Annotated in this window: 51 protein-coding genes, 1 pseudogene and 1 riboswitch (1 of these 53 running past the window's edge); of the genes and pseudogenes, 24 read left to right on the top strand and 28 right to left on the bottom strand. The window is 72.4% G+C overall.

Going from position 1 to position 56,435, the window contains the following annotated elements; genetic code table 11:
* The 3 genes from JYK17_RS00260 to JYK17_RS00250 all read right to left on the bottom strand — a co-directional run.
* Positions 1-733, bottom strand: partial view of an AAA family ATPase gene (locus JYK17_RS00260; protein ID WP_128803858.1) — the 5' portion only. Its footprint begins 500 nt before the window's first position; only the first 733 of its 1,233 coding nucleotides appear in the window; the start codon lies at positions 731-733; its stop codon lies beyond the left edge, outside the window.
* Between the two features lie 143 nt (positions 734-876).
* Positions 877-2,313: a hypothetical protein gene (locus JYK17_RS00255; protein ID WP_128803859.1), complete on the bottom strand. Its 1,437-nt coding sequence runs from the start codon at positions 2,311-2,313 to the stop codon at positions 877-879.
* A 133-nt stretch (positions 2,314-2,446) separates the two neighbouring features.
* Positions 2,447-2,887, bottom strand: a complete 441-nt coding sequence (locus tag JYK17_RS00250) for a winged helix-turn-helix transcriptional regulator (RefSeq protein ID WP_108010136.1) — start codon at positions 2,885-2,887, stop codon at positions 2,447-2,449.
* A gap of 150 nt (positions 2,888-3,037) precedes the next feature.
* On the opposite strand from JYK17_RS00250, the gene JYK17_RS00245 reads away from it, so the two are divergent.
* Both JYK17_RS00245 and JYK17_RS00240 read left to right on the top strand, forming a co-directional pair.
* A complete protein-coding gene (locus JYK17_RS00245) occupies positions 3,038-3,934 on the top strand; it encodes an aldo/keto reductase family oxidoreductase (RefSeq protein WP_108009489.1) in 897 nt (298 codons plus the stop codon).
* A 191-nt stretch (positions 3,935-4,125) separates the two neighbouring features.
* The gene (locus JYK17_RS00240) at positions 4,126-5,331 is read left to right on the top strand and encodes a cysteine desulfurase-like protein (protein ID WP_222809510.1); all 1,206 of its coding nucleotides are present in this window, start codon (positions 4,126-4,128) and stop codon (positions 5,329-5,331) included.
* Positions 5,332-5,473: 142 nt separating this feature from the next.
* Here JYK17_RS00240 and JYK17_RS00235 read toward each other — a convergent pair whose 3' ends face one another.
* Positions 5,474-6,271, bottom strand: a complete 798-nt coding sequence (locus JYK17_RS00235; protein WP_108009485.1) for an SDR family NAD(P)-dependent oxidoreductase — start codon at positions 6,269-6,271, stop codon at positions 5,474-5,476.
* Positions 6,272-6,358: 87 nt separating this feature from the next.
* On the opposite strand from JYK17_RS00235, the gene JYK17_RS00230 reads away from it, so the two are divergent.
* Positions 6,359-7,210, top strand: a complete 852-nt coding sequence (locus JYK17_RS00230) for a helix-turn-helix transcriptional regulator (protein WP_128803861.1) — start codon at positions 6,359-6,361, stop codon at positions 7,208-7,210.
* A 73-nt stretch (positions 7,211-7,283) separates the two neighbouring features.
* On the opposite strand, the gene JYK17_RS00225 is transcribed toward JYK17_RS00230, so the two are convergent.
* Positions 7,284-8,165, bottom strand: coding sequence for an ornithine cyclodeaminase family protein (locus JYK17_RS00225; RefSeq protein ID WP_206660268.1), 882 nt, complete (start codon positions 8,163-8,165; stop codon positions 7,284-7,286).
* 207 nt (positions 8,166-8,372) lie between these two features.
* Between JYK17_RS00225 and JYK17_RS00220 the strand changes: the two genes are divergently transcribed.
* Positions 8,373-9,548 carry an NAD(P)/FAD-dependent oxidoreductase gene (locus tag JYK17_RS00220; protein ID WP_222809509.1) on the top strand — a complete coding sequence of 392 codons (1,176 nt, stop codon included), beginning with the start codon at positions 8,373-8,375 and terminating at the stop codon, positions 9,546-9,548.
* 49 nt (positions 9,549-9,597) lie between these two features.
* Here the strand turns inward: JYK17_RS00220 and JYK17_RS00215 are convergent, their stop codons facing one another.
* Positions 9,598-10,224, bottom strand: coding sequence for a TetR/AcrR family transcriptional regulator (locus tag JYK17_RS00215; protein WP_128803863.1), 627 nt, complete (start codon positions 10,222-10,224; stop codon positions 9,598-9,600).
* Between the two features lie 58 nt (positions 10,225-10,282).
* Between JYK17_RS00215 and JYK17_RS00210 the strand changes: the two genes are divergently transcribed.
* From JYK17_RS00210 to JYK17_RS00195, 4 genes are all read left to right on the top strand, one after another.
* Entirely contained in the window at positions 10,283-10,969 is a 687-nt protein-coding gene (locus JYK17_RS00210; protein WP_108009475.1) for a class II aldolase/adducin family protein, read from the top strand.
* On the top strand, positions 10,966-11,904 hold the full coding sequence (locus JYK17_RS00205) for a carbohydrate kinase family protein (RefSeq protein ID WP_108009473.1): 939 nt from the start codon (positions 10,966-10,968) through the stop codon (positions 11,902-11,904). The genes JYK17_RS00210 and JYK17_RS00205 overlap by 4 nt, the downstream gene beginning before the upstream one ends.
* 132 nt (positions 11,905-12,036) lie before the next feature.
* Positions 12,037-13,596, top strand: coding sequence for an MFS transporter (locus tag JYK17_RS00200; protein WP_234547405.1), 1,560 nt, complete (start codon positions 12,037-12,039; stop codon positions 13,594-13,596).
* 109 nt (positions 13,597-13,705) lie between these two features.
* Positions 13,706-14,365, top strand: a complete 660-nt coding sequence (locus JYK17_RS00195; protein ID WP_181362403.1) for a DinB family protein — start codon at positions 13,706-13,708, stop codon at positions 14,363-14,365.
* Here JYK17_RS00195 and JYK17_RS00190 read toward each other — a convergent pair.
* The 3 genes from JYK17_RS00190 to JYK17_RS00180 all read right to left on the bottom strand — a co-directional run bounded on the left by JYK17_RS00190 (position 14,316) and on the right by JYK17_RS00180 (position 18,131).
* Entirely contained in the window at positions 14,316-15,110 is a 795-nt protein-coding gene (locus JYK17_RS00190) for a LuxR C-terminal-related transcriptional regulator (RefSeq protein ID WP_234547404.1), read from the bottom strand. The genes JYK17_RS00195 and JYK17_RS00190 overlap by 50 nt on opposite strands.
* 366 nt (positions 15,111-15,476) lie before the next feature.
* Positions 15,477-17,330: a C40 family peptidase gene (locus JYK17_RS40945; RefSeq protein ID WP_308011617.1), complete on the bottom strand. Its 1,854-nt coding sequence runs from the start codon at positions 17,328-17,330 to the stop codon at positions 15,477-15,479.
* Between the two features lie 8 nt (positions 17,331-17,338).
* Positions 17,339-17,513: riboswitch (cyclic di-AMP (ydaO/yuaA leader) on the bottom strand.
* A 213-nt stretch (positions 17,514-17,726) separates the two neighbouring features.
* Positions 17,727-18,131 carry a DUF5997 family protein gene (locus JYK17_RS00180; RefSeq protein ID WP_128803865.1) on the bottom strand — a complete coding sequence of 135 codons (405 nt, stop codon included), beginning with the start codon at positions 18,129-18,131 and terminating at the stop codon, positions 17,727-17,729.
* A gap of 58 nt (positions 18,132-18,189) precedes the next feature.
* Here JYK17_RS00180 and JYK17_RS00175 point away from each other — a divergent pair, with 58 nt between their 5' ends.
* The 6 genes from JYK17_RS00175 to JYK17_RS00150 all read left to right on the top strand — a co-directional run bounded on the left by JYK17_RS00175 (position 18,190) and on the right by JYK17_RS00150 (position 26,101).
* Complete coding sequence (locus JYK17_RS00175) at positions 18,190-18,969, top strand: LysR family transcriptional regulator substrate-binding protein (RefSeq protein WP_222809508.1); 780 nt, start codon at positions 18,190-18,192, stop codon at positions 18,967-18,969.
* A gap of 290 nt (positions 18,970-19,259) precedes the next feature.
* Positions 19,260-20,087, top strand: coding sequence for a hypothetical protein (locus JYK17_RS00170; protein ID WP_234548432.1), 828 nt, complete (start codon positions 19,260-19,262; stop codon positions 20,085-20,087).
* Positions 20,088-20,089: 2 nt separating this feature from the next.
* The gene (locus tag JYK17_RS00165; RefSeq protein ID WP_234547402.1) at positions 20,090-21,124 is read left to right on the top strand and encodes a permease; all 1,035 of its coding nucleotides are present in this window, start codon (positions 20,090-20,092) and stop codon (positions 21,122-21,124) included.
* Positions 21,121-21,903, top strand: a complete 783-nt coding sequence (locus JYK17_RS00160) for a TIGR03943 family putative permease subunit (RefSeq protein WP_222809507.1) — start codon at positions 21,121-21,123, stop codon at positions 21,901-21,903. The genes JYK17_RS00165 and JYK17_RS00160 overlap by 4 nt, the downstream gene beginning before the upstream one ends.
* A 103-nt stretch (positions 21,904-22,006) precedes the next feature.
* Positions 22,007-24,607 carry an ATP-binding protein gene (locus JYK17_RS00155; protein ID WP_108009461.1) on the top strand — a complete coding sequence of 867 codons (2,601 nt, stop codon included), beginning with the start codon at positions 22,007-22,009 and terminating at the stop codon, positions 24,605-24,607.
* A 105-nt stretch (positions 24,608-24,712) separates the two neighbouring features.
* Positions 24,713-26,101, top strand: a complete 1,389-nt coding sequence (locus tag JYK17_RS00150) for an FAD-binding oxidoreductase (RefSeq protein ID WP_108009459.1) — start codon at positions 24,713-24,715, stop codon at positions 26,099-26,101.
* Between the two features lie 46 nt (positions 26,102-26,147).
* Here the strand turns inward: JYK17_RS00150 and JYK17_RS00145 are convergent, their stop codons facing one another.
* Positions 26,148-29,231 carry an acetyl-CoA carboxylase family protein gene (locus JYK17_RS00145; RefSeq protein WP_108009457.1) on the bottom strand — a complete coding sequence of 1,028 codons (3,084 nt, stop codon included), beginning with the start codon at positions 29,229-29,231 and terminating at the stop codon, positions 26,148-26,150.
* A 79-nt stretch (positions 29,232-29,310) separates the two neighbouring features.
* Here JYK17_RS00145 and JYK17_RS00140 point away from each other — a divergent pair, with 79 nt between their 5' ends.
* Positions 29,311-29,964 carry a TetR/AcrR family transcriptional regulator gene (locus tag JYK17_RS00140; RefSeq protein WP_128803870.1) on the top strand — a complete coding sequence of 218 codons (654 nt, stop codon included), beginning with the start codon at positions 29,311-29,313 and terminating at the stop codon, positions 29,962-29,964.
* Here the strand turns inward: JYK17_RS00140 and JYK17_RS00135 are convergent.
* Entirely contained in the window at positions 29,947-30,642 is a 696-nt protein-coding gene (locus JYK17_RS00135) for an HAD family hydrolase (protein WP_222809506.1), read from the bottom strand. The genes JYK17_RS00140 and JYK17_RS00135 overlap by 18 nt on opposite strands.
* 19 nt (positions 30,643-30,661) lie before the next feature.
* The gene (locus JYK17_RS00130; protein WP_222809505.1) at positions 30,662-31,138 is read right to left on the bottom strand and encodes an Lrp/AsnC family transcriptional regulator; all 477 of its coding nucleotides are present in this window, start codon (positions 31,136-31,138) and stop codon (positions 30,662-30,664) included.
* Between the two features lie 196 nt (positions 31,139-31,334).
* Between JYK17_RS00130 and JYK17_RS00125 the strand changes: the two genes are divergently transcribed.
* Positions 31,335-32,828: an FUSC family protein gene (locus JYK17_RS00125; RefSeq protein WP_222809596.1), complete on the top strand. Its 1,494-nt coding sequence runs from the start codon at positions 31,335-31,337 to the stop codon at positions 32,826-32,828.
* A 155-nt stretch (positions 32,829-32,983) separates the two neighbouring features.
* Positions 32,984-34,018 (top strand): lactonase family protein, encoded by a 1,035-nt coding sequence (locus JYK17_RS00120; RefSeq protein ID WP_128803873.1) that lies wholly within the window; start codon positions 32,984-32,986, stop codon positions 34,016-34,018.
* 110 nt (positions 34,019-34,128) lie between these two features.
* On the opposite strand, the gene JYK17_RS00115 is transcribed toward JYK17_RS00120, so the two are convergent.
* From JYK17_RS00115 to JYK17_RS00100, 4 genes are all read right to left on the bottom strand, one after another.
* Positions 34,129-35,052 carry a sirohydrochlorin chelatase gene (locus JYK17_RS00115; RefSeq protein ID WP_108009449.1) on the bottom strand — a complete coding sequence of 308 codons (924 nt, stop codon included), beginning with the start codon at positions 35,050-35,052 and terminating at the stop codon, positions 34,129-34,131.
* A 119-nt stretch (positions 35,053-35,171) separates the two neighbouring features.
* The gene (locus JYK17_RS00110) at positions 35,172-36,158 is read right to left on the bottom strand and encodes an N-acetylglucosamine kinase (protein ID WP_128803874.1); all 987 of its coding nucleotides are present in this window, start codon (positions 36,156-36,158) and stop codon (positions 35,172-35,174) included.
* Complete coding sequence (locus tag JYK17_RS00105) at positions 36,155-36,832, bottom strand: uracil-DNA glycosylase (protein ID WP_108009445.1); 678 nt, start codon at positions 36,830-36,832, stop codon at positions 36,155-36,157. Before JYK17_RS00105 ends, JYK17_RS00110 begins: the two co-directional genes overlap by 4 nt.
* Positions 36,833-36,908: 76 nt before the next feature.
* Positions 36,909-38,048, bottom strand: coding sequence for a WD40/YVTN/BNR-like repeat-containing protein (locus JYK17_RS00100; protein WP_108009443.1), 1,140 nt, complete (start codon positions 38,046-38,048; stop codon positions 36,909-36,911).
* A 213-nt stretch (positions 38,049-38,261) separates the two neighbouring features.
* Between JYK17_RS00100 and JYK17_RS00095 the strand changes: the two genes are divergently transcribed.
* Entirely contained in the window at positions 38,262-38,846 is a 585-nt protein-coding gene (locus JYK17_RS00095) for an Rv1733c family protein (protein WP_128803876.1), read from the top strand.
* A gap of 64 nt (positions 38,847-38,910) precedes the next feature.
* On the opposite strand, the gene JYK17_RS00090 is transcribed toward JYK17_RS00095, so the two are convergent.
* From JYK17_RS00090 to JYK17_RS00080, 3 genes are all read right to left on the bottom strand, one after another.
* Complete coding sequence (locus JYK17_RS00090; protein ID WP_222809504.1) at positions 38,911-40,806, bottom strand: phospholipase C; 1,896 nt, start codon at positions 40,804-40,806, stop codon at positions 38,911-38,913.
* Between the two features lie 202 nt (positions 40,807-41,008).
* Positions 41,009-42,223, bottom strand: a complete 1,215-nt coding sequence (gene efeB, locus JYK17_RS00085; RefSeq protein WP_164932409.1) for an iron uptake transporter deferrochelatase/peroxidase subunit — start codon at positions 42,221-42,223, stop codon at positions 41,009-41,011.
* Positions 42,224-42,228: 5 nt separating this feature from the next.
* Complete coding sequence (locus JYK17_RS00080; protein ID WP_108009435.1) at positions 42,229-43,482, bottom strand: EfeM/EfeO family lipoprotein; 1,254 nt, start codon at positions 43,480-43,482, stop codon at positions 42,229-42,231.
* 205 nt (positions 43,483-43,687) lie between these two features.
* Here JYK17_RS00080 and JYK17_RS00075 point away from each other — a divergent pair, with 205 nt between their 5' ends.
* On the top strand, positions 43,688-44,212 hold the full coding sequence (locus JYK17_RS00075) for a hypothetical protein (protein WP_108009433.1): 525 nt from the start codon (positions 43,688-43,690) through the stop codon (positions 44,210-44,212).
* A gap of 35 nt (positions 44,213-44,247) precedes the next feature.
* Here the strand turns inward: JYK17_RS00075 and JYK17_RS00070 are convergent, their stop codons facing one another.
* The gene (locus JYK17_RS00070; RefSeq protein ID WP_222809503.1) at positions 44,248-45,915 is read right to left on the bottom strand and encodes a DNA alkylation response protein; all 1,668 of its coding nucleotides are present in this window, start codon (positions 45,913-45,915) and stop codon (positions 44,248-44,250) included.
* Positions 45,916-45,986: 71 nt separating this feature from the next.
* Here JYK17_RS00070 and JYK17_RS00065 point away from each other — a divergent pair, with 71 nt between their 5' ends.
* Complete coding sequence (locus JYK17_RS00065) at positions 45,987-46,724, top strand: PaaX family transcriptional regulator C-terminal domain-containing protein (protein ID WP_222809502.1); 738 nt, start codon at positions 45,987-45,989, stop codon at positions 46,722-46,724.
* 26 nt (positions 46,725-46,750) lie between these two features.
* Here the strand turns inward: JYK17_RS00065 and JYK17_RS00060 are convergent, their stop codons facing one another.
* Positions 46,751-47,371 (bottom strand): hypothetical protein, encoded by a 621-nt coding sequence (locus JYK17_RS00060; protein WP_222809501.1) that lies wholly within the window; start codon positions 47,369-47,371, stop codon positions 46,751-46,753.
* Between the two features lie 152 nt (positions 47,372-47,523).
* Positions 47,524-48,603, bottom strand: a complete 1,080-nt coding sequence (locus JYK17_RS00055) for an NADH:flavin oxidoreductase/NADH oxidase (RefSeq protein ID WP_108009425.1) — start codon at positions 48,601-48,603, stop codon at positions 47,524-47,526.
* Positions 48,604-48,703: 100 nt separating this feature from the next.
* Between JYK17_RS00055 and JYK17_RS00050 the strand changes: the two genes are divergently transcribed.
* Positions 48,704-49,060 carry an ArsR/SmtB family transcription factor gene (locus JYK17_RS00050; RefSeq protein ID WP_108009423.1) on the top strand — a complete coding sequence of 119 codons (357 nt, stop codon included), beginning with the start codon at positions 48,704-48,706 and terminating at the stop codon, positions 49,058-49,060.
* Here the strand turns inward: JYK17_RS00050 and JYK17_RS00045 are convergent.
* Complete coding sequence (locus tag JYK17_RS00045) at positions 48,983-50,368, bottom strand: nucleobase:cation symporter-2 family protein (RefSeq protein WP_222809500.1); 1,386 nt, start codon at positions 50,366-50,368, stop codon at positions 48,983-48,985. The genes JYK17_RS00050 and JYK17_RS00045 overlap by 78 nt on opposite strands.
* Before the next feature lie 281 nt (positions 50,369-50,649).
* Here JYK17_RS00045 and JYK17_RS00040 point away from each other — a divergent pair, with 281 nt between their 5' ends.
* The gene (locus JYK17_RS00040) at positions 50,650-51,123 is read left to right on the top strand and encodes a DUF6214 family protein (protein WP_108009420.1); all 474 of its coding nucleotides are present in this window, start codon (positions 50,650-50,652) and stop codon (positions 51,121-51,123) included.
* A gap of 81 nt (positions 51,124-51,204) precedes the next feature.
* Here the strand turns inward: JYK17_RS00040 and JYK17_RS00035 are convergent, their stop codons facing one another.
* Positions 51,205-51,927 carry a TetR/AcrR family transcriptional regulator gene (locus JYK17_RS00035; RefSeq protein ID WP_108009418.1) on the bottom strand — a complete coding sequence of 241 codons (723 nt, stop codon included), beginning with the start codon at positions 51,925-51,927 and terminating at the stop codon, positions 51,205-51,207.
* 328 nt (positions 51,928-52,255) lie between these two features.
* Between JYK17_RS00035 and JYK17_RS00030 the strand changes: the two genes are divergently transcribed.
* Positions 52,256-52,504, top strand: coding sequence for a DUF2630 family protein (locus JYK17_RS00030; RefSeq protein ID WP_108009416.1), 249 nt, complete (start codon positions 52,256-52,258; stop codon positions 52,502-52,504).
* 19 nt (positions 52,505-52,523) lie between these two features.
* Here the strand turns inward: JYK17_RS00030 and JYK17_RS00025 are convergent, their stop codons facing one another.
* From JYK17_RS00025 to JYK17_RS00010, 4 genes are all read right to left on the bottom strand, one after another.
* Positions 52,524-53,213, bottom strand: coding sequence for an HAD family hydrolase (locus JYK17_RS00025; RefSeq protein WP_222809499.1), 690 nt, complete (start codon positions 53,211-53,213; stop codon positions 52,524-52,526).
* Between the two features lie 86 nt (positions 53,214-53,299).
* Positions 53,300-53,971 carry a phosphatase PAP2 family protein gene (locus tag JYK17_RS00020; RefSeq protein WP_222809498.1) on the bottom strand — a complete coding sequence of 224 codons (672 nt, stop codon included), beginning with the start codon at positions 53,969-53,971 and terminating at the stop codon, positions 53,300-53,302.
* 55 nt (positions 53,972-54,026) lie between these two features.
* A complete protein-coding gene (locus tag JYK17_RS00015) occupies positions 54,027-54,962 on the bottom strand; it encodes a M56 family metallopeptidase (protein WP_128803888.1) in 936 nt (311 codons plus the stop codon).
* A 96-nt stretch (positions 54,963-55,058) separates the two neighbouring features.
* The gene (locus JYK17_RS00010; protein WP_222809497.1) at positions 55,059-55,613 is read right to left on the bottom strand and encodes a DUF5134 domain-containing protein; all 555 of its coding nucleotides are present in this window, start codon (positions 55,611-55,613) and stop codon (positions 55,059-55,061) included.
* A 193-nt stretch (positions 55,614-55,806) separates the two neighbouring features.
* Here JYK17_RS00010 and JYK17_RS00005 point away from each other — a divergent pair.
* Positions 55,807-56,435 (top strand): annotated as a pseudogene (locus tag JYK17_RS00005) (FUSC family protein); the annotation flags it as partial.

Below are 56,435 nucleotides of genomic sequence, written 5' to 3'. Positions count from 1 at the left end.
GACGGGTCTCGTTGGTGGGCAGCTGATGCACCAGCTTGGGACGCGCGGTGAGCAGCGCGCACACGGCGCGACGGGCGAAGTCCACCGCCTCAGGCAGCTTCTCGGGGGAGAGGCGGGGCAGCGCGGCGCGCGGCCAGGTGCCGGCGAGCCCGCGCACGACCACCTCGTGGTCGTGGGTCCACTGCAGGTGCACGAACCGGTTGGCCAGCGGCGGGCTCAGCTCCCAGCCGTCGGCCGCCGAGGACCGCGGGTTGGCGGCGGCCACGATGCGCACGCCGGGCGGCAGCCGGAGGGCGCCGATCCGCCGCTCCAGTACGAGCCGCAGCAGCGCTGCCTGCACGGCGGGCGGTGCGGTCGACAGCTCGTCCAGGAACAGCAGCCCCCGCCCGGCCCGCACCAGCCGAACCGCCCAGTCCGGCGGGGCCATCGGGATCCCCTGCTCCGCCGGATCGTCCCCTACGACGGGCAGCCCCGCGAAGTCGGACGGTTCGTGCACGCTCGCGATCACCGTGGTCAGCGGGAGGTCCAGCGACTCGGCGAGCTGCGTCAGGGCCGCGGTCTTGCCGATCCCCGGCTCACCCCACAGCAGCACCGGCAGGTCGGCCGCCACGGCCAGCGTCAGGGCTTCCAGCTGGATGTCGGGGCGGGGTTCGGTCGTGGTGTCACGCAGGAGGGTCAACAGGTCGGCGGCCACGTCGAGTTGAGAAGGGGCGGGCAGGGTGTGAGCAGGCATGTTTGATCACCGTGGGTATGTAGAAGACGGGTGGAGGCCGGGGTGGTGCGAGGGAGCAGCGCCGGGTGAGGGGTGGTTCAGCGGCGGGTGAGGGGTGGGTGCAGCGGTGAGTGCGTCGTGGTTCGGCGGCGGGTGAGGGTGGTTCAGCGGTGGGAGGCGTGGCGCGGATGCGCTCGGTTGTCCCGGGTGCGGCACGGGTCGTCGGGACGCAGACGTGGAGGCCGGTGGGCGGTGCCGATCAGGCCCGCCCGGAACAGGCCGTAGGTGATCCGGCGTTGGGCGGCCGCCTCGAGTTCGGCCCGCAACGGGCCATCGCGCAGCACCGCTTCGGGCCCGAGCAGCCCCTCCACCACGGCCAGCGCACCGGCGATGTCGCCGTGGTCGAGGCGTTCGCGGACACCGGTGAGACAGTCCGGGCGCCGGTGTGCTTCGTCGATCGCGCGCAGACAGGGCAGCGGCGTACCGGTCAGCGCGACCAGCAGTTCCTCGCGCCGGATCTCGTCCGGATCGTGGTCGAGCGGGGCGAGCACCCCGTCGACCAGACCGATCCGGTGCGGTACGCCACGGCAATCCACCAGGCGTGGGGCTTCTGGCAGTTCGGCAGGACCGGCCGGTCCGGGCGAGTGGTCCGGAACGAGCGCGGCGGCGACCAGCGGATGCAGCCGACCGGGTTCGATCGCACCGGCGCGCAGCAACTCCACGTCGGGCGGAACCCAGGTCGCCGCGTCGGGGAGCACCGGCAGTGAGGAACCGTGCCCCCGTTCGGACTTGGCACTGTCTGCGAGCCGTACGACAGGTGCCCGCCCCGCGGACGGTACGTCCAGAACCAGCCGGTGCCGGCCCCCGAGCCGTACGAGAACGGAACCGCCCGCCTCCTGTCGCCCCTCGGCGCGGAGCACGATCCCCGCCTCGGCGGCCCAGCGGTTCAGGGCGCAGCGATCCCGGTGGGGAACCGTCTCCGGCAACTCCGGCAACTCCGGATCCGACAACTCCCTTTCAGACAACGCGCGTTCGTGGTCGACCGGCCGATCAACCCCTGACCGCGAGCGCAACTCGTCGGCCCTGCTCGCGTCCCACAGATGCCGGTGCAGGTCGAGACGGAAGCGTCGGCCGGGGCGAGGATGCGGATGGCGGCGGGCGTACGCCTCGGGGTGGGAACCGTCCCACAGACCGAGGCTGATGCGCTGTCCGGCGTCCGCCCAGGCCGGTGGTGTCCGGACCACGAGGTGCAGTGGACCCGGCTCGTCCCGTTCCGCTGCGGCGTAGCGGGCCAGGGCGATCGTCAGACCGGGTCGCAGCAGCCCGTCGGGAGCGATCCTCGGCATGTGCCAGCGCAGCAGGTCGGGCGCCAACTGCCGTAGATCGGCACGCACTTGGGCCATGAGCGCACGGCCGTGACTGTGTGTCAGGGAACGCAGGCTCAGGTCCACGTCCATGCCTGCGGCGGAGCACGCGCCTGCCCAGTCGCCGACGCGGCGCCGGGCGGTAGCGGTCTCGATCATGGAGGGCGGCACGGCGAACTCGCGCACGCGCGGCCAGAAGGAGAGGGAGGAATCCCCGTTCGCGGTGTGAGTGGCCATCAGCACTCACCTTGCGCGGACGGGACCCCCAATCTGGCAACAGAATGAGTAGTCATCGGCGGGAGCGTAACCCCACCCGCGCCCGAACCGCCAGACATTTTCGATCAGGCCGTCGTCCTCGCCCGCCCCCGCATCAAGCTCGTGCGTCGTGCTTCTCGCGGTTGGCGAGGACGTGGTCCATGTTGCTCTGCGCCCACTCGCGGAGCCCGCGCGTCATGTGGTGGAGCGAGAGGCCGAGGTCGGTCAGCTCGTAGGTGACGGTGACGGGGACCGTCGGCGTCACAGTGCGGGTGAGCAGGCCGTCGCGTTCGAGGGCTCGTAGGGTCTGGGTCAGCATCTTCTGGCTGACGCCGGCCAGGAGCCGGGCGAGCTCCGAGTAGCGCATGGCCTTCGGGGTGCGGGCCTCGCCGGACTCTTCGGACGCCTCACCGGCCAGCGCGCACAGGATCAGCACGACCCACTTGTCCGAGATCCGGTCGAGCAGCTGACGGCTGGGGCACATGGCCAGAAGCGCGTTGTACTCCGCTTTGGTCTGCGCCTTCTTGCCGGTCTTTGTCGTCTTGCCGTCCTTCATCGTCGTCACCGAGGTCGCCTCTCACTCTCAGGGGTAGCTACGCACTTCATAGTGCCTACTTCCCGGCAGGAAGTAACTCCCCAACACTGATGCAAGGGGGTCGGAGCGACCCCACCCCGCTTGGTGTGACAAGAAGTGAAAGGCACCGTGATGAACACGCCCTCCGCATCATCCCTTCCGGGCGGAAGATCATCCCTTCCGGGCGGAAGCTGGACGCTGGGTGACTCGACCGTCACCCGGTTCGGATACGGCGCGATGCAGCTCGCCGGCCCATGGGTCATGGGCCCGCCCGCCGACCACGACGGCGCCCTGGCCGTCCTGCGCGAAGCAGTCGACCTCGGGATCACCCACATCGACACCAGCGGCGCCTACGGACCGCGCGTCACGAATGAGCTGATCCGCGAAGCGCTGCACCCGTATCCGGAGTCGCTGTTCATCGCCACCAAAGTGGGCGCGACCCGCGACGCACAGGGCGGCTGGCCTACGGCCCGGCGCCCCGAGGACCTGCGCAAACAGGTCCACGAGAACCTCGAGTCCCTCGGCGTCGACACTCTCGACCTGGTCAACATGCGCATGGGCGATGCCCAGGGCACCCGGCCCGACTCGATCACCGAGGCATTCGAGACGCTTGCCGAGCTTCAGCGAGAGGGCCTGATCCGGCACCTCGGCGTCAGCAATGTCACGCCGGAGCAGGTCGCCGAGGCGCGCGGTATCGCCCCGATCGTGTGCGTGCAGAACATGTACAACCTCGCCCACCGCCATGACGACGATCTCGTGGACCGCCTCGCCGCCGATGGCATCGCCTACGTGCCGTTCTTCCCCTTGGGAGGCTTCACGCCGCTGCAGTCCGAGGCCCTCTCGAAGGTCGCCGGTCGGCTGGGGGCGACGCCGATGTCGGTCGCGCTGGCCTGGCTGATGCAACGCTCGCCGAACATCCTGCTCATTCCCGGTACGTCGTCCACCGCCCATCTGCGCGAGAACATCGCCGGCGCCGGACTCTCCCTGTCCGGCGAGGATCTGGCCGAACTGGACGGCATCGGCCGCTGAGCGAAGCGGATCGCTGACCGGGCCGGGCAACTCCTGCCACCGCGCACAGCCCCCGACGCGTGGTTGCCACGTCCCCGATGATCGCGCAGGATCGTTGCTCCGGCCCGGTAGCGAAGGCGGCAACAGGCAGCACGTAGCGACAGGCAGCGACGCGTAGCGACAGGCACGACAGGCAGCGACAGGAGCTTTCCGTGACGTACGACATCACCGCCATCCGCTCCCAGTTCCCTGCCCTCGCAGCCGGAACGGCGCACTTCGACGGCCCGGGCGGCACCCAGACCCCGCAAGCGGTCATCCGCGCCATCGCCGACGCGATGTCCCAGCCCCTGTCGAACCGTGGACGGATCGCGCCGGGGGAGCGCAACGCCGACGCCATCGTGACCGGGGCGCGCCGGGCCATGGCGGACCTGCTGGGCGCGGACCCCACGGGGATCGTCTTCGGCCGCAGCGCCACCCAGCTCACCTACGAGTTCTCCCGCACCCTCGCCAAGACCTGGCGGTCCGGCGACGAGGTGGTCGTCACCCGCCTCGACCACGACGCCAACATCCGCCCCTGGGTGCAGGCCGCAGCGCAGGCCGGGGTCACCGTCCGCTGGGCCGAATTCGACCCCGCCACAGGGGAGTTGACCCCCGACGACATCCGCGCCGTGCTGTCCGGACGTACCCGCCTGGTGGCCGTCACCGCCGCCTCCAACCTCATCGGCACCCGGCCCGCGGTCCCCGAGATCGCCCGCCTGGCGCACGAGGTGGGGGCGCTCTGCCACGTCGACGGCGTCCATCACGCCGCGCACTCCCTGGTCGACCTGGAACAGCTCGGCGCGGACTTCTACGTCTGCTCCGCCTACAAGTTCCTCGGCCCGCACCACGGAGTCCTCGCCGCCCGGCCGGAGTTGCTGCACACCCTGCGCCCGGACAAGCTCCTGCCCTCCTCCGACGAGGTCCCCGAGCGCTTCGAACTCGGCACGCTGCCCTACGAGTTCCTCGCGGGCACGACCGCCGCGGTCGACTTCCTCGCCGGACTCGACCCGGACGCCACGGGAACCCGCCGCGAGCGCCTGAACGCGGCCTTCACGGCGCTCGAAGGGCACGAGGACGGCCTGCGCACACAGCTCGACAAGGGCCTGTCCGCCCTCGACGGCATCACGATCCACTCCCGGGCGGCCGACCGCACCCCCACCCTGCTGCTGACGTTCGACAACCGCTCCACGACGGACGCGTACGCCTTCCTCGCCCAGCGCGGCGTCCACGCCCCCTCGGGATCGTTCTACGCCATCGAGGCCTCCCGCCACCTCGGCCTGGGCGACACCGGCGGCCTGCGCGTCGGCCTCGCGCCCTACAACAACGCGGAGGACGTCGACCGGCTGCTGACGGGGCTGTCGGAGTTCCTGGCGTCCTGATCGGGAACGGGCCGCCGCCAGAGCCTCGGACCTCAACTCGACACGTGCGCAGCCGAGTTACCGCCCATTGCGCCATTGCGACACTGCAAGATTGCGACATTGCGCACCCTGCCGCGCCCGGTACGCGAGCCGATCGCGCTGCTCAGGCCCTGATGCCGCCGTCGACGCTCAGGACCGTGCCGTTGACGTAGGAGGCCCGGTCGCTGAGGAGCCAGGCGGCGGCCTCGGCGATCTCCGCCGGGTCGGCGGCGCGGCCCAGCGGGGTCTGGGCGGTGAGCTGGTCGACGATGCCGGGGGAGTCCGCCTCCCACTCGTCGATCATCTCGGTGAGCGTGGTGCCGGGCGCGATCGCGTTCACGCGGATGCCCTCGGGACCGTAGGTCGCCGCGGCCGACGCGGTGAGGCTGTTGACCGCCCGCTTCGCCGCCCCGTACACCGGCAGCCAGGGGTTGGCCATCAGACTGCCGACGCTGGAAGTATTGACGATCGCCCCGCGTCCCGCGGTCGCTCGGATCGCGGCGACCTCGGCGTTCATGGCCAGCCACGGGCCCTTGAGATTGACGGCGAGCACATGGTCGAAGTCGGCCTCGGGCAGCTGGTCCATCGGGCCGGGCCGCTGGATCGTGGCACCGTTGTTGAAGGCCACGTCGAGCCGGCCGTACAGCTCCACGGCCCGGTCGACGGCGGCGCGCACGCTCGCCGGGTCGGCCAGGTCGCAGCGGACGTGGTCGGCCGTGCCGCCGACCGCCCGGATCTCCTCCACCACCGCCTTGAGCTGGGGTTCCGTACGCGCCGCGAGCAGCACCCGGGCACCCTCGCGGGCGAACAGCCGGGCCGCGGCGGCACCGATGCCACGGCCGGCACCGCTGATGAAGGCGACCTTGCCGGCGAGGAGCCCGCGGGTCGTGGTGGAGGGGGTCGTTGCAGTGGTCGTATCCATGCCGACCAGCCTGTGCCCGGCCTGGCGGCGCAGCCAGGCACCGGCAGTACCTGGCTCGGTCCCTCGCCGTGCGCGCACACTGGAGCGGTGGACCGACGTGAACTGGCCGACTTCCTGCGCAGCCGACGCGAGCGCATCGCCCCCGCAGACGTGGGCCTGCCCGCCGGGCCGCGCCGCCGCACCCCGGGGCTGCGCCGCGAGGAGGTGGCGCAGCTGGCGTACATCTCCACCGAGTACTACACGCGCCTGGAACAGGCCCGCGGACCGCACCCCTCCCGCGAGGTGCTCGCCCAACTCGTGCGCGCCCTGCGCCTGTCGGACGCCGAACGCGACCACCTGCACCATCTCGCGGGCGTCCCGCCCGGCCCCGCGCCCGGCCCTTCGCGTGAAGTGCGGCAGAGCGTCGTCGATCTGCTGCACCGGCTGCCGGACGCCGCCGCGATCGTCATCTCGGCGACGTACGAGATCATCGCCTGGAACCACCTGGCCACCGCCCTCATGGAGGACTTCTCCGCGCTCGACCGCCGGGACCGGAATCTCGTACGGCGCGCGTTCCTCGGTCCGCACCAGCCGGGCCGTCGGCTCTACGGCGTCTCGGACGCGGAGGAGTTCGTGCAGTCCTCGGCGCAGCATCTGCGTGCCGTCGCGGCGCGCTACCCCGACGACCCGGAGGTGAGCGCGCTGGTCGGTGAACTGCTCGACGGCAGCGAGGAGTTCGCCCGGCTGTGGGCCGCCCACGAGGTGGCCGCCGCGCCCACCCTCTGCAAGACCTTCGAGCACCCCCTCGTCGGACCGGTCACCGTCACCTGTGACGTCCTCGACATCACCGACCGCGACCAGCGCGTGGTCATCTACACCGCCGCACCCGGCTCACCGTCCGAGGAGGCACTGCGGCTGCTGTCGGTGGTCGGTACCCAGCGCATGGACGTCCCGGGCTGACGCGAGGCGCGTCACGCGTGGGCGCTCGGCAGGCTCCCGCTTGCGGAAGGCTCCCGCTGGACGACCGTCGGCGTCATGAGCGAGATGCCTCGTAATGGGCCGCCGCGACCACCAGGTCCTCCCAGGCCATTCCCACGCTCTTGAACAACCTCGGCCGCCCCGGCGGCAGTTGGGCCCTGTCCCGCACGACGTCGGCGAGACCCACCAGCGCGCCGGGATCGAGCGCACCCTCCTGGACGGCCAGTACGACGTCGCCGGCCTCGCGCAGTGCTGCCGACGCCGCCTCCACGACCACCGTGGAACGGCCGACGGCCCTCCCGTCGACCTCACGGGCGTCCGGCTCGTGCGAACCCACGGCCACGACGGTCGCGGTCGGGCGCAGCAGCGAGCCGTCGAACAGCGGGGTGCGCGCCGTGGTGCAGCACGCCACGATGTCGGCCCGGGCCACGTCGGCGGCCTCGCCGACCCGCGCCCCGACCCCCTCGGCGAAGACCCGCGTGCGCTCGGCGTCCCGGCCGACGACCACGACCTCCTCGACCGGCCGCACACACCGCAGCGCCTCGATGTGCGACCGTGCCTGCGGCCCCGTCCCGAACACCACGACACTGCTCGCGTCCGGTGCGGCGAGCGCGTCGGCGGCCACCGCCGACACCGCCGCGGTCCGGACGGAGGTGAGCGCGATCCCGTCCAGCAGGGCCAGCGGGGTGAGCGTGCCGCCGTCCAGCAGAAGGTAGCTGCCCTGGATGCGTGGCAGACCCAGGGCCACGTTGCCCGGCGCCACGGTCACCAGCTTGACCCCGGCGTACGAGCCCCACTGGGCGGGCATGAGCAGCAGCTGACCGTGCTCGACCGGCACGACCGAACGTGGCGGACCTGCCTCCGGGTCGAGCCCGCCGAGCAGGCTCGCACGCAGTGCGCCGATGGCCGCCGCCATCGACGGCGCACCCTCCACCATGGTGATCACAGCTGAATTCCCTCCTCGCTCGCCGACCGTGCCCGACCCGGCTCGACCGGGCCCCGCCCACCATGGCAGCCGCACCCCCGCGTCAAGGCACCGACAGGGCGGGTGCGGCAACGGTTCATGGACGTCACAGGCCGGACTGCGTCACGATGACGGACAGACGACCGATCAGCGTCTCGCCCCCCTCTGAAGGGACGGCCCTTGTCCTCCTCACCCACCTTCCGCTCCGTTCCGGCCACCGCAGAAGTCGTGATCATCGGCGGTGGCGTGATGGGCACCAGCGCCGCGTTCCACCTCGCCGAGGCCGGGGTGAGCGACATCGTCGTGGTCGAGCGCGGCGAACTGGCCTGCGGCAGCTCGGGCAAGCCGATCGGCGGGGTCCGCGCCCAGTTCTCCGACCCGCTCAACATCGAGCTGGGCAGCCGGAGCCTGCGCGCCTACGAGGACTTCCCGCGCCGCCCCGGCGCGGACATCCGCCTGGACACCGTCGGCTATCTCTTCCTGCTCACCACCGAGCGGCAGGCCGCCGACTTCGAGTCCGCCGTCAGGACCCAGAACGCGCTGGGCGTCCCCACCCGCATGATCACCCCGGACGAGGCCCGCCGCCTCTGCCCGTACGTCAGCACCGACGGGCTCGTGGCCGCAGCCCACTCGCCGACCGACGGACATGCCCGTCCCGTCCTGGTCGTGCGGGGCTACGCCGACGCCGCCGCCCGGGCCGGCGTCACCTTCGCCACGCACACGACCGTCACCGGCCTCGACACCACCGGCGACCGTGTCACCGCCGTCCACACCGACCGCGGCCGTATCGACTGCGCCACCGTCATCTGCACCGCCGGCGCCTGGTCGGCGCGGATCGGCGACATGGCCGGGCTCCATCTGCCGGTGCGGCCGGTGCGCCGCCAACTCGCCTTCACCGAACCGCTCGTGCCCCCGGCGCCGCGCATCCCCTTCACCATCGACTTCACCTCGTCGGCCTACTTCCACAACAGCGACGACGGCCTCCTGTTCGGCCTCGCCGACCCCCGCGAGCCCGACGGCTTCGACACCACCTGGACACCCGAGTGGCTGGAGCTGTTCCGCGAGGCCCTACGCCAACGGGCCCCGGAACTCGCCGAGATGAGGGCCGCGGGCGGCTGGGCCGGCCTCTACGAGATCACCCCCGACCACAACGCCCTGATCGGACGCTCCGGCGAACTCGTCAACTTCCTCTACGCCACCGGCTTCTCCGGCCACGGCTTCCTCCAGGGCCCCGCCGTCGGCGAGATCCTGCGCGACCTGCACCTGGAGCGCGAGACGTTCACCGACATCTCCCCGCTGAGCGCAGACCGCTTCCGGACCGGCGCCGCGACCCGCCCCGAAGCCCACGTGGTGTGAACCCCGGCACCCGTTGGCCGCACGCCAGTTGCAGCCCCTTCTGCCTCCCTCACCCGCGCGCCGCGATAGCCGTGAGATACCCCCGCAGCATGACCTTGGCCTCCTCCAGAAGCCCCGCATCCCCCTCCGCGTCGCGGCGGAAAGCCTCCTGGGCGAGCGCGTCGGCGGCCAGGACCGCGGCGTGGCAGGACCGGGTGAGCCGCTCGTCGTCCTGGGCGAGGCCGAGGGAGAGGAGGATGCGGCGGATTCCGTCGGCCATACGGCGCTTGTGCTCCCGGTCCGCGGTCCGGGTCCGCACGGTCAGACCGCTGCCGAACCACAGGGCACGGAAGCCGTGTTCGGCGCGGTAGATCGCGGCGAACTCGTCGACGAGAGTACCGACCGGGTCATCCCAGTGCCGTGCGGTGGCCGCCTCGACGAATCCGTCCATGGCGGCTTCGAGTTTGGCGAAGTAGCCTGCCGCGAGGGCGTCGATGATCGCCTCGCGGTCGGGCAGGTACTGGTAGAGCGAGCCCACCGACACCTTCGCCCGTGCGGCCACGCGGGTCGTGGTGAGCGCCTCGACGCCCTCGTCGATCAGCAGGCGCTCGGCGGCCCGCAGCACCCGGGCCAACCGGGCCTTGCTACGGGCCTGTTGGGGGGTGCGGCGCAGGTGCGCGGCGGACGGCTCGCCCACGAAACAACCTCCGAATGTGAACGTGACATTGTTTCACCTTTAGGTTAGGTTCCCGCATATGACCGACTCAAGCGCGGTGCTGGGTCAGGAGCGGGCCGCCGTGGCGGACGCCTGCCGCCGGCTGGGCGCCGAGGGCCTGCTCATCGGCACGGCAGGGAACGTCAGCGTGCGCGTGGAGGACCGGGTCGCGATCACCGCGACCGGAGCCGTGCTCGCCCGACTCACCCCGGAGCAGGTGACGGTGGTCGACCTGGACGGCAAGATCGTGGCCGGGACGCTGGAGCCGACCTCCGAACTCGACCTGCATCTCGGCATCTACCGGCACTACGGCACCGGCGCGGTCGTCCACACCCACGCCCCGATGGCCACCGCCCTGTCCTGCGTACTCGACGAACTGCCCTGCGTCCACTACCAGTTGCTGAACCTGGGCGGTACCGTGCGCGTCGCGCCGTACGCCACCTTCGGCACCCCCGAACTGGCCGAGTCGGTGCTCGGTGCGCTGGAGGGCCGCAGCGCCGCCCTGATGGCCAACCACGGCGCGGTCACCCATGCGACCACCCTCGACAAGGCGGTCGAGCACGCCCAGTTGCTGGAGTGGGCCTGTGGCGTGTACCAGCACGCGGCCGCCCTCGGACCGGTGCGGACCCTCGACGAACACCAGCAACTCGCCGTCGTCGAGGCCGCGATCGCCCGCAACTACGGCACCACCCACCCCGTTCCACCCGCGCAGGAGGGAAACCGATGAGGGCACAGCTGGTCGTCACGTTGGGCGTGCACGTACTGGACGTACTGGTACGGCCGGTGGAGGAGATCCCCGAGGGCCAGGGCGCCACACTCGTGGAGGACATCCGGATGACCGCCGCCGGAACGGCCGCCGGCACCGCGCTCACCCTCGCCAAGCTCGGCGCCTCGGTGCGCACGTCCGGCGCGATCGGCACCGACCCGACCGGCGACCTGCTCATCCAGCTGCTCGACCGGGCGGGCATCGACACCGAGTTGCTCGTCCGCCGCACCGACACCTCCACCTCCGCGACCGTGCTGCCCATCCGCCCCAACGGCGACCGCCCCACCCTCCACCTGCTCGGCGCCAACATCACCTACGGCCTCGACGACGTGCCCTGGGACGCGATCGCCGAGGCCTCCCATCTCCATCTCGGCGGCCCCGAGCTGATGGGCGCCGAGGTCGCCGCGCGCATCCTGGCGCATGCCCGGGAACACGACGTGGTCACCTCCGTGGACCTCCTCGCCCCGGGCGAGCTCGGCACCTACGACCAGATCGAACCGCTGCTCCCGTACGTCGACTTCCTGCTGCCCAACGACGACCAGGTCCTCGGCTTCAGCGAGGAGCAGGACCTCGTCACCGGCGCGCGGAAGTTCCTGGCGGCCGGCGCCGGTCTCGTCGCCGTCACGCGCGGCGGCGACGGAGCGCTCCTGGTGACGCCGGACGGCACCGACACGGTCCCCGCCTTCGACGTGGACGTCGTCGACACCACCGGCTGCGGCGACGCCTTCTCGGCCGGTTTCCTGCGCGGCATCGGCCTCGGCCGCACCCCGCGCGAAGCCGCCGTCCTCGGCAGCGCGGCGGCGGCACTGGTGGCGCAGGGGCTCGGCACCGACCACGGCGACTTCGACCTGCCCGAGGCGGACGAGTTCGCCATGACCCACAAGACCCGTACATGAGCCATGAGCCCAGCACGACGGCGGGCTCCCGCGCAGCCGTGAGCGCGGTGACCGCCGCCGAGTGGTGACGGTCACCGGGGCAGCGTACGGTCGGACAGTGGACGCCACCGTCCACTGAGAGCGCGACGCACCATGAGCACCAGCCCACAGCCAACGCCCGCAGCACAAGCCACCGCCCAGGAACCGGGCAGCGGCGGACACGGCCTGGCGCTGCTCGTCATCGCCTCCTGCCAGCTGATGGTGGTCCTCGACATCACCATCGTGAACATCGCGCTGCCGCACATCCAGAGCGCCCTGGACTTCTCCACCACCAACCTGTCCTGGGTGGTCAACGCCTACACCCTCACCTTCGGCGGCCTGCTGCTCCTCGGCGGCCGCACCGGCGACATCCTGGGCCGGCGGCGCATGTTCGTCTTCGGCGTCCTGCTCTTCGCGCTGGCCTCCCTGCTGGGCGGGTTCGCGCAGAGCTCCGGACAACTGCTGGCCGCACGCGCCCTGCAGGGGGTCGGCGGTGCCATCGCCTCGCCGACCTCGCTCGCCCTGATCAGCACGACCTTCCGCGAAGGCCCCGAACGCAACCGGGCGTTCGGCGTCTTCGCCGCGGTCTCCTCGGGCGGCGGCGCCATCGGACTGCTCGCGGGCGGAATGATCGTCGAGTGGCTGAACTGGCGCTGGGTGCTGTTCGTCAACGTGCCCATCGGCGCGCTCATCGCCCTCGCCGCACCCCGCGTCATCAAGGAGTCCGAACGGCACGCCGGCCACTTCGACATCGCCGGCGCCCTGACCTCCACGGTCGGCATGGTGCTGCTGGTCTACGGCTTCATCAGAGCCGCGCAGGAGGGATGGCGGGACGCGCTCACCCTGGCCTCGTTCGCCGCCGCCGTCGTCGTACTGGCCGGGTTCATCCTGATCGAGCGCCGGTCCCCGCAGCCCATCACGCCGCTGCACATGTTCGTCGACCGCAACCGCGCGGGCACCTACGGGATCATGCTGAGCCTCTCCGCCGCGATCTTCGGCATGTTCTTCTTCCTCACGCTCTTCGTGCAGGACGTGCTCGGCTTCAGCCCCCTGCAGGCCGGGCTGGCCTTCCTGCCGGTGAGCCTGGTGATCGCCGTCGGCGCGGGCCTCGCGTCGAAGTTCCTGCCCAGATACGGTCCCAAGCCGTTCATGGTGCTGGGCGCCGTCCTCGCCGCGGTCGGCCTGGCCTGGCTGACCCTGACCGACGTGGACTCCACCTACGCGGGCAGCATCCTCGGCCCGATCCTCATCTTCGGCCTCGGCATGGGCATGCAGTTCGTGTCGCTGACCCTCATGGCGCTCTCCAACGTCTCCGTCCGGGAGACCGGTGCGGCCTCCGGACTGCTCAACGCCACCCAGCAGGTGGGCGGTTCGCTGGGCCTGTCGATCCTGGTCACGATGTTCGGCACGGCCAGCACCAACGAGGCGCACGATCAGATCCCGCGCTTCCTGGCCCAGGCGACCCCGGCCGAACGGCTGCGTTTCCGGCACACGGGACAGCTCCCGAGCCCCTGGTCCGACAAGGTCCTCACCGCCGGTGTCTCGGCCGCCTTCGTCATGGCCGCGATCTTCACCGTGATCGCCGCCCTGATCGCCCTGTTCGCCATCCAGGTCCGCCCCTCCGACCTGGAACGGCTCAAGGGCGGAATCGGCCCGGGACAGGGCCAGGGCTGAGACCGGCGACGGAAAACGAGAGGCGGGCCGCCGCCCGGTCGTGCCAGGCTGGCGGACCGGTCGGTCCGGGTCCCTCCGGGCGCCGTCGGACCTCGCCAAGGGAGTGTCGGTGACCTCATCGCGCCTTGCCCCGCTGCTGGACCAGTTCGACTTCGCCTGCGAGCGCCTCGCCGCCCGTCTGACGGGGCCCGTGATGGACAGCGGGGACGGCTCGGACACCGAGGTCGCTGCCCTGACCGACGAGGAGTACCTCTGGGAGCCCGTACCGGACTGCTGGTCCGTGCGGCGGCGCAGGGACGGGCCGGGACCCCGAGCGACGCACCTGGCCGGCCGGGCCGACAGCCCCTGGGGACGCGACGCCGCGCCCTACCCGCACCCCTGGCCGCCGCCCTTCACCACCCTCGCCTGGCGGCTGAGTCATCTGAGCGAGATGCTCTGGCTCCGCGCCGACCACACCGCGGGCAGCCACCGCCTCACCCGCGACGACTACGTGGTCAGCGGCGACGCCGCGGCAGCGCTCACCGCCTTCGACACCGGCGTCACGGCCTGGCGCAACGCGCTGCTGAGCACCGACGACACGGCGCTCGACACGGTCGGCCACTGCACCTATCCCCACGGCAGCGACCCGGAGGAGCCGTTCGTCGACATCGTGTGGTGGGTCAACCAGGAGGTCCTGCACCACGGCGCGGAGATCGCCCTGCTGCGCGACCTGTACCGGCTCAGGGACCGGGGACCAGCCCCAGCTGCTGCGCCCGCAGGACCGTGCTGATGCGGTCACGGGTGCCGAGCTTGCGGTAGATCTTCTCGATGTGCTTGTGGACCGTACGGTCGGAGATGCCGAGCCGGCGCCCGATCGCGGCCGCGGTCAGGGCCTCCGTGAGCAGCAGCAGAACCGTCAGCTCCCGGGGCGTGAGCGCGCAGTCCGCGGCGACCTCAAGAGTGGAGCCCCCGGCAAGGGACGAAGCAGTCGCCCGCCGCAGGCGCTCCAGCAGTTGCCGCTGCTCCTCGACCGCGGCCAGCAGCGGTTGCAGCTGCTGGGCCGTGCGTACGTGGTCGTCGGTGAAGTCCTTGCCGGAGCGGTAGACCATGCACCCGGTGATCGGCGTCGTGGTGCCCGGCAGCGGAATCGCCAGCACATCGTCCGCGTCCATGACGTCACCGATGAGCCGTGCCGTCGGGCTCACCGGCCACGCGCGCCCGGCGGTACGGCTCGCCGTCAGGGGTGTCCGGTCGGTCCCGGCCGCGTAGCGCGCCACGAACGGATACCCCGCACGCAACAGGCCCACGTCCTTCTCCGCGAGCCCTTCGAACGCGGCGGTCAGGGCCGGCGGCAAGCCGACCGTGCCTTCGGACTCGTTCCAGTCGTCGAGCTTGTAGACCATGGTCTCGCCGCCGCACAGACCCGGCAGCGCGCCCGCCACCAGCGGCCACAGCCGCTCGGGCTCCCGTTCGTTGAGCGCGGCGACCGCCACCGACAGCATGCGTTCCCGGGGATCGCCCGGCACCTGAGTCACGTTCCTCTCCGCTCGTCCGCCGCGTACGCAGTTGTCCCCATACCGGCGACGCCCACGCTGCCCGAGACTTGATCCGGGCAACAGCGTCGTTCTCGGATGTACTCCAGCACACCGGCCCGACGCAGGCCGCAGCGGGGGAGCTCCCGGCGCCAGGGGGGACGCCGCGAAGTCTCCCCACCGTGCGGGGCCGCCGACGCGGGGGAGCGGCGGCCCCGCACGACTCATCGCCGCCAGATCCTCCACGGATCGCCACCCCGGCCGATGCCCGGAAACCGCACAGCGCCGTCGACGCCACCAGGACTGCAGGAACTGGCTGTGTCGACGGCGCTGATCTGCGCGCAGACCCTCTAGAGCCCCTCAGGACCCTCAGGCAGGACGCACGGCTATGCGGATCGCGGCCTCCCCGGCGTTGTGGATCGACTCCTCGCGGATGACCGAACCTGGGCCGGGCGCATGGATCATCAGGCCGTTGCCGGTGTACAGGCCTACGTGGCTGAAGTTGTCGTGGAAGAAGATCAGGTCACCCGGGCGGCTCTCGGCGATCGGGACCACTCTGCCGGCACTCGCCTGCTCGGACGTGCTCCGGGGCAGGGCGACTCCGGCTGCCTTCCACGCGGCCTGCGTGAGACCGGCGTTGTCATACGACTCCGGCCCGACCGCACCCCACAGACACGGCCTGCCGATCTGCGCACGAGCAAAGGCGACGGCCCGGTCGGCCTTGGTCCCGACGGGCGCCTCGGCCGCCCGGACGCCGGGGTCGAGTACGGCGGGCTGGGGCGTGCGCCAGTCGGCGGCGACGGGCACGCCGGTGTCGAGCACGCTGGGCTGCATCATGCGCGCCGCCTCGGCCGTGGGAGCGCCCGTGTCGAGGACGCTGGGCTGCTGCATGCCCCAGTCCTGGCTCATGGGGATGCCGACGCCGGTGTCGAGGACGCTCGGTTGCTGGGTGCGCCAATCCTGGCTCAGGGGCATGCCGACGCCGGTGTCAAGGACGCTCGGTTGCTGAGTGCGCCAGTCCGTGGTGGCGGGGATGCCGGTGTCGAGAACCGTGGGCTGGGGCGTGCGCCAGTCCGCCGAGGCAGGTACGCCGGTGTCGAGCACGCTGGGCTGCATCATGCGCGCCGCCTCGGCCGTGGGGACGCCCGTGTCCAGGACGGACGGCTGCTGCATGCCCCAGTCCTGGCTCATGGGCATGCCGACGCCGGTGTCCAGAACGCCGGGCTGCTGCGTGCGCCAGTCCGCGGTAGCGGGCGCCCCCGTGTCCAGCACGCTGGGCTGCGTCATGCGTGCCGCCTCGGCCGCAGGCACCCCGGTGTCCAGCACGCTCGGCTGCATCATGCGCCCCGCATCCGTCGCCGGTACGCCCGTGTCCAGGACGGACGGCTGTTGCAGGCGCCAGGCCTCCTCGGCCGCGCGGTGGGCCTGTTCCGCCTGGGGCTGCCAGGGGGCCGGGGCCTGGGGGAGCTGGGCCTGCTGGGGCTGGGCGGCCGTGAGCGGGGCCACGGACGTCTGCCGGGCGGTGTAGCGGTACAGCAGGTCGCTGGCCGAGGCGATCTTGCGCTGGTTGTTCTGCTTGGCCCTGCGCAGCGTGACCTGCCGGGGCTCGGGCGCGGGGGCCGCGGGAGGAGCCGAGACCTCCTGCCGCTGCGTCGGAACGGCGGGCAGTGCGGTCGTAGGGGCGGCCGTCAGCTCCGCCACGGGCCGCTGCCGGTTCTCCGCGGCGGGCAGTTCGAGCATCGGTCGGGCGGCGGACTCCAGTTCACGGCCGGCGCGGGGCTCGGACGGACCTTCCGCGGAGCGCGCGGGCCGGGGGCGCTCCGGACGGGACGCCGAGCGCCGGGCGGGCTTGCGGTCGGCGGGCAGGGCGGCCGGGACCGTCGGGCCCAGCGCCGAGCGTGCTCCCTGGAACCACTGCCGCGCGATGGCGTCCAGCTCGGGATCCGAGGCGCGGCCACCGCCGGCCGGGGCGCCGCGGCCACGCGAAGCGGCCGACTGCGCCCGGGTGATGTTGTGCAGACCGGTGTCGCTCTCGGCCCGGTCGTAGAGGCTGCTCACCCGCTGCTGGACGTCTTCGCGGCTGGGACCCTCGTCCCCTGCGGCTGCGGCGTCGGCGGTCTGTGAGAACAGGGCCACCGAGGTGAGGGCCGCCGTGGCGATGGCGGAATTGCGCACTCCGGGGAGGCCGGAGCCGCCCGAGCGCGATGGTCGTTCCGGCGCCATGGGAGCCGTACTCCTTCCGTACTCCGCCTACCGAGTTAGCTGTCGGGTTCGGGCGGTCGTTTCCGGAAGGCATGCCCTACGACCCTTGCCCTGGTGGGCAGTTGGGCCGATTCACCCCATCGTTCGGTTGGGTCCCCGGTTCCGGCTGCCGCGAGGGCGCACCGGATTCGGCGGAGGCCGCACGTCCCGACGGGGTTCGCCGGAGGAACTCGAGCGGCCTGATGCCACGCTAGCCAACTTGTGCGGCTCGTGTGAAGGTTGACGGGCGGAATGTCCGATACGCTTTTGTGACCTTCGTCGTGACGCACCGTCAGGTCGATGCGTCGTGCACTTAGCGGCAGCGGACGGCGACCGACCGTCGCGGACTACGCCGGGCGCCGTAGCGGAAGGTCCGGCTCAGGAGTCCTTGCTCTCGCTGCGCGCCGCGCGCTCCGCGTTCCGCTTCTTGATGCGCGCGCCCTCCTTGCGGACGTCGGCCTGGACGGCGCGCTCCTGGACCAGCCACTCGGGCTGCTCCTGCTTCAGCGACTCGATCTGCTCGGTGGTCAGGGCGTCCGTGATGCCGGCGCGGGCGAGGCCGGAGATGGAGACGCCCAGCTTCGCCGCGACCACCGGACGGGGGTGCGGACCGTTGGCCCTGAGCTCACGCAGCCACGCGGGCGGATCGGCCTGCAGCTGGTCGAGCTCGGCCCGCGAGACGGTGCCCTCCTGGAACTCGGCGGGGGTGGCCTCGAGGTAGACACCCAGCTTCTTCGCCGCGGTCGCGGGCTTCATCGTCTGGGTGCTCTGGTGCGACTTCATGAGGTCAAGGGTATCGAGCGGGTGCGGGCCCACCGACCACGGCCGGTAACCTGGCAGCGTGACAGACCCGCAAGCATCCCCCGCGTTCAGGCTCGCGTACGTCCCGGGGGCGACGCCCGCCAAGTGGGTGCGGATCTGGAACGAACGCCTGCCGGACATCCCGCTGAGCCTCCATGCCGTACCGGCCGCCGAGGTCTGCGAGGTGCTGCGCGCGGGGCAGGCCGACGCCGGACTCGTACGCCTGCCGGTCGACCGGACGTACTTCAGCGCCATCCCCCTGTACACGGAGGCGACGGTCGTCGTGGTCCCCAAGGACCACGTGATCACGGCGGCGGACGAGGCGACCGTCGCCGATCTCGCGGACGAGGTCCTCTTCCACCCGCTGGACGACGTCTTCGAGTGGGACCGCCCGCCCGGCGAGCCCGCCTTCGAGCGCCCCGCGACCACAGAGGACGCCGTCGAACTCGTCGCGGCGGGCGTCGGCCTCCTCGTCGTGCCCCAGTCGCTGGCCCGCCTCCACCACCGCAGGGACCTCACCCACCGGCCCGTCGTGGACGCCCCCCAGTCCGCCGTCGCCCTCGCCTGGCCCGAGGAGGCGACCACGGAGCTGGTCGAGGACTTCATCGGCATCGTCCGCGGCCGCACGGTCAACAGCTCCCGTGGCCGTAAGGCGACGGAGCCGGAGGGCGAGGCGAAGGCCGGTACCAAGGCGAAGGCCGGCGCCAAGTCCGGTGCTGGGCGCAAGCCCGCCGTGGGGAAGACCACGGCGGGCAACCCGCGAGGCGGTTCCGGCGTCTCCAAGGGCGCCAAGCGCAGGAAGCCCCGCCGCCGGGCCTAGGCGGGTGCCCTGCGGATCAGGGCGGCCGCGGGAGACAGTACGTCTCGGCCGACCCGACCGGGGCTCCATGTGCGTGCCGGGCCCCGTGACGCCCAGCTGATCCGCCGGACACCCCCTGGTCCTCGGGCGGGGTGGCGTGACCTGCGCGGCTTGAGGTCACTTTCGCCGGGTCAGGGGGAGTCTTGCTACGCACGGGGGAGCGCTGCGAGCCCGGCGCCGAGAACGAACCAGGCACCGGCGACTCGCGCACGGACGAGGCGGGCCCGCACGCGCCGGTTTCCGGTCGGCCGATGGTCGCCCCGGTCGCCTCGGTCGTACCGGCCGCCCCACCCGCCGTCCGAACCCGTGAGCGGCTGCGCGTCGCACTGTGGCGAGCGGCGGGATTCATCGGGCGCACGCTGCGCGGCGAGTGGTACGGCATCGTCGTCGAGCCGGTGCGCACCCTCGTGCGGCGCGGGCTGTCCGGACTGGCCCTGGCGTTCGTGGCCGCGTTCGGCGTGATCTTCTTCCATGCGCTGGCGCAGCGGCCGACCGGCGCGGTCGTGGTCCGCGTCCTCGGTGGTGTCTACGCCGATCTGCCGCTGTGGCTGGCCCTGCTGCGCACCCCGGTGTCGCTGTACGTACCGGCACTCGACCTGCCCGTGTGGGCAGGGATCACGCAGCTGTTCCTCGCGTTCGCGCTGGCCGAGCTGACGCTGGGCCGGTCCAGGACCCTGTTCATCTCGTACGTGACCACGCTGGCCGGCACTCTCATGGCGCGCGTGATGATCGCGCTCGGGCCCGGCTGGGGCGGGCTGGGACTGCCCCCCGAGGCCGGGCGGGTGCTGGACACCGGACCCTCGGCCGCGGTCGTGGGCCTGTTCACCTACGTCGCCGTCGTCCGGCGCGCTCCCATCGTGTTCACGCTCACCGGTGGATCCATGCTGTGGGAGTCGATCGCCGTGCCCAATCTGGCCGGTCGCGAGCACCTGATCGCGGTGGGCGCCGCGATTCTGCTGGCCCTGCACGCTCAAGTCCGGTCTCGGCCGCGGCCCTTCATTCGGCGGTGGCGGCGTGTGCGCACGGTGAGGGGAGGGGAGCTGGCTTATCTTCGCCACGAAATCCGACATCCGGAGTAGAAATGTATAAAGCGGATGAAGTGGTTGCCGTGGCGGAGGAGACGACGCTTCTCGCGCCGTCCTGCTCGCAGGAGCGCCGCACCACCGTACGATCCCGGGCCATCGGCGTTCTCGCCGCGGCAGGCATAGCGGCCGTCCTCGCACTCACCGGCGTCGGATGGCTCAACGGCCCCGCCGTCGCGGCGTGGCGCACGGTCTGCCTGGCCATCACCGTTCAGGCGCTGCCCTTCCTGCTGCTCGGCACGGTCCTGTCGGGGGCGATCAACGCCTTCGTACCGGCCGACCTGTTCACCAGGGTGCTGCCCCGGCGCCCGGCACTCGCCGTCCCGGTGGCCGGTATGGCGGGCGCGATCCTGCCCGGCTGCGAGTGCGCCTCCGTGCCGGTCGCCGGCAGCCTGATCCGGCGGGGCGTCACCCCGGCCGCGGCCTTCGCCTTCCTCCTGTCCGCCCCCGCGATCAACCCGATCGTGCTGACCGCCACGGCCGTCGCCTTCCCCGGCAACCCGGCCATGGTCGCCGCCCGACTGCTGGCCTCCCTGGTGACCGCCGCCGTGATGGGCTGGCTGTGGCTCTGGCTGGGCCGGGAGGACTGGCTGCGCCCGACCGCGCGGCACACGGGACATCGGCCGGGCCACAGCCGCTGGCAGGAGTTCCGCCTCGGCTTCCGGCACGACTTCCTCCAGGCCGGCGGCTTCCTGGTGCTGGGCGCCATGGCGGCGGCCACCTTCAATGTCGCCGTACCCAGCTCCGTCCTCGACGCCTTCTCCGGTTCCCCCTGGATGTCGGTGCTCTTCCTGGCCGGACTCGCGGTTCTGCTCGCCGTCTGCTCGGAGGCCGACGCCTTCGTCGCCGCGTCCCTCACCGGCTTCTCGCCCACCGCACGGCTGGCCTTCATGGTGGTCGGCCCGATGGTCGACCTGAAGCTGATCGCCCTTCAGGCGGGCACCTTCGGCCGGGCCTTCGCGCTCCGCTTCTCCACCGCGACCACGGCGGTGGCCGTCATCACGAGCGTCCTGATCGGAGGAGCGCTGCTGTGAAGCGCCACATCCAAGCCGTCCTGCTGGTCCTGACCGGCCTGGGTCTGCTGCACGCGGCCCTGTTCACCGACCTGTGCCTGCGCTACGTGAAGGAGGGCCAGCGCCCCGTCCTGATCGCCTCCGGCGCGCTGCTCGTCCTGCTGGGTCTGGCGGGAGCGATCCTCGACCGCACGGCCCCCGAGGACGACGGCCACGCCCACTTCAACGTCCCCCACGCCGACGGCCACGACCACTCCGCCGTCCCCGACGCCCACGACCACGACCACTCCGCCGTCCCCCGCGTGGCCTGGCTGCTCTTCCTGCCCGCGCTCAGCCTGCTCTTCTTCGCACCGCCCGCCCTCGGCGCGTACACGGCCTCGCGAGCGAACAACCAGGCCGTCAAGAAGGGACAGCATTTCGACCCGCTGCCTGCCACGACCCCCCTGCCCATGACCCTGTCGGACTTCACCGCCCGGGTCCAGCAGGACCGGGGACAGGCCGTGCGGGGCCGCAGCATCCGCATGACCGGCTTCGTCACCCCCGCGGAGAAGGGCGGCGGCTGGTATCTGACCCGGATCATCTTCACCTGTTGCGCGGCCGACTCCCAGTCCGTCAAGGTCCGCATGTACGGCACTCCCGCCGCACCCGCCAACACCTGGCTGGCCGTCACCGGCACCTGGCACCCCGGCGGCACCCTCGGCACCAGGACCGCCCCGGCGGCCCTGGACGTCCACCGCACGGACCGCATCGCGCCACCGGTCAACGCCTACACGGACGACCTCCCGCTCACACCGTCCTGACCCGGCCGTGCGGCGAGCCTCGTCGTGGAGAAGCGGGCTGCCGCCCTGGCGCGGAATCGTGCGGCCACGGACATTGCGGGCGCCCGGTGGCAGAATCGGCCCCGTGGACCGGGGGATTCTCGAGCGTGAGCCCGAGCTGGCCCAGCTGACCGCGGCCGCACAGGAGGCGGCGGACGGGGCCGGTTCGGTGGTGCTCGTCTTCGGTGAGGCCGGAATCGGCAAGTCCAGCCTGGTCAGAGCCCTGCCCGAGCGGCTTCCCGCGCAGGCCAGGATCCTGGTCGGACAGTGCGACGACCTCGCCACGCGACGCCCCCTGGGACCCTTCCGCGACCTCGTCGGCAGCGTCGGCACCGAGCTCGCCCGCGCCGTCACCGACGGCGGCGACCGTCAGCGCGTCTACGAGGCCCTGCGCGGCGAGCTCGCCGTGACTCCGCACCCCGCAGTACTCGTCGTCGAGGACGTGCACTGGGCCGACGAGGCCTCCCTGGACGCGCTGCGCTTCCTGGTGCGCAGGATGGAGCGGCTGCCCGCCCTGCTCGTGCTCACCTACCGCGACGACGAGCTGAGCCGCGGACACCCCCTGCGCCACCTCCTCGGCCAGGTCTCCCGCGCCCCCCGCGTGCACCGTCTGCCGCTGGCCAGGCTGTCCCTGGACGCCGTCCGCACCCTCAGCGGCGCCGGCCGGCTCGACCCGGCGGAGGTGTACGAGGTCACCTCCGGCAACCCCTTCTTCGTCGCCGAGGTGCTCGCGGCCGGCGGCACCGGGGGAGTGCCCCCGACCGTCGTCGAGGCCGTGCTCGCCCGCCTGCGCGGACTGGACGCCGCCGCCGTGGACGCGCTGGAACAGCTCGCCGTCGTCCCCTCGGCGGTGGAGCGCCCGCTCGTCGACGCCCTGCTCACACAGGGGGTGGCCGTCCTCGCGGCGGCCGAACAGCGCGGCCTGCTGGCCGTGGCCCCGGAGCGGGTGGCCTTCCGGCACGAGCTGATCCGGCGCGCGATCGCCGACGCCGTACCCGCCGCCCGGCGCATCGAGCTCAACCGCAACGTCCTCGCGGCCCTGGCTGCCCGCCCCGGGGCCGATGCCGCCCGTATCGTCCACCACGCCGCCCAGGCCGGCGACGAGGACGCCATCGCACGCTACGGACCCGACGCCGCCCGGGACGCCGCCTCGGCGGGCGCGCACCGCGAGGCCGCCGCCCAGCTGCGGCTCGTCCTCGGGCAGCGCCACCGCTACGCCCCGCCCGACCTCGCCGACCTGCTCGAACGCTACGCCGTGGAGAGTTACACCATCGCCGACTCGGCGGCCGCCGTCGCCGCCCAGCGCGAGGCGGTCGCCCTGCGCCGCTCGCTCGGCGACATCCCCGCCCTCGGCGCCGATCTGCGCTGGCTGTCCCGCATCCACTGGTGGGCCGGGGACGCCGACGAGGCGCAGGACGCCGCCCGCGAGGCCGTGACCGTGCTGGAGCACGCGGGCGACGACCGGCTCCTCGCCCTCGCCGTCAGCAACATCGCCCAGCTCCGGATGCTCTCCGATCGCTACCCGGAGGCGGTGGAGCACGGCGAGCGCGCCATCACCCTGGCGCAGAAGACCGAGGACACGGCGATCCTGTCCCACGCGCTCAACAACGTCGGCACGGCCCGCTGGCGCGGCGGCGACCCCGACGGCCGCAAGCAGCTGGAGGAGAGCCTCCATGTCGCCCTGGCCGCCGGCGAGGTCGAACACGCCTGCCGCGCCTACGCCAACCTCATCTGGACCCTGCTGGACAACCTCCAGTACACCGAGGCCGACCGCTATCTGGGCCCCGCCATGGATCTCGCCGACCGCGCCGAACACCTCGGCTTCCTCACGTACCTCCACGTCGAGCTGGCCATCCGCCGGCTCGCCGCAGCCGACTGGGACGGCGCCGAGCGGCACGCCGAGTTCGGCATCCACGACTTCCTGCCCGCACGCTCCCCGGCGCTGACCGTGCTGGCCCGGGTGCGCACCCGCACCGGCCGCCCCGGCGCCGGTGAACTCCTCGCCGAGGCCCAGGAGATCGCCGTACGCACCCGGGAACTCCAGCGCACCGGACCCGTGGCGGCCGCGCTGGCCGAGGCCGCCTGGCTGCGCGGCGACCGCGCCGCCGTGATCGAGACCGTCACCCCCGTCCACGCCCAGGCCCGCCACCTGACCGGGATTCCCTACCGGGCGGAGCTCGGCTACTGGCTGACCAAAGCCGGCCGGCCCGTCCCGCTCGACGACTGCGACCACCCGTACGCCCTCCAGGCCCGGGGCCACTGGCGGGAGGCGGCGGCGCTGTGGCAGTCGGCCGGCTGCCCCTACGAGCACGCCGCCGCCGTAGCGGAGAGTCCGCACCCCGCGGACAAGATCGAGGCGCTCGCCGAGCTGGACGCCCTGGGCGCCGAGCCACTGGCCCGGCTGATCCGCGCCGAGCTGCGCGCGCTGGGCGTCAAGCGCATTCCGCGCGGCCCCGTCGCCGCCACCCGCGGCAACCCCGCGGGCCTCACCGAGCGCCAGCTGCAGGTCATGCGGCTGCTGGCCCAGGGCCTGACCAACGCCGAGATCGCCGCCCGGCTCGTGGTGTCCGTGCGTACCGTCGACAACCACGTCCGCGCGATCCTGGACAAGCTGGACGCACCCACCCGGCGCCATGCCGCGGTCCGCGCGGAGGAGCTCGGACTCGCCCCCGGGCAGGAAACGTAGGTAGTTCGCGGGCCCGAGCTAGGTGATGCCCACGGATGCCCGTGCCCACGCAACACGAGTAGAACGTGCGGAACGGCCCGACTCCTAACAAACGGGGGATATCGCATGTCCAGTACACCCGCTCAGGCCGCCCGCACCGAACTCTCCGGCTTCAACGGGGAGCTGATCGGACCCGAGGACTCCGCCTACGAGGAAGCCCGCGCCGTCTACAACGCGATGATCGACCGCCGCCCCGCACTCGTCGCCCGCTGCGCCGACGCGGACGCCGTCGCCCGCGTGATCGGCTTCGCCCGCGCCCACGACCTGCCGCTCGCGGTTCGCGGCGGCGGCCACCACGGCGCCGGCATGGGCACCGTGGACGGCGGGGTTGTCGCCGACCTCTCACTCCTGAAGGACATCCAGGTCGACCCCGAGGCCCGCACGGTTCGGGTCGGCGGCGGCTGCGTGTGGGGCGAGGTCGACCGGGCCACCAACGCGCACGGCCTCGCCACCCCCAGCGGCATCGTCTCCACCACCGGCGTCGGCGGCATCGCCACTGGCGGCGGACTCGGCCACCTCACCCGCAAGTGCGGCCTGACCATCGACAACATGCTCTCCGCCGAGGTCGTCCTCGCCGACGGGCGGCAGGTGCGCGCGAGCGCCGACGAGAACGCCGACCTGTTCTGGGCGATCCGCGGAGGCGGCGGCAACTTCGGCGTCGTCACCTCCTTCCTGTTCCGGCTGCACGAGGTCGGCACGGTCGTCGCCGGACCTACCTTCTGGCCCATCGAGGTCAGCGCCGAAGTGCTCACCGCCTACCGGGACTTCCTGCCCAACGCGCCCCGCGAGCTCAGCGCCTTCTTCCTGCACGGCACCGTCCCACCCGCCCCGCCGTTCCCGGAGGAGATCCAGCTGCGCAAGACGGCCGGCGTCGTCTGGTGCTACGCGGGCAGCGACCCCGAAGCCGCCGCACGCCTGATGGCACCGCTGCTCGACGCCCTGCCCGAGCCGCTGCTGCACTTCACCGCGCCGATGCCGCACCCGGACCTGCAGTCCATGTTCGACGGGCTCTACCCGCCCGGCCACCAGTGGTACTGGCGCGCCGACTTCGTCGACGAGATCCCGGACGAGGCCGTGGACCTGCACGCCAAGTTCGGCGCCGAGGTGCCCACCGTCCAGTCGACCATGCACCTCTACCCGATCGACGGCGCGGCCCACGACGTGGGCCCCGAGGAGACCCCCTGGGGCTACCGCGGCGCCACCTGGTCCACCGTCTACGCCGGTGTCGACCCCGACCCGGCCAACGCCGAACTGATCAAACGCTGGGCGGTCGACTACTCCGACGCCCTGCACCCGTTCTCGGCGGGCGGCGCCTACGTCAACATGATGATGGACGAGGGCCAGGAACGCGTGCGCGCCAGCTATGGCGCCAACTACCAGCGGCTGGCCCGCATCAAGGCCGCATTCGACCCGGACAACGTGTTCCGGCTGAACCAGAACATCCGGCCCAGCTGACGGGCCCCTCGGACGGACGCCGGATCCCGGGCGTCGATACGCCGGATCACCAGGCGTCGACGAACGGGCGATGCCCCGGGCGGGGGACGGGGCATCGCCCGAGCGCCGCCAGCACCCAGTCCCGCGACCCGGCCGGGTCGATGACCGCGTCGATCTCCAGCGCGGCCGCCGCGTTGACCGCCTTCCCGCGCTCGTACAACTCGGCGACCCGCTCCTCGAAGACGCGCGCACGCTCGGCCGGGTCCGCGATCGCCTCCAGCTCCTTGCGGTAGCCGAGCCGCACCGCGCCCTCCAGGCCCATCCCGCCGAATTCCCCGCTCGGCCAGGCGGCCGTGGCCAGCGGGGCACGCGTCGAACCGCCCATCATCGCCATCGCGCCAAGCCCGTACGCCTTGCGCAGCACCAGAGCGACCAGCGGCACCCGCAGACTGGCGCCCACCAGGAAGAGCCGGGCGAAGTGCCGTACGGTCGCGGTCCGTTCGGCGTCCGGGCCGACCATGAACCCCGGGGTGTCGCACAGCGAGACCACCGGCAGCCCGAACGCGTCGCACAACTGCAGAAACCGCGCCGCCTTGTCCGCGGCGTCCCGGTCGATCGCCCCGCCCAGATGCGCCGGGTTGCTGGCCAGCAGCCCCATGGGGCGCCCTTCGACACGGACGAGACAGGTCAGCACTCCCACGCCGAACTCCGGGCGCAGTTCGAGCACCGAGCCCGTGTCCGCGAGCCCGTGGACCGCGGCCCGCACGTCGTAGGCGCGCCGTCGGTTCTCCGGCACCACCTGTCGCAGCAGCCGCTGGTCCGGGGCCTCCCAACTCCCTTGCGTTCCTTGGAAGTACGCCAGATACTGCCGCGCCACCCGCACGGCCTCGGCCTCGTCCGTGACGACGACGTCCACGACACCGTTCGGTACCTGCACCGACAGCGGCCCCACCTCCTCCGGCCGGTACACGCCCAGCCCGCCGCCCTCGATCATCGCGGGCCCGCCCATCCCGATCGTCGCGTCGGGCGTGGCGATCACGATGTCGCAGCAGCCGAGCAGCGCCGCGTTGCCCGCGAAACACCGGCCCGAGGCGATGCCGACCAACGGCACCTGTCCGCTCAGCCGCGCCATCCGCTGGAAGGTGGTCACGTCGAGACCGGCCACGGACGTGGTGTCGGTGTCCCCGGGCCGCCCGCCGCCGCCCTCAGCGAACAGCACGACGGGCAGCCCCCGTTCCTCGGCGATCTCCAGCATCCGGTCGGTCTTGCGGTGGTTCTGCAGGCCCTGCGTACCGGCCAGGACCGTGTAGTCGTACGACATCGCCACGCACGGTTCGCCGTCGATCCGCCCGGTGCCGCAGACCAGGCCGTCCGCCGGCGTCGAGCGGATCAGATCGTCCACGGAGCGGCGCAGGCGCTGCGCCGCGATCGCGAGGGCGCCGAACTCGGTGAACGAGCCCTCGTCGCACAGGTCCTCGATGTTCTCGCGGGCGGTGCGCCGACCGAGCACATGCCGCCGCGCGACCGCCTCGGGACGGTTCGCGTCCAGGCCGAAGGAGTGCCGGTGCACCGCCTCGGCGAGGTCCGCGCGCACGAAGTCCGGGTCGAGCGGCTTCGTCGCCTGCTCGTCGTCGTGCGAGCCGGTGACGTCGTCCAGGGTGGCCAAAGCCGCGCCCTCGCCCACCGTTTGGCCCACGCGCGCGTGCAGCAGCCGTACGACCGCGGAGCCGGGAGCCCGCACCACGTGCTCCATCTTCATGGCCTCCAGCACCAGCAACTGCTGCCCGGCACGCACCCGTTCACCGGGGGAGACGTCCACGGAGACGACGGTGCCGCCGAGCGGCGCGACGACCGTGCCGTCCGCCTCCCCGGCCTCGGGTGCAGCCTGCTCGAACGCCTGCGGGCGCGCCCAAAAAGCGGGCCGCGCGAGTACGTCCCGCAGCAGCGGAATCCCCGTCCGCACCCCCTCCACCCCGAACTCGCCCAGCGCGCGCCGCACCCGCGTGACCGCCGCCTCGACCCCTCCGTGCGGCGCATGCGCGACCACCTTCGCGAGCAACGGGTCGTAGCGGACGCCGATTTCGGTGCCCGTGCGGAGGGCGGTGTCGACCCGCACCCCGGGTCCCGACGGCAGGTCGAAGCGCGTGACCCGGCCCGCCTCCTCGGCGCTGACCCGCGCCTGCACGGCGAACCCGCGCGGCGCGGCGGGCGGCCCCGACAGCCCCAGCTCGGCCAGCGTGGCCCCGGCGGCAAGGCGCAGCTGCACGGCGACCAGATCCACCCCGGTCACCTCCTCGGTGACCGTGTGCTCCACCTGGAGGCGGGGGTTGGCCTCGATGAAGCGGAACCGGTCGTCCAGGAGCAGGAATTCGAAGGTGACCAGGCTCGAACAGCGAGCCGCCCGCGCCAGCCGCAGCGCGCTGTCGAGGATCTCTTCCCGTACGGCGTCCGGGAGTTCGGGCGCGGGCGCGATCTCGATCAGCTTCTGATGCCGCCGTTGGGTGGTGCAGTCCCGGTCCCACAGATGCGTGACGGCTCCCGAGGTGTCCCCGACGACCTGCACCTCCACGTGCCGGGCACCCTCCAGCAGGCGTTCCGCGTACAACTCGCCCCGCCCGAAGCCCTGTTGAGCCTCCGAAGCGCACCGCTGCCACGCCTCGTCCAACTCCTCGGACGCTCGCACGACGCGCATGCCGCGCCCGCCGCCCCCGCCGACCGCCTTGATCATCACCGGGCCCCCGGCAAGGAACGCACGCGCTTCCTCCAGCCCGCCGTGCGCGGCGGGCAGCACCGGAACGCCTGTGGCGACGGCGAGTTCACGCGCCCGCACCTTGTCCCCGAAGACGTCGAGCACCTCCGCGGAAGGCCCGACGAACGTGATACCGGCCGCCCGGCACCGCCGCGCGAAGTCCGCGTCCTCGCTCAGAAAGCCGTAACCGGGGTGCAGGAACACGCATCCGGCCGCCGAGGCGGCGCCGAGCAGAGCATCCGCATCGAGGTAACTGCCCACCGGCACCGCCTCGTCGGCGAGCCGGACATGCGCGTCGTCACCATCGGCGTACACCGCCACCGAACGCAGCCCGGAGTCCGATACGGCCCGCAGGACGCGTACGGCGATCTCTCCGCGGTTGGCGACGAGTACGGCACTCATGCGTGGGCCTTTCCAGGACGTCATCGACCGGCCCCGTCATGCTCATTGACATTGACGTCAACGTCAATACGCTCCTCGCATGGCACGCACCCACAAGGCCTGGGCGGTGCGCACCGCCCGCGACCGCACCGAGGCCCCGGCCCGGGCCCGGCTCCTGGACGCGGCCGAGACCGTCATCGCCCGGCTCGGACTCGGCCGGGCCACCGTCGCCGACATCACCGCGGAGGCGGGCGTCTCGCGGGCGGGCTTCTACGTCTACTTCGCCTCGAAGGAGGAGATCTTCCGCGTCGTCGCCGCACGTGTACGGGACGCGTTCCTCGCCGCGCAGGAGGTGCCGGGCGTCGACGCGGACGACATGCGCGCCGTCGCGGAGGCATCGGTCGGCGCCGTCATCGCCGCCTACGCCCGCCACCGGCCGCTGCTCGCCCAGCTGGAAGAACAGGCCCGCACGGACCCGGACGTGGCGCGGCTGTGGAACGAGATCCGCGAACGGCCCGTCCACCGCCACGCCCGCTACATCCGCCGCCTCGCCGACCGCGGCGATGCGACCCCGGTCGTCGAACCGCTCGCCGTGGCCCACGCGGTGGCCGGCATGTGCGTCGAGGCCGCCGGTCGGGTCGCGGCACGGCCGGACCTGTACGACACCGCCGTACGGGATGTGACCACGATGTATCTGCACCTGCTCGGAGCCGCTCCGGCTCCCTCCAAGTGGGCTTCAGGGCGCCAAAGTTGAGCGCAGCAGCCAGTCGTAGGCGTCCCGCGCGGTGAACTCGGTTTGTCCGCCGGGCAGCAGCAGGTCCGCGGTGGCGAACTCCGGTGCTCCGGCCTGCGCGGGGACGTACGGGACGGCGATACAGCGCATCCCGGCGACGTGCGCGGCGGCGACGCCCGGAACGGCGTCCTCCAGGACCACACAGTCGGCCGGTGCTGCATCGAGGCGCCTGGCCGCCTCGAGGAAGACGTCCGGAGCGGGCTTGCCGCGGGGGACCTCGTCGGCCGACACGGTGGTGTGCAGATACGTGTCGAGTCCGGTGCCGACCAGGACCGCGCCGATGGCCTCCGGTGACGAACCCGAGGCCACGGCCATCGGCACACCCGCCGACGCCAGCAGCTCCACGAACTTCCGCATCTCCGGGTACACGCGCGTGGCCGTGCGGGCCAGCTCCAGATAGCGGCGGTCGATCTCGGCGAGCAGCTCGTCGGCGGAGGCCGCGAGGCCGTACTCGCGCTTCCACAGGGCGGCCGTCTCCTGCGTGCTGACGCCGACGTAGCGCTCGTGGTCGGCCCAGGTGAAGTCCGGGACGCCGTGCTCGGCGAGGGTTCGGCGGCCCGCTTCGTAGTAGTTCGGCTCGCTGTCCACAAGCGTTCCGTCGAGATCGAAGATGACCGAAGTGGTGCCGAGCGCGCTCATGGGGACAGCACGGCAAAGGTCATTTCCGGGCCGTGCGGCCGATCGACTCGACCAGAGGCAGCAGGCGCTGCGGTACGCGCTCGCGCAGGGCCACCTCGCTGCGGGTGCGCACGACACCGGGCAAGCTGATCAGCTTTTGGATCACGTCTTCCAGATGGGCGTTGTCGCGCGCCACGACCCGGGTCAGCAGATCGCCGCCGCCGGTGATCGAGAAGGCCTCGACGATCTCCGGCACCGCGGCCAGCGCGTCCCCCACGTCGTCCAGATGCCCCTGCGTGACCTCGATGTGCACGAACGCGAGCACCGGGTGGCCGAGCGCGGCCGGGGAGAGCGTCGGGCCCGTGCCGGTGATCACGCCGTCCCTCTCCAGCCGGTCGAGACGGGCCTGCAGGGTGCCGCGCGCGATGCCGAGAATGCGGGCGTACTCGCGCACGCTGGTGCGCGGCTGCTCCATCAGCAGCCGCAGGATGCGGGTGTCGAGCTCGTCGACGGCCATGTGCCCGGCCTCCTCGTGCCTTGGTCCGATGGCTTGCCGGTGGACGCCCTCGGACCGCTCTCGCTGTACCAATGGCCCAGCCTAGGCGACGCCGCTTGAGCCATCCGGGTGCCCGATGGTGCAATGCCCGTGTCGATGGCGCTGCGGACCTCCGCGGCGCCTTTTTCGTGCCGTGGCGGTCGAGGGTGGGAAGCAGTTGCTGAAGAGGGTGTTCGTGGCTCCGGACCCGGGGCGGATACGGCTGCGTTTCGCCGCCCGTGCCGTCGTCGGCATCGGCCTCGCGGTCGCCGTCTGCGGGCTGGCCGGACTCTCCCTCGTCGGCGCTGTCACCGGGGGCCTGGCCGCTCTGCTGGCCCTGTTCACCGTCACCGACCCCACGGTCCGCGGCCAGGCCGTGACCACCGCGCTGCTGCCCGCCGTGGGTCTGCCGGTGCTCGCCGCCGCGGCCGGACTGCACGACCACCCGGTCGCCCGCGACCTCACCTTCCTCGCCGTCACCGGGGCGGGCGTCTACGCGCGCCGCTGGGGCCCGCGCGGGCACAGCCTCGGCGTGTTCGCGTTCATGATGTTCTTCGCCGCGCAGTTCCTGCACGCGACCACGGACCGGCTGCCCGAGCACTGCGCCGCCGTGGTGCTGTCCGTGCTCGTCGCCTCGGCGGTGCGCTTCGGCCTGTGGTGCTACGAGGCCCAGCTGCCCCCGGCGCCGCCCGCACCGGCCCCGCCGGCCGGCACCGGCCTCGCCCGCGTCACCACCCGTCAGGCCGTCCAGGCCACCGCAGGCGCGGGCTTCGCCCTCGTCGTGGGGCAGTTGGTGTCGGGGCAGCGCTGGTACTGGGCCGTCGGCGCCACCTGGTGGATCTTCGTGAACACCGTCTCGCGCGGCGAGACGCTGGTCCGCGGCTTCCGCCGGGTGCTCGGCACGGTGATCGGCATCGGTCTCGGCCTGCTGATCGCCGTCCCGCTCCACGGGGCCAGTGCCCCCACGGCCGCGCTCCTCGCCGCCTGCGTCTTCGGCATCTTCTACTCGGCCGCGGTGTCGTACACCTGGATGATGCTCTCCGTCACGCTCCTCGCCGAGCTCCTCTACGGCCTGCTGGGCGTGCTCAGCCCCGGCCTGCTCGCCCTGCGTCTGGCGGAGACCGGCATCGGCGCGCTCGGGGCCGTCCTCGCGGTGCTCTTCGTCCTGCCCGTCACCACGCACGCCGTCACCGACGTCTGGATCCAGCGCGCCCTGCGCTGCGTCCACGCCTGCACGGCGGAGGCAGCCGCCCGCCTGGCCGGCTCCCCGGGGGCCGACCCCGCGCGGCGGATCGCGGAACTGGAGCACCTGCTGGGCCGGGTACGGCTCTCCGTCGCGCCCCTGGTCCACCCGCTCAACCCGATGTCCGGCCGCAAGCGCCGCGCCCGACAGGTGCTCGCCCTGCTCGACGACTGCGCCCGCGAGACCCGCGGTCTGGTCGCCGTGGCCGCCGACCCCGAGGCCTCCCACGACACCCGCCTGACAGCGGCGTGCCGACGGGTGGAGGCGGCCGTGGAGGCCCTCACGGGGGGCGCCGCCCACGTGAGGCACACCCCCGAACCCCCCACGACGGAACCGGCCCTCGCCCACCTCCACGGTCTGGAACGCGCCCTCGCAGACCTGGCCACCCCCTTGCGTACACCATCCGGCTCGCCGCTCGTCGGGGCCTGACCGGGCCCTCGCGCCCCGGGTGCGCGCGCCGTCCGGGGCAGGCCGCTCGCGCCCGTCAGGGACCCATGAGGGCCCGGTGCATCCTCCGGCCTTGGTCTAGACCGCAGATGATCGCTGCTACCGTCGCCGCAGGCACAGACCGAGAGGGGACAGCGGTGGCAGATGGCGGTGGGCGGCGCAGGCGGGCCTTCATCGGGTCGTTCACGGCGGCCGGGGGCCCCGGAATCGTGGCGGCGGACGTGGACGCGGGCAGCGGTGCGCTGACCGTCCTGAGCAGCGTGGATGCCGTACCGGACCCCTCGTATCTCGCGCCCGCGCCCGACGGGCTGACGCTCTACGCGGTCAGTGAGACGGCTCGGGGCGCGGTGGCCGCGTTCCGGGTGGTGGGGGACCGGCTGGAGAAGGCCGGTGCGACGGTGCCGGTCGGCGGCGACAGCCCCACCCATCTGAGCGTCTTCGACGGGCACGTGCTGACCGCCAACTACGGCTCCGGCAGCGTCACCGCCGTGCCCGTCCGCCCCGACGGCACGCTCGCGGCCGCCGCCTCCGGCGTTCTCCAGCACAAGGGCTCGGGCCCGCACATCCCCCGCCAGCAGGGACCGCACGCCCACCAGGTGCAGCCCGATCCGAGCGGACGGTGGGCCGTCAGCGTCGACCTCGGTACGGACTCGGTCCGGGTGTGCACCCTGGCGGACGGCCGACTCGAACCGCACCGGGAGATCGCCCTGCGCCCCGGTTCCGGACCGCGCCACCTGGCCTTCCACCCGGACGGCACCCGCGCGTACGTGCTCAGCGAACTCACCCCCACCGTCACCGTCTGCCACTGGGACAACGCGACCGGCTTGCTGGAGCCGCTGACCGTGCACCCGGTCCTGCCCGGCACCCCCACCGGCGACGCCTACCCGTCCGGCGTCGTCGCCTCCCCCGACGGCCGCTTCCTGTGGACCGCCACCCGCGGCGAGGACGTCCTGTCCACCTTCGCAGTTGACAGCGACGACCTGGAGCTGACCGGCACGGTCCCCTGCGGCGGCCACTGGCCCCGGGCCCTCACCGAGTCGAACGGATTCCTCTACGCCGCGAACGAGCGCTCCGGCGCGGTCGCCTGGTTCGCCGTCGACCCGGACACGGGACTGCCGCACCACGAGGGCGCGCTCACCGTCCCCGCCGCTTCCTGCGTGGTCTTCTGCTGAGCCCCGCCGCGAGCAGTAGAGAAGCACGCGGAAGGGCCCGCCCCCCCCGGGTATTCGCCCGGAGGAGGCGGGCCCTTCGGCGTTCGTACGGATCTGCCGTGCCGTCCGCGTCAGCGCACCGGCGTGCCCTGCGGCTGCGGCGGGACGATGCCCAGCGCCGTCGTGTACTTGGCCAGCGCGAGCTTGCCGATCGCCGGGTAGGGGCCGAGCGCCTCGGCGGCGGAGCAGCCCGCCTCCTTGGCCGCCTCGTCGATCAGACCCGGGTCGATCTCCGGCCCTATCAGGTACGGCGCGAGTGCCAGCTGCTGCGAGCCCGAACCGCGCAGCTGCTCGGCGACGTCCGCGATCGAGCCGTCCTGGTCCAGAGCCGCCGCCATCACCGGCACCGCGAGGCGCGCGGCCAGCAGCATGCCGGTGATCCCGGCCGCCTGCACGGCCTCGTCACCGCCCACCGACGCCAGGATGATGCCGTCCGCCGCCGTCGCCACCGTGAACAGCCGGGCGCGGTCGGCGCGGGCCAGACCGGCCTCCGACAGGCGCACGTGCAGCGCCTCGGCGAGCAGCGGGTGCGGGCCCAGCACATCGGTCAGATCGGCCGCGATACGGCTGTCCATCACGGCCTGGCGGATACGGCGCAGCAGCGCACCGTCCGGGCCGGCCAGCAGCGGCACGACGACGGCGACGGGGCCGTCCGGCTCCTTGACGTCCATTCCGGCGGCCCTGGCCTGCTCGAAGCGGGCCGAGCGCTCCTCGGAGGCATGCGTGAGCACGGCCTGGAGCGTGGGGAACTCCGAGTCGTCACCGTCCAGGTACGCGATGCGCGCGTCCAGGCCGGGAAGCTCGGAGCGCGCGATGCTCACGACCTCCTCGGCAAGGCTGCGCGTGGCAGCACCGGGAGTGCCCGGCACCACGAGGACAAGCGCGGGCGCGCCCTCGGGAGCCGCCAGCGGTTCGGGTCGGCGGTGCCGCCCGGGCTGGCGAGGTCGCGGCATTCGTACTGGCAGGCCGGACGCGGGTCCAGTGGGGGAGCTCATGGCGAGGCATGTTACTGGCTTCTTGGGCTCCCCTGTTCGGGGAGGGTGCAGGTGAGCGGTATCCGTCCGCTTTTGTCTGATGAGTTACGTACGTATCGGTAGTTACCGGCCTGCCGAGATCAGCCCTCCGCGCCGGTCACCACGCTCAGCATCGCCGCATCACTCGGGAGGGTGAGCGCCCCCGCCGCGAGGTCCCCGGCGATGCGCACGGAACCCGCGAGCGGGTCGCCCGCGGCGGCCACCAGCGGCGCGTGCGGCAGCCGCCGCGCCAGCTCCTCCCGGAGCGGGACGAGCAGAGGGTCTCCCATCTTGAGCAGGCCGCCCGTGACGGAGACCCGGGGCTCTCCCGCGGCCGGGCAGACCGCTGCCGCGGACTCGGCCATGTGCCGGGCCGCCGCCCCCAGGATGCCCGCGGCGACCGGATCACCGTCGGCCCGCGCGGCCACCTGCGGCGCGAAGGAGGCGAGGACGGCGGGGCGGTCCGGACGGGGATACAGCTTGCCCGGCAGCCCCGGCATCGGGCCGAACATCTCCTCGGCGCAGGCCAGCAGCCCGGCCGAACCGCCGGGTCTGCCGTCGTACGCCCGCAGCGCCGCCTCCAGACCGGCCCGCCCGATCCAGGCGCCGCTGCCGCAGTCGCCCAGCAGATGCCCCCAGCCGTCGGCACGGCGCCAGCACGTCAGATCGGTGCCGACGGCGATCAGACCCGTGCCCGCGGCGACCACGGCGCCGGGGCACGGCCCCAGCGCGCCCACATATCCGGCGACGGCGTCGGCGACCAGGGCGACCGAGCGGATGCCGAACTCCCGCCGCAGCGCACCGGGAAGCTCGGCGCGCAGGGCGTCGCCCAGCGTGGCGAGCCCGGCGGCGCCCACCGCGGCCGTACTCAGTGCGCCGACGCCGGTCTCGGCGCTCAACTCCCGGACCATCGGCACCAGTTGAGCCATGAAATGCCCGGGGTCGATCCCCCGGTCCCCGGTGTGCACCGGCTCCCGGGACTCCCGCTGGGCCAGCGGACCGCGCTGCGGGTCGGCGACGACGACCCGCAGACCGGAGCCCCCCGAGTCGACCGCGAGCACCCCCACCCCCACCGCCGTGCCGGTCACGGCAGACGCCAGTCCACCGGCTGCCCGCCCTGCCGCACCAGCAGATCGTTGGCCCGGCTGAAGGGGCGCGAGCCGAAGAAGCCGCGGTCGGCCGACATGGGGGAGGGATGGGAGGACTCCACCGACGGCAGGTCGCCGAGGAGCGGGCGCAGATTGCGCGCGTCGCGGCCCCACAGGATGGACACCAGCGGCTTCCCGCGCCCGGCCAGGGCACGGATGGCCTGCTCGGTGACCTCCTCCCAGCCCTTGCCGCGATGCGCTCCCGGCTTGCGCGGGGCGGTGGTGAGCGCCCTGTTGAGCAGCAGCACGCCCTGCTCGGTCCACGGCGTCAGATCGCCGTTGGAGGGCTGCGGCAGCCCCAGGTCGGTGTGCAGTTCGCGGTAGATGTTGATGAGACTGCCGGGCAGCGGACGCACGTCGGGCGCCACCGAGAACGACAGACCCACCGCGTGTCCCGGCGTCGGATACGGGTCCTGCCCGACGATCAGGACCCGTACGTCGTCGAAGGGCTGCTGGAAGGCCCGCAGCACATTCGGTCCGGCCGGAAGGTACGTGCGTCCCGCGGCGATCTCGGCGCGGAGGAAGTCACCCATCTCGGTGATCCGCCCGGCGACGGGGTCCAGGGCCTTCGCCCAGCCTGCTTCGACGATTTCATGCAACGGTCGTGGAGCCACGGGCGTCACCCTACTGCCGTACGGGCAGCGGGAATCAACCGGTGGCCGAGGCCGCGCGCATCCCCCGTGGCACCCATCAGACCACCGCGGCCCGCACGCACAGCACGTCCGGCAGGTGCGAGGCCAACTGCTGCCAGCTGTCGCCGTCGTCGGCCGAGGCGAACACCTCGCCGTTGCGATTGCCGAAGTACACGCCCGCGGGGTCGGCGCCGTCGGTGCACATCGCGTCCCGCAGCACCGTGCCGTAGTGGTCCTCCTGCGGCAGGCCTGCCGACAGGGGTTCCCAGCTCTTGCCCGCGTCGGCCGTGCGGAAGACCCGGCAGCGGTGGTCGGCGGGCACCCGGTCCGCGTCCGCGTTGATCGGGAAGACGTACGCGGTGTCGCCGCGGTGCGGGTGGGCGGCCGCGGCGAAGCCGAAGGTGGACGGCAGGCCCTCGCCGATGTCGGTCCAGTGGGCGCCCGCGTCGTCGCTTCTGTACACACCCCAGTGGTTCTGCAGATACAGCCGGTCCGGGGTCGCGGCGTCCTGGACGACCTTGTGCACGCACTGCCCGAACTCCGGGTTGGGATCCGGCAGGAAGACCGCGGACACACCGGAGTTGGAGGGGGCCCAACTCGCGCCGCCGTCCGCGGTCTTGAACACCCCGGCCGTCGACACGGCCACCGTCACGGCCTGCGCGTCACGTTTGTCGGTGACCACGGTGTGCAGCCCCTCGCCGCCGCCTCCCGGGACCCACTTCGAGCGGGTGGGGTGCTCCCACAGGGGGCGGACCAGGTCGAAGGTCTCCCCGCGGTCCTCCGAGCGGTACAGCGCGGCCGGTTCCGTGCCCGCGTACACCACGTCGTCCTCCGCGGCCGCCGGGTGCAGCTGCCACACCCGCTCCAGCGAAGCCCCGGTGTCCTTGGGGAACTTGACCGCGGGGCGGGCCGGCTCGGTCCAGGTGCGGCCCAGGTCGTCCGAGTGGAAGACGGACGGCCCCCAGTGGGCGCTGTCGCCACCGGCCAGCAGACGCGGCCGCGCGCCACGGGTGTCGATCGCCACCGAGTACATGGCCTGTGCGTTGAAATACGGACTCTCGTCGAACTCCCAGGTGCCCCCGCGCCGCCGCCCGATGAACAGGCCTTTGCGCGTGCCCACGGCGAGCAGTACCTCGGTCATGCCGATCACCTCCGCGACGTCCTTGTCCCAGACACCGGCCAGTCTGCACCCCACCACTGACAGTCACCTCCGCAGTGACCATCCGTGCAGGTCAGCGCGGCCGGGACGGTCCGAGCGCCGAGATCCGGCCGGGTTCGCGGCAACAACTGCGCGAGCGGGGGTACCCGTGGCACCGTCGAGCCGAGGGAGTCGGCCTGAGCATCCCATGGCCCCGGCCCGTATGGGATGGAGATTCGGGAAGGTCGTGCGCTCATGAGGAGGATGCCTTCGATGGCGTTCCGAGGTCCGAAGGCGTGGCTGTGGCGCTGGCGGCGCAACCCGCTCAAGCGCCGTATCGACGCGGTGGAGGCGTGGGTCGTGCTCGGCGCGTGGATGGCCACGCTCGCGGCCGGGGTGCTCGCCGGTCTCCTGGCCACCGGGTCGGTCGAGGACGGGCTCGCCCGGGAGCGCGCCGAGTGGCGGCAGGTCGTGGCCCTGGTGACACAGAAGGCCCCCGGAACGGCCTCCGCCCACGCGGCCAGGTCGAGCGGCGAACAGGTCTGGGGGAAGGTCCGCTGGACCGCGCCGGACGGCACCGGGCACACCGGCCAGGTCCGGGTCGACCCCGGCAGCGCCCGCGGCACGGCGGTCTCCGTGTGGACGGACCCGCACGGCGAGCTGGTCACCCAGCCGCCCACCGTCTCCCAGGCCCGGCTGCGCGCCTCGCTGATCGGCGTCCTGGTGGGACTGAGCGCGGCGGCCGTGCCCTTCGTCGGCGGACGCGTCCTGTGCGGCCGTATCGAGCGCCGCCGCCTGGCCCAGTGGGACACGGAGTGGGCCCGCTTCGGACCGCACTGGGGCCGCAAGACCAGCTGACAGACGACTGAACAGCCCCGGGGGCCGCGGGCACTGTGCCCGCGGCCCCCGGCCGTACGTGTTCCTACTGGGCGGCCGTCGGCTGCCCGGGGCGCCGCCTGCGGCGGTGCAGGGCGAACGCGGTGGCGGTCGCGCCCGCTGTCACGAGACCGGCGGCGACGGCGATCGGCACGGCCGGCGAGGGGGAGCCGCTGTCGGCAACGTTCTGGGCCCTGAGGTCCTGGACGTAGGGCGGGTAGGCGCCCTGGGCCGAGACGGAGGTGGCCGAAACGCTGTGGTGCGGGATGCCCCTCACGGACCTGACCGAGCCGTCCGAGTTCAGCAGCACCTGCTTGTTGTTCGGGTGCCGGAAGTCGAACATGCCGCCCAGGCTGCCCGCCCGGCGGTCGAACGAGGTGTCACCGATGCGGCCGGTGCCCCAGTTGTTCTCGATGAACTGGGTGATCGAGGTCTGCTCGGTGGCCGTGTGGTCGATCGAGTTGACCTTGCTGTAGGGGGAGATGACCAGCAGTGGCTGACGGGGGCCGGGGCCGCAGCGGTCCGCGTAGCCGCCCGCGGCGGCCGGACCCGACTGGCAGGCGGGGCTGTCGGTCGCCTTGCCGTTGGAGCCGGTGGCGGTGTCCTTGGAGCCGTTGAGCACCGGCGAGACGACGTGGTCGTACCAGCCGTCGGAGTCGTCGTAGGCGACCACGATCGCGGTGCTCTTCCACTGCGACGACTTCTGCACCGCGTTGATCTCGTTCACCAGGAAGTGCTGCTCGTCGATCGGGTCCGAGTAGCCGGCGTGGCCGTCCTGGTACTCGGCGGCCTTCAGGAAGCTGACCGCCGGCAGGTGGCCGGCCTTGAGCGTGGCGTCGAAGTCCGTCAGGTCGTAGTTGTGGTTGGCCCGGCCGTTGTGGCCGATCTCCGCGACGCTCTTCGGGGCCAGGTGGTGCGGGTTGGCCGTCGACTTGTAGTACTGGAACGGCGCGTGGTGCGGGCTGTAGTCCACCGACGCCGCACCGCCGACGTTGGTGTGGGTGGTGCCGGAGCACTTCGCGTAGTGGCCCTGCTTGCCGTCCCAGGGAGTGCTGGGCCTGAAGCCGCCCTGGAACCAGCCCCAGCTCACGCCCTTGGTGTTGAGCAGGTCACCGATGTTCCTGCCCTTCATGACGCCCAGCGCGTTGGTCGCGGTGTGGTCCTTGTCCGAGCAGTCGTCGTAGCCGGGGTCCGGGTCGTTGATCATCGTGCCGACGCCCTTGGCGTCGGGGGAGACGACGGTGTACGGGTCCGGCGTGGACGTCTGCTTCGGGTTCTCCGTCCCGGAGGCCGGGTCGACGGAGATGATGCCGTGGGTGTTGCCGGAGACCAGGTTGATCGCGCCGGGGGACGAGGGCCCGTAGGTCGAGCTGAACGACCTGTCGTTGAGCGAGTAGTGCTGGGCGTAGTTCCACAGCCCCGTGACGGTGTTGCCGTCGTAGTAGTCCATCACCAGGCCGGGCTCGCCGAAGAGCCCGGTGCACTTGTTGACCTCGGTGTTCTCGACGTACTTGTCGGCCTTGCCGCCGTTGGCCGCGTACTGCTCGGGGCCGTAGGAATGGTTCTGGTCGCAGGTCATGGCCTGCGAACTGGCCAGCCGCTTGGGCTTGTAGAGGTTCGGGTTCTTCTCCAGCAGCCCGGCGTTGAGGAGGTTGTCCGCCTTCGGGGTGTGCGGCGCGGCCTTGAACCTGGTGCCGTCGGTGTTGGCCGCCTTCGGGTACGTGGCGAAGTAGTGGTCGAACGAGTTGTTCTCGTCGAAGATGACCACGACGTGCTTGATCGGCGTCGCGGTGTGCGGGTCGTGGTGGCCGTGGCCGCCGTGTGCGGAGGACGCCGAGGCGGGGAACGTCCCGCCCGCGCTCGCCAGGGCTGCCGCGCCGAGCAGGGCGCCCGCGCGCGCCAGCCGGCGCCTCGCCCTTGAGGATCTGCCTGTGCCGATCATGCTGTCTCGCCTTCCGGTGAACCGAGTTCCACTGCCACGGCGTCGGTGGCCATGACATCGATGACGATCCTGGGCCATGGTGGCGGCCGAGCGGGGGAGCGGCAATGACGCCGCAGCGAATGTTCGGTCAGGAAATCCTCATCACCCCTTGATCAGTTCTTGGTCCTTTGGTCTGTCCTTGGCCGAAAACCATCGGACCGGGTCAGGTCAGCAGAGCGCGTCCCAGCCAGTCGGAGGCGTCGCGCACACCGGGCAGGGCGAAAAAGTAACCGCCGCCGAACGGGCTGATGTAGTCGACCAGCGGCTCCCCGGCCAGCCGCTTCTGCACGGTTTCGAACTGGCGGGCGAGATCCTGCTGGTAGCAGCAGAACAGCAGGCCCATGTCCAGGTTGCCGTTGCTGTCCGTGCCGCGGTCGTAGTTGTAGGCGCGGCGCAGAATGCGCTGTTCCTCCGTGGCCGCCGTGCGCGGATTGGCCAGCCGGATGTGGCTGTCCAGCGGGATCACCTCGCCCTGGGGATCCTGCGGGTAGTTGGGGGTGTCCTTCTCGTGGCGGCCGTCCAGGGGAGCGCCGCTGTCCCGGGCGCGGCCGAACATCCGCTCCTGCTCCGTCAGGGAGACCCGGTCCCAGAACTCCACCAGCATGCGGATCAGCCGTATGACCTGATAGCTGCCGCCGACCGCCCAGTCCGGCTCGCCCGAGCCGGTGCCCACCCACACCAGACGGTCCATCGCGCGCCGGTCGCCCCGGTCGGGGTTGGCGATGCCGTCCTTGAAGCCCATGTGGTTGCGGGGTGTGCCCGAGGGACGCGACGGGCTGACGAAGCCGTCCATGCGCCAGCGCACCTGCATGCCGCCCCGGGTGTGCCGGGCGACGTCCCGCAGCGCGTGCAGCACCGTGTCCTGGTGGGGTGCGCAGAACTGCACGCTCAGATCGCCGTGGCACCAGTCGGCGTCCAGGTCGTCGTCGGGGAACGACGGCATGGCGGTCAGCCGGTGGGGCTTGCGGGCGGCCAGGCCGTAGCGGTCGTCGAACAGCGAAGCGCCGACGCCGACGGTGACGGTCAGGGCGTCCGCCGGAACGTCCGGGCCGAGCGTGCCGGAGTCGGCGGGCGGGGCGGTGATGCCCAGTTCGTCGGGGCTGCCACCGGCGGTCAGGATCCGGGCCCGGTCGGTCAACGTGCGCAGCAGATCGGCCAGTTCGCCGCGGTTCTCGGCGGTCGCGTCGAACGACACGAACGCCGTGGCCCGCTGCGGCGGGGTGAGGACGCCGGCCTGGTGGCGCCCGTGGAAGGCCACGCGGCCGCTCTCGGCGGGCTGTGCCGCTGCGGAGGCGGCGCCATGATCGGCGGCCACCAGGCCCGTTCCGGCCACGGCCGCCGCGCCGGCCAGGAAGCCCCGGCGTCCGACGCCGTCCATCGGGTTCACGCGGTCCTCCGTACGTCCGTGAGGGCGGCCACGTCGGCGAGCCGCTCGACCAGCTCGCCCAGGTCCGCGTCGACCTTCTCCCGCTGGGCGCGGGTCAGCCGGTCCAGCGGCGTCCAGTGGCCGTCGTGGTCGAAGCCGTCGAGCGTGCGCTCGGTGCGGGCCATCCAGGTGTCGATGCCCGACAGGCCGACGGCGCGGGTCTTCAGCAGCGGCCGCAGCCGCCCGAGCAGTTCGGCGGTGCCGTCCAGGTTGGCGCGGGCGGTGGCGAGGTTGGTGCCGCTGCCGTAGTCGGTACGGCCGGTCAGCTCGAACTGCACGGTGTTCTCCAGGATCTCGTGCGCGCGCAGGCCCACGTCGGCCGGATCCATCCGCTGGTCCGGCCAGCCGTCGCGCAGATCGTGCACGGCCCCCGCGAGCCGGGCTGCCGGGCCGCGCAGAGCGCTCGCCGACTCGCCGTGCCACAGCCCGTACTCCACCCGGTGGAACCCGGCGAAGTCCTTGTCGTGCACGCCGCCGGCCAGGCCCGCCGTGGTGCCGTTGATCGCCGGGTCCGCGTCGCCGAAGGTGCCGTAGGCCGCGCCCATCCGCTCGTACACCAGGTGTGCGGTGAGCCAGTCCTTGCGGGCGGCCGTGAGATCGCCGCGGTCGATCGCGTCACGCAACGTGTCCGTCTTCTCGGCCAGTTCGACCGTGCGGGCCCCGATCCACTTCTGGTAGGCGAGGGTGGGCGGGATCAGGTCCTGCTGGGTCACCGGCACCGCGGCCGGACCGCCCTTCGCCTTCCCGCCGGTGACACGCACGGTGGGGCCGGTGACGGCGTCGGCGTCGTCGGACACGCACTTGAAGGCGTAGCTGCCGTTGCCGAGGGTCACCCGGAGCGGGCGTGTGGTGCCCGGCGCCAGCCCTTCGACCTCGCCGTGGACCGCGCCCGACGCCGGGTCGGTGAGATAGACCTCGGCCGCCACGCTCGACGTGTTGTGCAGGTCGAAGACCTGCTTTCCGGCGGCGGGGTGCGTCCAGCCACGGCCGCAGGCGGCGGAGGTGATCTCGACGGTGGTGTGCCGCAGGCCGTCGGAGGCGCGCGCCGTGCGACGGCCGTCGGAGCCGCCGGCCGCCAGCGCCGCGGCCACCACCGCTGCCGCCACGGCCAGCGCACCGCCGGTGAGCAGCAGGGTGCGCCGCCGTGCCGGACGGGGCGGGGGCGCTGCGGGGCCGGTGCCGGCTGCGGTGCCGACTGCGGCTTCGGGCATGCCGGTCCTCCCGGGGTCGTACGAACGAGGCGGCGCCTGTGATCCTAGGCGCGCCACAGGACCGCGACCGCCATCCTGTCCGGCTTCCGACCATGAGAGAAGCCAGAATTCGCCCCTGGTTCACCGAGCGGTTGCACCGGGGGCCGCTCCCCTCACGAGCGGTAATTCGCTGGGATCTCTGCGCAGCCGGAGCTACGTTTCGGCCATGCATGTGACGTTCACCAAGGTGCCGGGGCGCCGCTACCGGATCAGCGTCGTGCGCGAACACGGGCCGGAACTGGCGCCGCGGCACGGGCCGGGCTACGACGACTGGCTGCCCCATGACGCGGTGCACTTCCTCGTCGAGGCCGAGGCGGGGCTGTCCGGCGGTGTGTTCGGCAGGCTCGCGGCCGGTCGCAGCACCATCCTGTGGCCGGCCGATCCCGCGGTCCGAAGGCGTCAGGCGCGGCGTGAGGCGAAGCACCGGCCGAGCGGCGCCGAGCGCGCCGACATGGCCCGCTCCGAGACCCTGGCCTGCCTGTGCGATCCGCTGTGGCGGTTGCGCGCGGGGCTGAGCCCGGAGCTTCCCGAGTGGTTCGCGTCGCGGGCGCCGGACCTCGGTGAGCCGCAGCTCGTCGAGCGGATCCTGCTACGCCTGGACGCGTTCGCCGCGCGCTGGCACGCACTGCCCGAGGGCGGCGAACTCACGATGTCGTGGCCGCCGCACAACACGCGGCGCACGCGTCACTGACCTTCGACGTCCGGCTCAACTCCCCGACGTCCGGCTCAACTCCCGTCCGGCAGGGCGCGGTTCAGTACGGCGTCCAGATCGGCCGTGTCCGGCAGCGTGCCGAAGGCGTGTCCCCAGTCGCCGCCCAGCCGGGTGGCGCAGAAGGCGTCGGCGACGGCGGCCGGGGCGTGCCGGACCAGGAGGGAGGCCTGCAGGGTGAGGGCCATCTGCTCCACCAGGCGGCGCGCGCCGGACTCCGAGCCGGCCGCGAGCTGACCCTCCAGCCGCTGCACGGCGGCGTCCAGCCGGGCGTCCGCCCCACGCGCCAGGGCGAGTTCGTCGAACAGCGCCTGCGCGGTGGCCGGCTCCCGCTTCAACGCCCGTAGCACGTCCAAGGCGTTGACGTTCCCGGAGCCCTCCCAGATGGACAGCAGAGGAGCCTCGCGGTAGTGCCGGGGCATGCCCGACTCCTCCACATAGCCGTTGCCGCCGAGGCACTCCAGGGCCTCCGCGGTGAAGGCCGTGCCCCGCTTGGTCACCCAGTACTTGCCGACGGCGGTCGCGATCCGCCGGAACGCGCTCTCAGCGGCGTCCCCGCGCACCGCCCGGTCCGCCGCGCCCGCCAGCCGCAGCGTGAGGGTCGTCGCGGCCTCCGACTCCAGAGCGAGGTCGGCCAGGACGTTGCGCATCAGGGGCTGGTCGATCAGCCGCGCGCCGAACGCGCTGCGGTGACGCACATGGTGCCCCGCCTCGACGAGCGTCTTGCGCATCAGCGTGGCCGACATCATCACGCAGTCGAGCCGGGTGCAGTTGACCATCTCGATGATGGTCTTCACACCCCGCCCCTCGGGCCCGACCAGCCACGCCAGAGTGCCGTCGAACTCCGGCTCCGACGAAGCGTTGGACCGGTTGCCCAGCTTGTCCTTGAGCCGCTGGATGCGGAAGGTGTTGCGGCTGCCGTCGGGCAGAATCCGCGGCACCAGGAAGCACGACAGCCCCTCCGGTGCCTGCGCCAGCACCAAAAACACGTCGCACATCGGCGCCGAGGTGAACCACTTGTGCCCGCGCAGCTGGTACATGCCGGGCTCGGCGGTCGGCCACGCCGTGGTCGTGTTCGTACGGACGTCGGAGCCGCCCTGCTTCTCGGTCATCCCCATGCCGGCGAGCAGACCGGGCTTCTCGGTCGGCACCCGCAGCTCCGGGTCGTACTCCCGCGAGGTCAGCAGCGGCTCGTAGATCTTCGCGAGGTCGGGCTGGGCGCGCAGGGCGGGCACGGCCGCGTAGGTCATCGAGGTCGGGCAGCCGTGCCCGGCGTCGGTGTGCCCCCACACCAGTCCGCCCGCGGTGCGGGCGACATGCGCGCCGGGCCGCTCGTCCGCCCACGGCGCGCCGGCCAGGCCCTCGGCGACCGCGGCCCGCATCAGGTGGTGCCAGCTCGGATGGAAGTCGACCTCGTCGATGCGGTTGCCGTACCGGTCGTGGGTACGCAGCACGGGCTCGTGCACATTGGCCAGCTCGGCCCACTCCTGCGCCTCGGCGCTGCCCGCCCGCAGCCCCAGCCGCCGGATGCCCTCCTCGGCCCACTCGGCGCCCTCGCGGCGCAGGCCTTCCAGCAGGGCGGTGTCCTCGGCGGCGTCGTAGGGCGCCAGGTCCGGGGGCTGGTTGGTGACGTCGTGCGTGGCGTACGGCTGCCGGGGCTGCGCGGTGGAGGGTGTCGAGGCCATGCAGCCATGTTGCACCTTTTCTGCGGTCGTAGCAATGATGCAACAAGAACGCGCACGTAAGGTACGTGACCATGAACGTGTCACCGCAGCCGGTCCAGGCCGATCTGCCGCCGCTGTCCGCGCGGTCGGTCGTGCTGAGCCTGCTGCTCGGCACCCATCCGCCGGAGCTGCCGGTCAAGGAGCTCGTCCGCGCGGTGGAGCCCTTCGGCGTCGGCGGTTCCACGCTGCGTGCCGCGCTCAGCCGGATGGTGGCCGCCGGTGACCTGCGGCGCACCGATGCCGTCTACGGGCTCAGCGACCGTCTGCTGGAGCGCCAGCGCCGCCAGGACGAAGCGGTGGAGGCGCGCACGCGCGCGTGGCGTGGCGACTGGGAGATGGTGGTGATCACCGCGACGGGGCGGGGCCCCGCCGAACGCGCCGAGCTGCGCGGCCGGTTGAGCACCCTGCGGCTGGCCGAACTCCGCGAAGGGGTGTGGCTGCGCCCGGACAACCTCAGGCGCGCCCTCCCGGACGAGCTGGACCAGGTGGCGCAGGTGTACACCACACGACCCGACCGGCCGGGGCGGGAACTGGCCGCTCAGCTCTGGCCGTTGGACGCCTGGGCCGCGACGGCCCGCGGTCTGCTGGCCCATGTCGCCGAGGCGCACCGCCCGGCCGACCGGTTCACCGCCTTCGCCGCGGTCGTACGCCATCTGCTGGCCGATCCCGTGCTGCCGCCCGAACTCCTCCCCGCCCACTGGCCGGGTGCGGCCCTGCGTGCGGCGTACGGGGACTTCCAGCGGGAGGTCACCGGGAGGATCGGGCGCTGAACCGGCCGACCGCCGGGCCCGGTTCCTCAGTCGACCTGGGCCAGGTTGCCGTGGCTGATCTCGTCCCGGCCGGTGTCGACGGTGTAACTGCCGGTGTAGACGGCGGTGCTGCCGTCGTCGCGCAGGGCGTCTAGGCGCACGTACACGGTCTCCCCGTCCGTCGAGGTGACCTGTGCCTGCGTGTACGTCGTGTCGGCGTAGCCGTCGACGAAGGCGTCGTAGGAGGGGCTGAGGTTCTTGCCGCCGAGTGCCCAGGCGGACGCGTAGTCCTGCGCGTTGACGGCGGCGTAGTACTGCTCGACCACGGACTCGGCGGTCGTGCCGTCGACGTCGGTGGGTGCGGCGTACACCGTCTGCGTCCGGGTGGGAGCCTGCACGGTGGCCGTGGCGGTCACGACCGGCTGGGCCGACGGTGTCGTGGTGGCGGACGCCGGCGGCGAGGTGTTGGCGGCCGCCACGGTCTGCGCGGGGTGGTGGCGGTCGCCGAGGCCGAAGGACAGACCGACCGCACTGCCCACGAGAGCCGCCATACCGGCCACCATCCCCACGGTCCGCCACGGCGATGTGCGTGGCTGCTCTTCCCGGACGACGGGGATGTTGTGGAGCGTGTCGCCGTTGTGGAATCTGAGCAGGTCGTCGTCGTGCATAGGGCCCCCTGTGCGTTGGTGCAGACGTGCATGATGCGCAGATGTGGGCAGTTGGTGAAGGGTATGTGCCCAAGTCGTGACATGGCGGCACGTCGAGGGCCGCCGTCCGCAGCGGACGGCGGCCCCTGGAGACCGGTGCACCGGTCGGGCGGCTACACCGACCGGTGGTACTGCTCCGGAACATGCACGTCCGCGCCGAGTTCGCGGGCCGCGTGGCGGGCCCACGAGGGGTTGCGCAGGAGTTCGCGGCCCAGGAGCACCGCGTCCGCGTCGCCGTTGACGACGATCTTCTCGGCCTGCTCGGTCTCGGTGATCAGGCCCACGGCCGCGACCGGCAGCGTCGTCTCCGCCTTCACCCGCGCCGCGAACGGCACTTGGTAGCCCGGCCCGACCGGGATGCGCACGCCGGAGGCGTTGCCGCCGGTGGAGAGGTCGAGCAGGTCGATGCCGTGCGCCTGGAGGTCGGCGGCGAAGCGGACCGTGTCGTCGGCCGTCCAGCCGCCCTCCTCCAGCCACTCGGTCGCCGAGATGCGGAAGAACAGCGGCTTGTCGTCCGGCCACACCTCCCGTACGGCGTCCACGACTTCGAGCGCGAAGCGGATGCGGTTCTCGTACGAGCCGCCGTAGGCGTCGGTGCGGTGGTTGGAATGCGGCGAGAGGAACTGGTTGATCAGATACCCGTGGGCGCCGTGCACCTCGGCGACCTCGAAGCCTGCCGCGAGGGCGCGACGCGCGGCGTCCGCGAACTGGCCGACGATCTCCCCGATCTGATCGACCGTCAACTCCGTCGGCACCGCATGCCGCTCGTCGAACGCGACCGCGCTCGGCGCGAGCGGCTGCCAGCCGCCGGCGTCCGGCCCGAGCGGCGCCCCGCCCGTCCAGGTGCGGTCGGTCGAGGCCTTGCGGCCGGCGTGGGCCAGCTGAATGCCGGGCACCGTGCCCTGCGAGACGAGGAAGCGGGTGATCCGGCGGAACGCCTCGACCTGGGTGTCGTTCCAGATGCCCAGGTCGTACGGGGAGATCCGGCCCTCGGGCGACACGGCCGTGGCCTCGGTCAGGATCAGACCCGTGCCACCGGCCGCGCGGGCCGCGAGATGCGTGAAGTGCCAGTCGTTCGGAGTGCCGGTCCCGGGCCCCTCGGGCTCGGCCGAGTACTGGCACATCGGGGCCATCCAGACCCGGTTCGGGATGGTCACTTCGCGCAGGGTGAAGGGCTGGAAGAGGGCGCTCATGGGGAGCTGCTCCGTTCTCACGGGACTGCGGGACAGTTCGTACGATAGGCATCGTAGTACGTCGGATGTCAAACTACGATGGCTCTCGTACAATGACCGAGTGAGTACCGCCGCCCCCGCCGCCAGCAGCCGGGACCTGCCGCACCCCGTGCGCGAGGACATCCGGCTGGAAGCCGTGCTGCACGCGCTCTCCGACCCGATGCGGCTGCAGATCGTGCGTGAGCTCGCCGCCGACCGCACCGAGCTCACCTGCTCGCAGTTCGTCCTGCCGGTGACCAAGTCCACGAGCACGCACCACTTCCGGGTGCTGCGCGAGGCGGGCGTGATCCGTCAGTGCTACCGGGGCACGGCCAAGATGAACGGCCTGCGCCGGGACGACCTAGACGATCTCTTCCCGGGGCTCCTGGACGCCCTGCTCGCCGCCGCCGCTCGGCAGGCCACCCGGCTCGGCGGCTGAAGTCGCTTTCAAGGCACGGTGGTTGAAGAGCAGGTTCAGCACGATCGCCGTCAGGCAGCCCGCGCTGATACCGCTGTTCATCACCGTCTGGAACCAGTCCGGGAACTTCGCGTACACCGTCGGCACCCCGACCGGCAGCATCCCCACGGCCACCGACACCGCGACGACCGTGAGGTTGTGGTTGTCCCTGAAGTCCACCCGGGCCAGGGTCCGCAGCCCGCTCGCGGCCACTGTCCCGAACATCACCAGACCCGCACCGCCCAGCACGGGCGCGGGTATCGCCGCCACCACCGCGCCCAGCTTCGGCAGCAGCCCGAGCACGACGAGGATGCCGCCCGCGGCGGCCACCACCCAGCGGCTGCGCACCCGTGTCATCCCGACGAGGCCGACGTTCTGCGCGAACGCCGTGTACGGGAAGGTGTTGAACACGCCGCCCAGCACGGTCGACAGTCCGTCGGCGCGCAGCCCGTCGGCCAGCGGGCGCGGCTCGACCTGCCGCCCGGTCATCTCGCCGACCGCGATCAGGTCGCCGGTGGTCTCGGTCATCGTCACCAGCGCCACCACCAGCATCGACACGATCGCCGAGGCCTCGAAGCTCGGCGCACCGAAGTGGAACGGCGTGCTGATCCCCAGCCAGTCGGCATCACCGACCCCGCCGAAGTCCGTGAAGTCGAAGGGCACCGCGACCGCGAGCCCCACCGCGATGCCGATCAGTACGGCGATCCGGCTCAGGAACGCCGGCGCGAACCGCTGCACGACCAGCACCACCACCAGGACGAAGGCGGCAAGGGCCAGGTTCTTCGGCTCGCCGAAGTCCTTCGAACCGGCCCCGCCCGCCGCCCAGTTGCCCGCGACCGGCAGCAGCGAGACCCCGATGATCAGGATGACGGTGCCGGTGACCAGCGGCGGGAAGAAGCGCAGCAGCTTCCCGAAGACCGGTGCCAGCAGCATGATCGCCAGCCCCGAGACGATCACCGAGCCGTAGATCGCGGGCAGTCCGCCGCCCGTCGTCCCGATGAGCACCATCGGCGACACCGCGGCGAACGTACAGCCCTGCATGATCGGCAGTCGTACGCCGAACCGCCAGAACCCCACGCACTGGATGAGCGTCGCGATACCGCACACCAGCAGATCGGCGGTGATCAGATACGCCAGGTCCGCGGGCGACAGCTTCATCGCACCGCCCACGATCAGCGGCACCGCGACCGCGCCGGCATACATCGCGAGCACATGTTGCAGCCCGAAGGCGGCCAACTGCCGTACGGGCGGGACCTCGTCGACCGGATGGACGGGGGCGGTCGTGGACATGGGCACTCCTGAGCGGCGGGGGAGGGGACGTCCGAACAGCATGGGACCGTACGGGCGTTGAACAGTCTGTTGATTTCCGGGTCGTTGCCGCTGTGTGTCCTGCCCACTCGACGGCATCCGATTCCGCTACGGCGCCTGCCGGCGCTGCTGCGCTGACAGGGTGCAGGCGCGGCCTGGCCGTGCGTGTCCGTTATCGCGGCATGTGATCAAGTGGTTACGTATCGCGTGTGCTAGAAGCATCCTTTCTTAATCTTTCTGATCGTTGTCCGACGGATGGCACGGTGTCCGTATGGCCCGCGTGGGAAGTGCGGGAGGACGAGCGCACCACGTCGTGGTTCACCGTCGGGCTGGGGTTCGGCGACGGCGCCCGGATCGACCTGCTCGCGGTGGTGTGTGACGGACGTGTCGCGCTGGAGGAGGTACGGGCGCAGCCCGCGCTGTCCCTGGACGACCTCGCGGAGCTCACCGAGTGGATCGAGGAACCGCTCTTCGAGGCGTGCGGGCTCGCCGGTGCGGCAGGTGTGGCCGGTGCGTATCGCACACCCGCACTCTCGCGGCGGGCCCGACCCGCCTGGCCCCTCGGCATCGAGGGTCGCCGACGTGTGGCACAGGAATACCGTGCGGCCCAGCAGGAGGGTGCCGACCCGGTCCTCGCGGTGATGTGCGCGACCGGACACGGACGCCGCAAGTCCCTGCGCCTCATCTCGCAGGCTCGCGATTCGGGGTTTTTGACGCCTCGTCATGCGCGGTGCTGAAGGGGGAGGGGCGACGGGCGGTCCGGATGGTGAGGGGGGCGGGTGGCCCGGATGGTAAGAGGGCGTGGGTGGGGAGTGTGGTTACTGCGCGTCGGGCGCCCGCTTCTCCGGTTCCGTCTGCTCCGTCGATTCCGTCCCCTCACCCCGCCCCTCGCCCGTGGCGAAGAAGCGTGACAGGTCGGACTTGCCGCTCTCGCCGGTCGCCGGGGCGCTGTCCGGTGGGACGCCCATGTCCCAGTCGAGGCGGTAGCGCTTGAACAGCTCGGCCCGCAGGGTGGTGATCGGCATCGGGACGTTCGGCAGCACCATCGCGTAGACCGCGCCCATCAGCAGGGAGCGCAGCATCGGATAGTCCTCGTCGACGTTCTGCGACCCCTGCCGGGTGACGACGTCCCGCAGCAGCTCGGCCAGGCGCTTCTGCTCCGGGCACTGTACGAAGCCCTCCGCCTGCAGCAGCCCGGCCATGTGCTGCCGCATCAGGACGGGCCGGTCCCGGCCCAGGTTCAGGATCGCGTCGATGGCGCGGGCCATCCGCTCCCGGCCGTCCTCGCTGCGCGGGTCCCGCTCCACCGCCTCCTCCAGCGTGCGGTGCATCAGCCGGTGCACCGCGGACTGCACGAGCTGCCGCTTGCCGGGGAAGTAGTAGGACACCAGCCCGCGCGCGGAGCCGGCCCGGTCCGCGATGGCGCCGAGAGTCGTCGCCTCGTACCCGTGCTCATCGACCAGCTCGACGGCCGCTTGCAGGAGCCGCTCCCGGGAACGTCTCCGCAACTCTTCATTGACCGAGGCGCTGCGCGGGGACATGCTGTAACTCCTGCGTTGACTGGCTGCCAGCCAACTATACTCAGCAGGGTCCCGATCGGAACCACGTAGGGGCTGGTCAGGGCTGCCGTCCGTCTGGGGCGACGCGGGGGATCGTCTCAGGCGGACGGTTTTATCCCCTCGGATAGTGTCCTGAGGCTACTTTTCCGGTCTGCGCACTCCCGTCGCACAACGATCCGGCCGTCCCTAAAGTGGGCTTGGCCGTCCCTGAAATGGCCTTGGCTGTCCCTGAAATGGCCTTGGCTGTCCCTGAAATGGCCTTGGCTGTTCCAGAAGAGGGCACGTGCGCCGAGCGGAGGAGGCCTGCGACATGGAACAGGACCAGCAGATCCTGAGCAGGATCACGGAGATGGTCGAGGACGAGCGCAAGCTCCGCGCATCCGTCGCCGCGGGAGAGATCGACAGCGAGACGGAACGGCAGCGGCTCGACCGGCTGGAACGCGAACTCGACCGGTGTTGGGACCTGTTGCGGCAGCGGCGCGCGAAGACCGAGTTCGGGGCGAACCCGGACGAGGCGCGCGTGCGACCGTCCTCGCAGGTCGAGGGGTATCAGGGCTAAGGCTGGGGCCGGCCTCGGGTCAGTTCACCAGGTCCAGCACGGCACGCAGCCCGTCCGGTCGCTCGTCGGCCGGCAGGTGGTCCACGAAGTGCACCCGGCACCCGAGCGCCGAGGCGCCGCCGTCCGCCCGCCGGTCGTCCCCGACCATCAGGGTCTGCCGGGGCTCGGCTCCGAGCGCCTCGCAGGCGACCGTGAACAGCCGTGCGTCGGGCTTCTGGACGCCGTGCTCGTACGACAGGACGTACGCGTCCACGTACCGGTCGAGGCCGTGCTCGCGGAAGACCGGGCGCAGATCCCAGCCGATGTTGCTCACCACGCCGACACCGATCCCGCGCTCGCGCAGCGCGCGCAGCACCTCGGGGGCGTCGGGGTAGGCGGACCACGCGGCCGGCGTCATGTGCCGGTCGTACAGCGCGTCGTACAACGCGGGTTCGGGGAGCGGTACTTGCCGGGCGACCGCGGTGTAGGCGGCCCGGTGCAGCTCGGAGCTCTGGTCCCGGATCGCCCACATCTCGGCGAATTCCGCGGGCAGTTGCTCCGGCGGCGCCCCGCCGGGCAGCGCCCCCGCCATATGCAGGGCCTTCGCCGTCTGATTCAACTCCGGTTCCGGGAGCGTGATCCCGGCCTCGTCCAGCACCGCGCGCAGCCAGGACTCGGTGGACTCGATGCGGAACAGGGTGCCGGAGAAGTCGAACAGGACAGCGGTCATGTGTGGATCTTACGTGGCGGCCCACCGGCGGCCGGAAGGTGCGGGAGGGAGGAGCGTCGGAGCTTCGCCGCCCGGCGTGGACGCGCTCACGGCTGCCGGCGCCGGTGGATCAGCGCCGCCGATGCCACGACCGTCGCGCCCAGGAGCCAGCCGCCCAGCACGTCGGAGGGCCAGTGCACGCCCAGCCACACGCGCGTGAGACCCACCCCGAGCACGGAGATCAGCGCCACCGTCAGCGCCGTACGCCACACCGCGCGGCCGGGGCGTCGGCGGTGCAGCAGCCACAGCAGCAGGCCGCAGACGATCGTGGCGGTCATCGCGTGCCCGGAGGGGTAGGCGGCGTAGTGGGCCGAGTCGACTGGGTCGCGCCAGACGGGGCGCGGGCGGTCGACGGCGGCCTTGAGCCCTTGTTGCAGCAGATTGCCGACCGCCACGGTGATCGCCAGCCACAGCGCCGTCCACCAGTCCGACCGCCGCCACACCACCCAGCCCACGGCGACCGCGCACACCAGCCGCATCGTCCAGGGGTCCCAGACCCAGTCCGTCAGGACGCGGAACACATGGGTGAGGCCGGGTTCGTCGAGGGCCCAGCGATGGGTGGTGCGGGCGAGGTCACCGTCGGCGCCTGTCAGCGGGTGCCACCGGACCGCGACGAGAGTCAGCAGCAGCGCGGAGCACACCACGAGCGCGGCGGCGACACGAGCGATGGTGCGCAGGTCCGGTGGGCGGGGCGGGGACTCGATGGGCGGGTGGCGCATGTACCGATCGTCGCCGACCGGTGGGGTGCGAGGCGAATGTCCGCGTGATCCGCTGCTATCCGAGCGCCCGCAGTCCGGGTACGAGCGTCACCAGGACCGGCACCACGGGTGCCAGCGCGGCGGTCGCCGTCAACCCCAGCCGCCGTACCGGCGGGAGCCGGTCGGGCGCGCTGAGCAGCCGGTGCACCCGCTGCGGCACATGCGCCTGCGCTGTGGGGGCGGGTCCGAACACGCCCTTGTCCTCGTTGAGTTCAACGAGTGCGAGGGCGGTCGTCAGCCGGCCGTGACGGCGCGAGGCCATGTCGTCGGCGGCGAGTTCCACCAGCCGGTGCATCTCGTCGCGGAACGCCGCGAACACCGGCACCTGCGGAAACCCGCCCGCCAACGCGTCCGAGCAGTGCAGCAGCCAGTCGTGCCGGGCCTGCGCATGGCCCTGCTCGTGCGCGAGTACGGCGTCCAGCTTCCGGCCCTCCAGACGGCGCAGCGCGGCGGTGGTGACGACGAGTTGAGGCGCCGTACCGGGCAGCCACCAGGCGTCGGGCCGCTCACCCTCCAGCACGACGAGCCGGCCCTTCGCGGGCTCCTCGCCGGGCAACAGCGGTGCACGGAGCAGGAGTTCGGCTTGGCGCCGCCGACGGCGCGCCCGCGCTCCCACGACCTCACGCACCAGCATGGCCCCGCTCCACACCCCGGCGCAGGCGAGCGTCACGGCGGTCGCCGCGGCCCAGGGCCCGGTGGCGCCGAGCGCGTAGGCGTCCACGACCCCGTGCGGCGCCCCGGCGAACACATGGCCGCGCACCGCCTGCCAGGCGGCCGCGGCGCTGAGCGTCATCGACAGCGCACAGCACAGCAGAACGGCTGCCACCACGCACTGCCACACCCACAGCGCGACCACCGGTTCGCGGTCCGGCCAGTCGGCCAGGGCGAGCAGCCGAGGGGCGCCGACGGCGGTCAGCCCGCCGAGCAGCAGCAGTGCCGCGGCAACCATCATGGCGATCACCCTATGAGTGGACGCCCGCCCCGGACACGGTCCGCCACGGCAAAGTGACGCAGGCAACGGTCCCGCGAGAAGCCCCGCGTGATCAGTTCACAGTGTGATCAGCATCGCCACCATCGCGATCCCCATCGACAGCCGGCACGCCTTCGCCAGCTCCGGCCGGTCGCCCCAGCCGAGGGGCCCGCCGCCCGCGGCCACCGTTACCGGTGCCGGTATGAGCCGTACGCCCGACAGCAGCACGTAACCCATGAAGTAGAGCAGGAGCACCCCGGTCACCAGTGGCACCCCGGACGTCATGCCGTGCCCGGCGTGATGCCCGGGGGACGCGGCCATCACGACCGCCATGTAGACCATGGCCGAGGCGCCCACCAGATGGTGCAGATGGTGCGCGTTCGTCCGTGCCGCCCACAGGGCGCGCAGTGCGGCGGCGCCGAACACCGCCGCGTACAGGGGCCAAGTCCAGGCCGGTGGGCTGAACACGGCCGCCGGTACGGCCATCGCGGCCATGCCGAAGCCCATCAGCGCCTCACCGCCGGCCGACCTGCGCTGTTCGACGACGCTGCTGCGCATCCGCAGCAGACAGTAGGCGCCGGTCGCGGCGCACAGCGCGACCAGCAGCCAGCCGGGCGAAGCCGGTCCGTGCACACGCGCCTCCCCGCTCGACGGAATCGACGACGAAGTCGCCGGAGTCGACAGTCGGTGATTGCCCACGCGGCGCGGCGCGCATACGAGCGCACGGGAGTACACGGGGAGCATTCGAGGGAGCACGGGCGGTGAGTAGCAGGGGTAGATGCCTGGTAATTCATTACGAGTAAAACACCCGTTAATGTTATGTCACATGACCCCAGCGACCTCCGCCTCTACCTCCGCCGCCGCCACCACCGCCCCACGCCCCCGCCGCCTCCCCCTGACCGGCGTCCTGCGTCTCGGCCGGCCCGTGGACATCTGGTTCAAGCCCGCGCTGAGCGTGGTCGCCTCGGTCGCCCCGCCCAACCTGACGCTGCTGGCACTCGGCCGGCTCGATCTGGCGATGTACACGATGGCCGGTTCCCTGTGCGCGCTCTACGCCCACAACCGCCCCTACGGCGCCCGGGGCCGGGTCCTGGCCCGGGTGATCCTCGCCATGGTCGGCGGTCTCGGGGTCTGCCTGGTCACCGCCTCGCTGACCGGCAACGCGGTCGTCCTTGTCACCGTCGGCGCCCTGCTGGCCGCGCTGCACAAGGCGCTGTGCGACGCGACCCGTGTCGGACCGCCCGGCAATGTCGTGCTGACCTTCATCACCTCGGCCTCCCTGTTCGCGCCGCAGACCCTCGGGCAGGTCCCGGGCCATCTCGCCCTGGCCGCCGCGGCGGGCGTGTGGTCCTGGCTCGTCGGCATGGCCCCCGGCCTGCTGCGCCCGCACGGCCCGGAGCGCCGGGCCACCGCGGGCGCCCTGAACGCCACCGCCGCGCACGCCGCGAACGGCAC

The sequence above is a fragment of the Streptomyces plumbidurans genome (genome assembly GCF_019857225.1).
GTDB lineage: Bacteria > Actinomycetota > Actinomycetes > Streptomycetales > Streptomycetaceae > Streptomyces > Streptomyces plumbidurans.
This window is presented reverse-complemented; position numbering and strand designations above follow the sequence as displayed.

Bases quoted from the DNA above. Each gene is read 5' to 3' on its own strand.
- JYK17_RS00255 (WP_128803859.1), bottom strand. From the start codon at position 2,313: ATGGCCACTCACACCGCGAACGGGGATTCCTCCCTCTCCTTCTGGCCG.
- JYK17_RS00245 (WP_108009489.1), top strand. From the start codon at position 3,038: ATGAACACGCCCTCCGCATCATCCCTTCCGGGCGGAAGATCATCCCTT.
- JYK17_RS00205 (WP_108009473.1), top strand. From the start codon at position 10,966: ATGAGGGCACAGCTGGTCGTCACGTTGGGCGTGCACGTACTGGACGTA.
- JYK17_RS00015 (WP_128803888.1), bottom strand. From the start codon at position 54,962: ATGATGGTTGCCGCGGCACTGCTGCTGCTCGGCGGGCTGACCGCCGTC.
- JYK17_RS00025 (WP_222809499.1), bottom strand. From the start codon at position 53,213: ATGACCGCTGTCCTGTTCGACTTCTCCGGCACCCTGTTCCGCATCGAG.
- JYK17_RS00130 (WP_222809505.1), bottom strand. From the start codon at position 31,138: ATGGCCGTCGACGAGCTCGACACCCGCATCCTGCGGCTGCTGATGGAG.
- JYK17_RS00075 (WP_108009433.1), top strand. From the start codon at position 43,688: ATGCATGTGACGTTCACCAAGGTGCCGGGGCGCCGCTACCGGATCAGC.
- JYK17_RS00115 (WP_108009449.1), bottom strand. From the start codon at position 35,052: ATGAGCTCCCCCACTGGACCCGCGTCCGGCCTGCCAGTACGAATGCCG.
- JYK17_RS00165 (WP_234547402.1), top strand. From the start codon at position 20,090: ATGTATAAAGCGGATGAAGTGGTTGCCGTGGCGGAGGAGACGACGCTT.
- JYK17_RS00045 (WP_222809500.1), bottom strand. From the start codon at position 50,368: ATGTCCACGACCGCCCCCGTCCATCCGGTCGACGAGGTCCCGCCCGTA.
- JYK17_RS00235 (WP_108009485.1), bottom strand. From the start codon at position 6,271: ATGGATACGACCACTGCAACGACCCCCTCCACCACGACCCGCGGGCTC.
- JYK17_RS00250 (WP_108010136.1), bottom strand. From the start codon at position 2,887: ATGAAGGACGGCAAGACGACAAAGACCGGCAAGAAGGCGCAGACCAAA.
- JYK17_RS00170 (WP_234548432.1), top strand. From the start codon at position 19,260: ATGGTCGCCCCGGTCGCCTCGGTCGTACCGGCCGCCCCACCCGCCGTC.
- JYK17_RS00090 (WP_222809504.1), bottom strand. From the start codon at position 40,806: ATGATCGGCACAGGCAGATCCTCAAGGGCGAGGCGCCGGCTGGCGCGC.
- JYK17_RS00225 (WP_206660268.1), bottom strand. From the start codon at position 8,165: ATGGTGGAGGGTGCGCCGTCGATGGCGGCGGCCATCGGCGCACTGCGT.
- JYK17_RS00135 (WP_222809506.1), bottom strand. From the start codon at position 30,642: ATGAGCGCGCTCGGCACCACTTCGGTCATCTTCGATCTCGACGGAACG.
- JYK17_RS00065 (WP_222809502.1), top strand. From the start codon at position 45,987: ATGAACGTGTCACCGCAGCCGGTCCAGGCCGATCTGCCGCCGCTGTCC.
- JYK17_RS00070 (WP_222809503.1), bottom strand. From the start codon at position 45,915: ATGGCCTCGACACCCTCCACCGCGCAGCCCCGGCAGCCGTACGCCACG.
- JYK17_RS00060 (WP_222809501.1), bottom strand. From the start codon at position 47,371: ATGCACGACGACGACCTGCTCAGATTCCACAACGGCGACACGCTCCAC.
- JYK17_RS00080 (WP_108009435.1), bottom strand. From the start codon at position 43,482: ATGCCCGAAGCCGCAGTCGGCACCGCAGCCGGCACCGGCCCCGCAGCG.
- JYK17_RS00180 (WP_128803865.1), bottom strand. From the start codon at position 18,131: ATGAAGTCGCACCAGAGCACCCAGACGATGAAGCCCGCGACCGCGGCG.
- JYK17_RS00030 (WP_108009416.1), top strand. From the start codon at position 52,256: ATGGAACAGGACCAGCAGATCCTGAGCAGGATCACGGAGATGGTCGAG.
- JYK17_RS40945 (WP_308011617.1), bottom strand. From the start codon at position 17,330: ATGGCGCCGGAACGACCATCGCGCTCGGGCGGCTCCGGCCTCCCCGGA.
- JYK17_RS00095 (WP_128803876.1), top strand. From the start codon at position 38,262: ATGGCGTTCCGAGGTCCGAAGGCGTGGCTGTGGCGCTGGCGGCGCAAC.
- JYK17_RS00035 (WP_108009418.1), bottom strand. From the start codon at position 51,927: ATGTCCCCGCGCAGCGCCTCGGTCAATGAAGAGTTGCGGAGACGTTCC.
- JYK17_RS00020 (WP_222809498.1), bottom strand. From the start codon at position 53,971: ATGCGCCACCCGCCCATCGAGTCCCCGCCCCGCCCACCGGACCTGCGC.
- JYK17_RS00140 (WP_128803870.1), top strand. From the start codon at position 29,311: ATGGCACGCACCCACAAGGCCTGGGCGGTGCGCACCGCCCGCGACCGC.
- JYK17_RS00200 (WP_234547405.1), top strand. From the start codon at position 12,037: ATGAGCACCAGCCCACAGCCAACGCCCGCAGCACAAGCCACCGCCCAG.
- JYK17_RS00145 (WP_108009457.1), bottom strand. From the start codon at position 29,231: ATGAGTGCCGTACTCGTCGCCAACCGCGGAGAGATCGCCGTACGCGTC.
- JYK17_RS00210 (WP_108009475.1), top strand. From the start codon at position 10,283: ATGACCGACTCAAGCGCGGTGCTGGGTCAGGAGCGGGCCGCCGTGGCG.
- JYK17_RS00150 (WP_108009459.1), top strand. From the start codon at position 24,713: ATGTCCAGTACACCCGCTCAGGCCGCCCGCACCGAACTCTCCGGCTTC.
- JYK17_RS00055 (WP_108009425.1), bottom strand. From the start codon at position 48,603: ATGAGCGCCCTCTTCCAGCCCTTCACCCTGCGCGAAGTGACCATCCCG.
- efeB (WP_164932409.1), bottom strand. From the start codon at position 42,223: ATGGACGGCGTCGGACGCCGGGGCTTCCTGGCCGGCGCGGCGGCCGTG.